Raw genomic sequence first — 46,697 nt, forward strand, 5'->3', positions numbered from 1 at the left:
CGGCGCCTGGGCCAGGCACCGCAGGATCCCGGCCGTGATGGTCTCCCACGAGACGGCCCACGGGGTCCTCGGCACCTGGGGCATGCCCCAGGAGATCGCCCTGCGGGCCGCCGACGCCCTCAACTCCCGTACGGCGCACGCCTATGCGCGGGTGGTGTGCACCACGGAGTGGGCCGAGCGCGAGTTCGTCCGCGTGGGGGCGCGCAATGTCGTCCGCGCGCCGCTCGGTGTGGACCTGATGGGCAGCCGTCCGGAGCTGCGTGATCCACGCGTGCGCGCCCGTCACGCGCGCGTGGACGAAATCTTGCTGGCGCTCTGCTCCCGGCTGTCCGTGGAGAAGCGGCCGGGCATGGCGCTCGACGCACTGGAGGCGCTCCGGGGCCGGGGCGTTCCGGCTGTCCTTGTGGTGGCGGGGGACGGGCCGCTGCGGGCCCGTCTCGAACTGCGTGCGCGTGAGCGGCGGTTGCCGGTGACGTTCCTGGGGCACGTCGCGGACCGCGCGGCTCTGGGAGCGCTGCAGGCCACGGCCGACGTCTGCCTCGCGCCGGGCCCCTGCGAGACGTTCGGCCTCGCGGCCCTGGAGTCGCTGGCCTGCGGTACGCCCGTGGTGGCCAGCGCGTCATCGGCGCTGCCGGAGATCGTGGGCGGCGCGGGCGCGGTGGCGAAGGATGACGGCAGGGCGTTCGCGACCGCCGTCCAGACACTCCTCGCCCGCCCCGAGGGGCACCGTAGGGGGACGGCACGCGCGCGTGCGGAGTGTTTCGGGTGGGAGAGGGCGGTTGCGGCGTTCTTGGGGGCGCATGAGGCGGGGGCCGGGGTCGGAGGTCCCTGCGGCGGGTTTGGCGCGCGTGAGGGGGGTGCCCCGTGAAGCCGCTGTGTTTTGTGGCTCTGGGGGATTCCCTCACCGAGGGTGTCGGTGATCCGGTGGAGCGCGGTCTGCGGGGGTGGGCGGCGTTGTTGGCCCGGGGCCTTGCGGTGGGTGAGAGGGAGGTGGGGTTCCACAACCTGGCCGTCAGCGGGGCCCAGACCTCGGACGTGCTGCGGCGCCAGCTCCCCGAGGCGCTGGAGCTGCGGCCCGACCTGGCGTCCGTGATCGTCGGCGTCAACGACACCCTCCGCTGCACGTTCGACATCCGTGGCGTGGCCATGCGCCTCGACGAGATCTACGGAGCCTGCGCCCTGCAAGGCACCCAGCTGCTCACCGCATGCCTCCCGGATCCGGGGGCCATGCTCGGCCTGCCCGGCGCGCTGGCCCGCCCGCTGGCCCGGCGGCAACGCACGGTAAACGCCGTCGTGCACGCGCTGTCCGAGCGATACGGCGCCGTGCACCTGCACCTCGCGGAGGACGAGTGGGTCGCCGACCGCACCCTGTGGAGCGCGGACCGGCTGCACCCCGGCGAGCGAGGCCACCGCCTGGTCGCCGCCCGCTTTCACGCCCTGCTCGCCGCCCGGGGCCTCGCGGCGGGCAGCCCGCCCTCGTGCGAGCCCCAACTGCCCGCGCCCACCCGGTCGGCAAACCTGCTCTGGCTGGCCACGGCGGGCACCGGCTGGGTGGCGCGCAGATGTACCGACCTGTTGCCCCAACTGCTCACGCTCGCCGCCGAGGAGGTACGTCACCAGGCGCGGGGCAACAGCGCCCGGCTCGACCTGAGCGCCGCCCAAGCGATGACGGCGGCCCTCGCCGCGCTGGCTGCGGCCGAGCAGCCGGAGGCGGCGTAAGGGGGGCGCGGAGGGATGTCTCAGCGTCGTGCCGCCGGGATGAATCGGGCCGGCGTCCCGGCACCGGCTGGGTGGTGCGCAGATGGACCGACTTGCTGCCGCAACTGCTCACCCTCGCCGCCGGGGCAGCAGTGCCCGGCTCGATCTGAGTGTCGCGCACGCGGTGTTGGCGGTGGCGGAGGTGGCGTAGGAGAGTCGCGGAAGGGGGCTTCTCAGCGTCGTGCCGCCGGGATGAATCGGATCGGCGTTCCCGGCACGGGTTGGGTGGTGCGCAGATCCAGCGACTTGCTGCCGCAGCTGCTCACCCTCGCTGCCGGGGGGAGCAGTGCCCGGCTCGATCTGAGTGTCGCGCACGCGATGTTGGCGGCGCCGGAGGCGGCGGAAGGGGGCGCCTCAGTGTCGTGCCGCCGGGATGAAGCGGACCGGCGTTCCCGGTACTGGCTGGGTGGCGCGCAGATGCACCAGCCTGTTGCCCCGACTGCTCACTCTCGCCGCGCTGACCGCGGCCGAGCTGCCGGAGGCGGCGTTGAGGGGATGCCTCAGCGTCGTGCCGCCGGGACGAAGCGGATCGGCGTTCCCGGTACCGCTTGTGCCGCGTCGGACAGGTCGGCCTCTCTGACCACCGCGATCACCGGGTAGCCCCCGGTGGTCGGGTGGTCGGCGAGGAACACCACGGGGCGCCCGTCCGGCGGCACTTGGACGGCGCCGAGGACCATGCCCTCGCTGGGGAGCTCGCCGGTGAGCTCCCGCTCCAGGGAGGGGCCTTCGGTGCGCAGGCCGATGCGGTTGCTCGCCGAGGACACCCGGTACGCGCGCGTGGTCAGCGTGCGCAGGGCCGCGGGGGTGAACCAGTCGGCGCGCGGACCCGGCGTCACCCTGAGGATCAGCTCGCGGGGCGGCGCGGGGTGCGGAACGGTGTCCACGCGCGCGTGGGGCCCGGCAGCCACCCCCAGCGGGATGACGGCGCCGTCCGCGAGCGGGGAAGGGCCGAGCCCGGAGAGCAGGTCGGTGGAGCGGCTGGCGAGGACCGGTTCGACGGCCACGCCGCCACTGAACGCGACATAGCTACGTACTCCGGAGACGGCCGCCGAGACGTCGAGCAGCGCACCGGCCGGCACCCGCACGGGCGCGCCCCATGCCACAGGTCGGCCGTCGACCGTCACCGCGCAGGGCGCCCCCACGACCGCCACCGTCACCGCGCAACGCGGCCGCACGGAGCAGCCGTTGAGCGTGGTCTCCAGGACGGCGGCGTCGGACGGGTTGCCGACGAGGCGGTTGGCGAGGCGGGCCGCGGCCGGATCGAGGGCCCCGGAGCGCGGCACCCCGAGGTGCGCGTGCCCGGGGCGGCCCTGATCCTGCACGGTGGTCAGCGCCCCGGCCCGTACGACGGCGAAAGCACGGTCGGTCATCGTGCCTCCGAGCCATGGACGAGAGGGGCGGGAACGAAGCGCACCCGTACCCCGGGGGCGAGCAGCGCGGCAGGCACGCGCGCGTGATCCCACAGCACCGCGTCGGTCGTGCCGATCAACTGCCAGCCGCCCGGCGAGGAGCGCGGATACATCCCGGTGTACGGACCCGCGAGGGCGACGCTGCCGGCCGGGACACTCGTACGCGGTGTGGCCCGGCGAGGCACGTCATAGCGCTCCGGAAGACCGGTGAGATAGCCGAAGCCGGGCGCGAACCCGCAGAAGGCGACCCGGAATTCGGTGGCCGCGTGGATGCGCGCCACCTCGGCCACCGGCACCCCCCAGTGCGCTGCCACATCGGCCAGATCGGGCCCGTCGTAGCGGACCGGGATCTCCCGGACGTCCTCCGCCCGCGATGACAGCGGTGGTACCTCCAGGGCGGCGAGCTCGGCGCCGACGCGGACGGGGTCGTCGAGGCCGTCCAGGAGCACCGTGCGGGCCGCGGGCACGATCTCCCGTACGCGGATCAGGCCCGCGGCCCTGCGGCGCAGCAACTCGGCGTGGAGGGCCTGCGCCTCGTCGCCGTCGGCGAGTTCCACGAGCAGCGCGAGATCGCCGACCGGAAGCACCCTCACGCGAAGGCCTCCACCCGCACGCCCGCACCCTCGAGTCGCGCCCGAACCTGCCGGGCGAGGGCCACCGCTCCCGGGGTGTCGCCGTGCAGGCACAGCGAGCGCGCGCGGACGCCGATCCGCCGGCCGTCCAGAGCGGTGACGGACCCGGACCGGGCCATGCCCTCGGAGCGGTCGACGACGACATCCGCCTCCGTGATGACGGCGCCCTCGGTGCCGCGCGGCACGAGCGTCCCCTCCGGGGTGTACGCGCGGTCCGCGAACGCCTCGGTGACGACCGGCAGTCCGGCCTTGCCGGCCACTTCGAGGAAGCGCGATCCCGGCAGCCCGAGGACAGGCAGCGTGTCATCCGCGAGGAGGACCCCGTCGACGACGGCGTGGGCCTGTTCCTCGTCGTGGACGACGCGGTTGTAGAGCGCGCCGTGCGGCTTCACATAGGACACGCGCGTACCCGCCGCCCGCGCGAAGACCTCCAGGGCGCCGATCTGGTAAGCCACTTCGGCCGCCAGTTCGTCGGCGGGCACGTCCATGGAGCGGCGCCCGAAGCCCGCCAGGTCACGGTAGGAGACCTGGGCGCCGATCCGTACGCCGCGCGCGGCGGCCTGTTCGCACACGCGGCGCATGGTGGCCGCGTCCCCGGCGTGGAAACCGCAGGCCACATTGGCGCTGGTGACGACGGAGAGCAGCTCTTCGTCGTCGGTCAGGCGCCAGCGGCCGAAGCCCTCACCGAGGTCGGCGTTGAGATCGATCACGGCGTCGATCGAGGCTTCCGTCATCTACGTAGGTCTCCTGTTTCCGTTCGGCGGCCGCTCAGGCCACCCGGTACTGCTCGTCGCGGGCGTCGGTGACGAACATCTGGCCCGGCGCGTGCGTGATCGCGAACGGCGGGCGCGAGGCCATCACCGCCGCCTGGGGTGTCACCCCGCATGCCCAGAACACCGGGATGTCACCGGGCTCGGCGGCCACCGGATCACCGAAGTCGGGCCGGGTCAGGTCGTCGATGCCGAGCCCCGCGGGGTCCCCGCAGTGCACCGGACCGCCGTGCACCGCGGGCAGCAGCGAGGTCTCCCTGATCGCCGCCGAGAGATGCTCGGGCGGAACATGCCGCATCGACACCACCATGGGGCCGTGCAGGCGGCCCGCCGGGCGGCAGGGGCGCGTGGTCACGTACATGGAGACGTTGCGGCCCTGGTCGACATGGCGCATCGGGACGCCGGACTCCGTCAGCGCCCATTCGAAGGTGAAGCTGCAGCCGATGAGGAACGACACCAGGTCGTCCCGCCAGTGCTCGACCACGTCCGTCGGCTCGTCGGCCAACTCGCCGTCCCGCCACACCCGGTAGCGCGGCAGATCGGTCCGCAGATCGGCGCCGGGCGCGAGGGGCGTGGTCCAGGAGCCCGCGTCCGTGACGTCGAGCACCGGGCACGGCTTCGGGTTGCGCTGGCAGAACAGCAGCATGTCGTACGCCCAGTCGGCGGGCACGGCGATCAGATTGGCCTGGGTGTGGCCGGCCGCCCAGCCCGCTGTCGGGCCGCTCGTGCCCGCGCGAAAGAGCGCGCGGGCCTCCGCGGGGCTGTGCGAAGCGGTGACCGAGGGGCTCATGTCAGCTCCTTCCCGCGCGTCTCGGGCAGTCCGAAGAGCGCGAGCACGGCGATGGCGTAGCCCAGCGCGCCGAAGACCAGCGCGCCGCCCACGCCCCAGCTGTCGGCCATGAAACCGACCATGGTGGGGAACACGGCGCCCACGGCGCGTCCGGTGTTGTACGTGAAGCCCTGCCCCGTGCCGCGCACGGCTGCCGGGTAGAGCTCGCTGAGGAACGAGCCGAAGCCGCTGAAAATGGCCGACATACAGAAGCCGAGCGGGAAACCGAGCACAAGGAGAAGGCCGTTGGCCCCGTCCGGGATGTTCGTGTAGGCCAGGATGCTGGCCGCGGAGAGGAACGCGAAGAGCGTGATGTTGCGTTTGCGGCCGAGGATGTCGGTGAGATAGCCACCGGCCAGATATCCGATGAAGGCACCCGAGATCAGGAACGCGAGATACCCGCCCGTGCCGACCACCGTGAGGCCGCGCTCGGTCTTCAGGTACGTGGGCACCCAGGTGGCGAGCGTGTAGTAGCCGCCCTGCACGCCGGTGGAGAGCAGCACCGCGAAGAGCGTGATGCGCAGCAGGCCCGGCTTGAAGATCGCGGTGAACGACCCCTTGTGCGCGCTCTTCTCGCGCTCCTCGGCCGCCTCCGGGGCGTCGTGCACGTTGCGGCGCACGTAGACGACGAGGAGGGCGGGCAGCGCCCCGGTCCAGAACATCACGCGCCAGGCGATGTCCTCGTCGAGGAACTGGAACACCAGGGTGTAGACGATCACGGCGAGCGCCCAGCCGATCGCCCAGGAGCTCTGGATCGCGCCGAGCGTGCGGCCGCGGTTCTTGGCGGTGGCGTACTCGGCGACCAGGATCGCGCCGACCGCCCACTCGCCGCCGAAACCGAGGCCCTGGAGGGCGCGGAAGACGAGCAGCGTCTCGTAGTTGGGCGCGAAGCCGCAGGCGACGGTGAAGACGGCGTACGTGATGACCGTGATCATCAGCGCCTTGACCCGGCCGATCCGGTCCGCGACCACCCCGGCGATCGCGCCGCCGATGGCGGAGACGACCAGGGTGACCGTGGTGAGCAGGCCCGTCTGACCGCTGTCCAGGCCGTAGTACGCGGCGATCGCGACCATGCTCAGCGGCAGCGTGAAGTAGTCGTAGGAGTCGAGGGCGTAACCGCCGAAGGCGCCCGCGAAGGCGCGGCGGCCGCGCGGGCCGAGGGCGCGCAGCCAGCCGAACGCGCCGCTGTCGTCAGTGTCGTTGGCGGGGTCGCCGTCCGCGGGGCGGGTGTCGGTCGACAGGGGCTGGGGCGGTGGGGGTGTGCTCATGGGCACCTCGCAGGAGGGGGGACTGTGCCGTGCCCGCCAAGGTAGAGGATCGTTGAACGATCCCTCAATACCCATGTTGTCTCGTTCTTGTATCTGCGATTGAATCCGGGCATGGCTGAGGGAATGGCTGACCCGAGCGGACTGGCCGACGACCGTGCGCTCCTGGGGCGCTCCAGTACCGCGGAGCGGGTGTCGGACATCCTCCGGAGCCGCATCGCCGAGGGGTACTTCCCGCCGGGAGTGCGCCTGTCGGAGGACAGCATCGGCGGCGCGCTCGGCGTCTCGCGCAACACGTTGCGCGAGGCCTTCCGTCTCCTCACGCACGAACGACTGCTGGTCCACCAGCTCAACCGCGGGGTATTTGTCCGAGTTCTCACCATCGAGGACGTAGAGGACATTTACCGCACTCGGCGCCTCGTGGAATGTGCCGTCGTCCGCGGACTCGGCGATCCGCCCTTCGTCCTCGACGGTCTCGCGAGCGCCGTCGCGGACGGCACGAAGGCCGCCCGCGAGCGCAAGTGGAAGGGCGTCTCCACCGCCAACATCCACTTCCACCGGGAGCTGGTCGCGCTCGCCGGAAGCGCCCGCACCGACGAGGTGATGCGCAGCGTCTTCGCCGAACTCCGCCTGGCCTTCCACGTGGTGGACGATCCGCGCCGGCTGCACGAGCCCTACCTCGCGCGCAACCGGCAGATACTGCAGACCCTGCAGGAGGGCGACGCCGCGGAGGCCGAGCGGCTGCTCGCGGTCTACCTGGACGACTCGCTGCGCGGCCTCGTCGAGGTCTACGGCAGCCGCGTCGCGCAGGGCGAGCGGACGGGCGGCTGAGCCCCCGGCGGGCCGCCGAGGGGCGTTGCCAGATCTGCGCCGTTTCGACCGTTGTCAGACCGAGGATCTAGTCTGTGCAGCGTGACTTCGCCTGCCGTTACGGACACCGCTCCGCCCCAGCTCAGCGCGGGGCCGAGGCCCGCTCTGGGCCCGGCCGCCGACGAGGGCCTGGCGCGGCGGCTCCGCGCGCTCGCCTGCACGGCGCCGCTGCACGACCTGGACGTGCGCAAGGCCAACCTCGCGGGCGAGTATTCGGTGTACGCGATGGCGGAGGTGGCCCTCTCCGCCATCGACCTCGTCACCCTGAACATGGACTTCGACACCGGCGCCGACCACGAGCAGATCGTGGCCAGGCTGCTGCCGCGCGTCGGGGCCCAGGCCCCCCGCCGCCCGGTGGCCGAGCACGAGCGCGTGGCCCGCTGGGTCCTGGAGAACCTGATCAACGTCGGCAGCGTCGACCGCGGCTTCCGCGCCGTGTACGGCACGTTCGCGCCCGACGGCACCTATGTGCGCAGGGACTACGACTTCAAGCTGATCGAAGAAGTGCCCGGGTACGGGGGCGGTGTCTACCTCCGCACGACGGACGAGGCGGTCAACGTCCTGGTGGGCGCCCTCGACACCGACGTCACCAGCGCCCAGATCGCCGCTGAGGTGAAGCTGGAGGTACTCATCAGCCGCGGCCGTCTCGCCGACGCCCAGCTCGCCGCCGAGCAGGCCCGCTATCGGACCGTGCAGTACTCGGAAACGCTCCGCAGGGCCCTGGACGCCACCCGGCGCAACGTCCGCGCGGTCGACTGGCTCCAAGCCGTCCCCGACATGATCGCGGAGGCGCTCGACCACGTCGCCGACCGCTACCGTCACGAGAACGCGATCCTGACGAACATCCGCAAGGCACGCGACGAGTCCGAGGACCCCGAGCAGAAGCGCCGCGCCGCCGAGCTGGTCGACATCGTCAAGGACTGCATCCGCCGCCACACACAGCTGCAGTCGCGGCTCCTCGAAGCGGGCCCGCTGTTCCGCGCCGAGCAGGACCGCCAGGCCTTCGCTGCCCCCACCACCCGCACCGGTCTTGATCTGTACGGCCAGCTCGTCGCCCCCCTCCTGCCCCTCCCGGTCGAGCAGGCGAGCCGCGTGACGGGCGCGTTCTTCGCGCGCGGCACGGGGCTGCGCACCCCCGTGTCCGTCCGCGTCGGCGACCTCGTGGACATACTGCTCACGCCGCCGCAGGAGCGGGAGCACCTGGGCATGGAGATGCCCGAGCCCGACCTCATCGCCACCCCCGACGACAGCCGCTTCAGCGAGGGACAGCTCGCCGACGCCATGGAGCTGCTCGACCTGCCCGCCGACGCGCCGAGGCGCCTCTCCGGGCTGCTCGCCGACGCGCGCCGGCGCGACACCGAACTGCCCTATCTGGTCGCCCTCCTCGCCGTCCACGCGGCAAGCCCGCCGGTCGGCACCGCCTACCGCCAGGGCGAGGAGAAGCTCCTGTTCGCCGTGGACGACGGCGCCCAGCTCGACGACCCGGAGTTCGGCGGCGCCGACCTCATCGTGGGCACGGTGCTGCTCGACGCCGCCGGCATGGCGGCCGGCCGGACGGAGGGCGCGTGAACCCTCCCGAGACGCTCGTGAGCACCCCCGAATCGCTCATGAGCACCCCCGACCCCCGCCACCCTCTCCCGTACCACCGCCGCAAGGAGCACAAGCCGTGACCGAGCACCCCGCAGAGCACGCCGCGTGGGGCGAGCCGGACGCGACGGCGCCCCCCGCGGCGACCGCCCCCATCACTCCGGCCGACGCCGCCGACGCCGCACGCCTCGTCGCCTTCGGGCTCCAGCCCAAGCTCCAGCCCGCCCGCGACCAGGAGTACGCCGAACTGCTGCGCAGGTACCGCGAGGACCCGCCCTTCGCGCGGCTCGCCGACGCCGTCGCCGCCGGACTCGGTCTCGTCGTCCTGGAGGTGTCCCCGCGCGCGGGGATGGCCGTGACGGCCGCCGAGGACTCCGTGTTCGCCGTCCGCATGGGCGACTACGCCCGCCGTACGGCCGCCGACTCCACCGACCGCTTCCTGCACGGTCTGGCCCATCTCGCCGTCGCCGCCCTGGCGTTCCCGCGCCCCGAGGACCTCGCCGACGACGGCTACATCGGCCGCGTCACGGTCAACGGCGTGGACGCCTTCGTACGGCAGGCCTGCCACCGCCTGGAGGAGCGCGCCGAGGAGCAGGGCGAGAACTCGGACCCGGCCACCGACGCCCCCGGTCTGGAGGCGGCCTGGCGGATCTGGGCGCGGCGCAGCTCGACGGGCGCCACCAAGGACGCCCGACGCCTGGCCGGATCGACCACCGGGATCATCGGCAAGGCCGTCGCGTTCCTCACCGACTCCGGGTTCCTGCAGCGCACGGGCGACGACTCCGGGGGCACATACCGCACCACGGCCCGCTATCAGCTGCAGGTGCGCGACATGGCGGGCGGCGCCGCCATGGCCGAACTCCTCGAACTGGGCATCGTGCCCGTCACGGACGGGTCCGCGACGCTGCTGCCTCCCGAAGAGACCGACGATCTGGAGCTGGCCGCCGACGCGGGGCTGCCCTTCCACTCCTGACGTCTCTCGCCCCGCCCCCCCACCTTCCCGCTGTTCCCCACGACTTACGACGAGAGTCCGCCGCCATGTACGAGCTGTCCCGGGTCCGCCTCTACTCCATCGGCCCAGCCGGTGCGCGCTACGCCGACACCGTGCTTGACCTGCGCGGCGTCGGCGCGGAGGTGCCCGACCCCGCGCCCGCCCAGGCGGAGTTCTTCGAGGACGAGCCCGTCGGCCCGCCGCGCCGCCCCGCGCCCGCGGGCGTGCTCTTCCTGGAGAACGGCGGCGGCAAGTCCGTCCTGCTCAAGCTGATCTTCTCGGTGATGCTGCCGGGCCACCGCAACACCCTGGGCGGCGCGAGCTCCGGAGTGCTGCGCAAGTTCCTGCTCGCCGACGACTGCGGGCACGTCGCCCTGGAGTGGCAGCACACCCTGACCGGCGAGTGCGTCGTCGTCGGCAAGGTCAGCGAGTGGCGCGGTCGGCAGGTCTCCAACGACCCGCGGAAGTTCGCCGAGGCGTGGTACTCCTTCCGGCCGGGCCCCGGCATGAGCCTGGACTCGCTGCCGGTCGCCGAGTCCACCGCCGTACGCCCCTCCGCGGAAGGCGCTTCGGGTGCCCAGGGGCGGCGGCGCACCATGAAGGGCTTCCGTGACGCGCTGACCGAGGCGGGCAAGGCGTACCCCCACCTCGAGGTGCACTGGGAGGAGATCCACGACCGCTGGAACGAACACCTCGGCGACCTGGGCCTCGACCCCGAACTCTTCCGCTACCAGCGCGAGATGAACGCCGACGAGGGCGAGGCCGCGGGCCTCTTCGCCGTCAAGAAGGACTCCGACTTCACCGACCTGCTGCTGCGCGCCGTCACGGACACCCGCGACACGGACGGCCTCGCCGACCTCGTGCACGGCTTCGGCAACAAGCTGGGCCGCCGCTCCGAACTCATCGCCGAGCGGGACTTCACCGCGGGCTCCGTCGACCTGCTCGGCCGCATCGTCGACGCCGCCGACACCCGGTCACGCGCGCGCGACGTGCACGCGGGAGCCGAGCGGCGCACCCGCACGCTCGCCCGCCGCCTCTCCGCGCGCGCCGTCGCCGAGCGGAACAAGGCGGGGGAGCTCGCCGAGCGGGTCACCGCCGCCGCGCAGACCGTCACCACGGCAGAGGAAGCACGCGGCAGGTCCGCCTTGATCTCCGCCGAACTAGCCTTCCGGCACGCCTCCTTGGCGCTCACCGTCGCGGAGAAGGCCGCCGCCGCCCAGCGCCGCGAGCTGGCCGACGCGCGTCAGCTGCACTCCGCCTGGCAGGCGGCCGAGGCCGTTCTGCGCCACCGTGCGGCCGCCGACCGCTCCGCGCGCGTGGCCTCCGCGATCCTGGAGGCCGAGCGGGACGCGGCGCCCGCCCTCGCCGCCCGCTCCAAGGCGGCGGCCGATCTCGTCCGTGTGCTGCACACCGCGGCCGAGGGCGCCGAATCGCTCGCGAACGAGGAGGAGGAGCGCTCGGCCGCGCTCCAGGAGACCGGCGAGGCCGCCCACCGCGACGCGACCGTCGCCGCGACCGAGGCGCAGCGCGCCCGCAGCGAGGCCGGACACCTCCGTCAGCGCCTCTCCGAAGTCGAGCAGGAGACCGCGGAGGCCGTCCGCGCGGGCTGGCTCGACGACACCGCGCCGGACGCCGACCCGGCGCGCGCCGCACTGGCCGCGAGCGACGCCGAGAAGAGCGCGGCGGCCGCCTGGGACACCGCCCGCGAGACCTCCCTGCGCGCCGCCGAGCACGCCAAGGAGGCAGCCGCGGCGGAGGCCCGCGCCGAACTCACCGCGGCCCGCGCGTCGGACGCCGCCGACGCGGCCGAGCACGCGTACGACGCGGAGCGCAGGGCGGCGGAGTCGATCGCCGGGGACGAGCGCCTCGCCGAGCTGCTCGGCCTGCCCGGGGCGAGCTCCCAGGGCGGGGTTCCGCAGCCTCGCCAGGGGGCCGCGGAGACAGGCAACAGCGCTGACCGGGAGGACGAGGCGGGCACCCGCACCTCGACCGACGGCGCGCTCTCCCTCACCGAACTGGACCGCGGCGCCGACGACCTCCGCACCCTCCTGGAGGACGGGGTCGCGTCCGCCGAGCGGCAGCTCTTCGAGCTGCGGACCGCCGCCGCAGACGACTCCCGCATCCTGGGCGCACTCGGCGACGGCGGGCTTCTTCCGCCGGGGCCCGACGTCCTGGCCACCGTCGAGTTCCTCGGCGAGCACGGCATCCCCGCGCTGCCCGGCTGGCGCTACCTCGCGCAGGCCGTCGACCCCGCCGACCACGCGCGCGTGCTCGCCGCCAGGCCCGAACTGGTCGACGGCGTCGTCATCACCGACCCCGCCACGCACGCACGGGCCCGCGAGGCGCTCGCCGGCGCCGCCCTGCTGCCCCGCTCCGCCGTGGCCGTGGGCACCGCTGCCGCCCTCCTCGCGCCGACCCCCGGCGAGGACGCACAGGGCGGCGACGTCTTCCTCGTGCCGCCGAACCCCGCCATGCACGACGAGCACGCCGCCGACGAGGAGCGGCAGGCGCTCCGCACGCGGGCGGCACGGCGCGACGAGGAGATCCGGACGCTCGCCGCGCGCCTCACCAAGGACCGCGAGCTCGCCGCGCGGCTCACCTCCTGGCGCGCCGGCTGCCCCGCCGGACGCATCGAAGAGCTCGCCACCGCCGCACGCAGCGCCCGCGCCTTCGCCGAAGAGGCCGAGGCCGAACTCGCCGAGGCCCGCACGGTCCGGGCCGAGGCCGACGAGACGGCGGCCGAAGCGGCACGCGCGCGTGACGAGCGGCAGGAGGCCGCCCAGCGCGCGCGGCGCGTCGCCGACGCACTCGCCGGCCTCGCGTTCCGCCTGCGCGAGCGCGCGGGCTGGCAGACCAAGCTGCGCGAACTGGCCGATGACGCCGTGGAGTCGGAGGCCCGCGCCCAGACCTGCCTGGACCGCGCCCGCGCCGCCGACGAGGACCGGCGCGCCGCCCAGCGTGCCGCCGACGACGCCCGCCGCACCGCCCGAGCCCTGCGCGCCGAGCGCGCCGAGATCGCGGGCGCACCGGAGGACCTGCCGGAGGCCCCCAAGGACACAGCTGCCCCCAAGTCGTCGCTGCCCGCCCTCCGCGAGGCCTACCGCGCGGCCTCGCAGCTCTACGAGAAGGTCGGCGTCGGCGCCGACCTGCGCGCCGAACAGGCCCGCGCCGAGAGCGACGAGAGCGGCGCCCTCGCCGATCTCGACCGGCTCAGCAACAAGGTCCGCACCCGCGCCGCCCTGCTCCTGGAAGGCACGGACGGCTCCGACGGCCCCTCCCGGCAGGCCGCGTCCGCGCGCGCCGAGGCCCAGGTCCAGCTCATCGAGACCCGTGCCTCCGCCGCGAGCGAGCAGCTCGGCAGGCTCCGCGGCGAGGCCGAGCGCCTCGCCCCGCAGGACGACGCCGAGGCGCACACCGAGCTCCCCGAAGACCTGGTCCCCGCCGACGCCGAGCAGGCCCAGGCCCTGCTGCGCACCGCCACCGGTGAACTGGCCGCCCACACCGAGGCGCTGAGCCAGGCCAAGGACGCGCACGCCACCCTCCTGCACGCCCACCGCGCCACCGAGGACGCCGCCGGCGGCTTCGACGAGACCGCGGCCCTCCTGCGGGACCTCCTGCGCGAGCAGCACCAGGAGGAGGAGACCGCCGAAGAGCCCGAGCCCTACCCCGGCTCCCTCGAAGAGGCCCGGCAGTCCGCGTCGGAGGCCCGGCGTTCCCTGCGCGGCTGCGCCGCCGACCTCTCCACCGCCGAGGCCGCGGTCCGCGAGGCCAGCGACATCCTCGTACGGCACGCGAACTCCACCCGCTACGAGCAGGTGCGCACCCCCGCACGCCAGCAGATCCGCGAACTGCCCGCATCCGCGCTGCCGGAGCACGCCAAGAAGTGGGCCGACGCCTTCGCGCCCCGGCTGCGGGTGCTCACCGACGAGCTGGAGCAGCTGGAGCGCAACCGCGACAGCATCGTGGACCGCCTGCGCGGCCTCGTGGAGTCCTCCCTCGCCACGCTCCGCTCCGCGCAGCGCCTCTCCCAGCTGCCCGAAGGCCTGGGGGAGTGGTCGGGCCAGGAGTTCCTGCGCGTCCGCTTCGAGGAGCCCGACCAGGCGACGCTGACCGAACGCCTCGGCGAGGTCATCGACGAGGCCACGCGGGCCGCGGTCAAGAAGAACTCCGACATGCGGCGGGACGGCATGTCCCTGCTCCTGCGCGGAGTCCAGGCCGCCCTCGAACCGCGGGGCATCGCCGTCGAGATCCTCAAGCCGGACGCCGTGCTGCGCGCCGAGCGGGTGCCGGTCGGCCAGATGGGCGACGTCTTCTCCGGCGGGCAGCTGCTCACCGCGGCCATCGCCCTGTACTGCACGATGGCCGCCCTGCGCAGCAACGACCGGGGCCGCGACAAGCACCGGCACGCCGGCACGCTCTTCCTCGACAACCCCATCGGCCGCGCCAACGCCACGTACCTCCTGGAGCTCCAGCGGGCCGTCTCGGACGCGCTCGGCGTGCAGCTGCTCTACACCACCGGCCTGTTCGACACGACGGCGCTCGCGGAGTTCCCGCTGGTCATCCGGTTGCGGAACGACGCGGACCTGCGCGCGGGCCTGAAGTACATCAGCGTCGAGGAACACCTGCGGCCGGGGCTGCCGCAGCAGGACCCGGGCGAGGAGACGGTGCACGGGGAGATCACGGCGACGCGCATGTACAAGCGCCCGGCGCCGACGCCTTGATCAGTCCCTAGGCCAGCCGGTCGGCCAGCCACTCGTGGAAGAGGCCGATGTGGTGCTCGGTCGGCACGAGCACCCCGCCCGCGCGGTAGGCGCGTGACGCCATCGCGGGCTGGGTGCGCTCGCAGGCCTCGAAGTCCTGTTCGTTGACCCGGTGGAAGAGCTCCACCGATCTGGTGAGGTCGACGCCGGACGCGACGACCTCGGGCGCGTACAGCCAGTCGCACTCGACGACCGTGCGGTCCTCGGCCAGCGGGAACATCCGGTGCAGGATCACATGGTCGGGGACGAGGTTGATGAAGACGGTCGGCTTGATCGTGATCGCGTAGTAGCGGCGGTCCTGGTCCTCGGCGACCTCGGGGAGCCGGTCGAAGCCGGGGCTGCCGTCGACGGTGAACCCGCTGACCTCCTCGCCGAAGGAGGCTCCGTGCCCGACGTAGTACTGGGCGGCGAACCCGTCCGCGAACTCCGGCAGGACATCGGTCAGTTCGGGGTGGATGGTCGCGCAGTGATAGCACTCCATGAAGTTCTCGACGATCAGCTTCCAGTTGGCCCGTACGTCGTACGTGACGCGTTTGCCGAGGGCCAGCGACTCCGTCCCGTAGCGCTCTATGGACGCCGTGTCGCCCAGGCGTTCGACGGCCGCGCCGATGACGTTCTCCTCGAAGGACGGCGGTTCGTCGGCCAGGCACACCCAGGCGTAGCCGAGCCACTCCCGCAGCGCGACCTTGACCAGGCCGTACGCGGTGCGGTCGACGTCCGGCATCTTCACCAGGTTCGGCGCGGCGATCAGCTTGCCTTCGAGGTCGTACGTCCATGCGTGGTACGGGCATTGGAGCGCGCGGCGCACCTCGCCCGCCTCCTGGGTGCAGAGCCGGGCGCCGCGGTGCCGGCAGATGTTGAGGAAGGCGCGCAGCTCCCCGGAGCGTGAGCGGGTGATCAGTACGCTCTCGCGGCCGACCTGGACGGTGCGGAAGGCGCCGGGTTTGCCGAGGTCGGCGGCGCGCACCGCGCAGAACCAGAGCGACTCGAAGACGCGTTCCTGCTCCTGCCGGAAGATCTCGGGGTCGGTGTAGAAGTGGCCGGGCAGCGTGGTCAGCAGGCTGGCGGCGGACGGGGCCTCGGGGGTCGTCGTCACGGTGGCGTTCTCCTCGGGCGGGCGCGGCAGTCCTCAAGCGGGCGCGGCGGCAAGGCGGCTGGGGTCGAAGAGCTCGATGGGGTGATCGGTGGTGCCCCGCAGCGCGAGATCGGCGACGATCTCGCCGACGACCGGCACGAACTTGAAGCCGTGCCCGGAGAACCCGGCGGCCACGGTGACCGAGTCCGGGTGGGCCGGGTGGCGGGCGATGACGAAGTGTTCGTCGGGCGAGTTGGAGTACATGCAGGTCGCGGCCTTGAGGAAGCGCCCGGGCAGGGAGGGGATGTGGCCCGCCATGTGCTCCGCCATCGCGGCGACCTCGTCCTCGTGGACCGTGCGCTCGATGGTCTCGGGCGTGCAGGGCGTTCCCTTGCGGAAGAAGGCGACCTTGGCGCCGAGGTCGGGTCCGTCGATGGCGGGGAAGCCGTAGACCTGCACGTCGTCCGCGTCCTCCCAGATGTAGATCGGGTGGTTCTGCGGCAGGAAGGGCCGCACACCGCCCGTCGGCTGGAACCAGTACATGACCTGTCGCTCGATGGTGAACGGCACCCCGATGTCGGTCAGGAGCTGCGGCGCCCAGGCCCCCGGGCAGATGACCAACTGACCGGCGGTATAGGTGTCTTCGGGGGTGTGCACGCGGACGCCGTCCCGATACGGCTCCCAGCGCGTCATCGGCTCCTCGAAGTGCAGGTCGGCGCCCTGCTGCGTGGCGAGCTGCAGATGGGCGGCGACGGTGTTCTCGGGACGGACGAGCCCGGCCCGCGACTCGTACAGCGCGACCTCGTCGTCCCGTGGAGCGAGCGTCGGGAACCGGCGGCGTATCTCGGTGGCGTCGAGCATCTCGTGGGGCAGGTCCCACTGGCGCGCGGAGAGCAGCGAGCCGGAGACGGTGCGGCTCTCGGGCCGGCCGATCATCACGCCGCCGCACAGGGTGGCGATCTCGCGGCCGGTGTCGCGTTCGAGGCGCGCGTACAGCTCGTACGAGCGAAGGAGCAGCGGTACGTACGCGGGGTCCTCGAAGTAGGACTGCCGGGTGATGCGTGAACCGCCGTGGCTGGAGCCGCGGTTGTGGACGGGGCCGAACTTCTCCAGGCCGAGGACGCGGGCGCCGCGCGCGGACAGGTGGTGGGCGGCGGCGCTGCCCATGCCGCCGAGGCCGATCACGATCACGTCATAGGTGGGGGACACAGAGCTTCCTCCAGAACAGCGGCCGCTTGGCCTCTAGCGGCGGATGCGGGTCATCTTCGGGTCGAACAGGGGCTCTTCGGCGACCGTGGCGGGCACCTTCTCGCCGAAGTACTCGACGTGCACGCCCGTGCCCGCCTCCAGCGGCGGAAGCCACGCGTAGGCGACACATCGGCCCAGCGTGTAGCCGTACGAGGCGCTGGTGACGTACCCGGCCGGTGTCCCGTCGACGTGGACCGGCTCCTTGCCGAGGACCACGGCGGCCGGATCGTCGAGCAGCAGGGCGGTCAGCCTGCGCGCGGGGGCGTCGAGTTGTTCGAGTGCGGTACGGCCCACGAAGTCGCCGCGGTCCATGCGGACGGCGAAGCCGACACCCGCCTCGAACGGATTGTGTTCGGTGGTCATGTCATGGCCCCACGCGCGATATCCCTTCTCCAGGCGCAGGCTGTTGAACGCCGACCTCCCGGCCGCGATCACACTGTGCTCCTGTCCCGCCTCCCAGAGGGTGTCCCAGAGTCGGAGCCCGGTGTCGGCGCTGGTGTAGAGCTCCCAGCCCAGCTCACCGACGTACGACAGGCGCATCGCCGTGACCGGGACATGCCCGATGTACGTCTCCTTGGCGCGGAAGTAGCCGAACGCCTCGTGCGAGAAGTCGTCGCGGGTGAGCGGCTGGACGAGGTCGCGGGCGAGCGGGCCCCAGACCCCGATACAGCAGGTGCCCGACGTGATGTCCCGCAGGTGGACGTCGTCGGGGGCGTGGCGCAGGAGCCAGTCGAGATCGGCCGGACTGTTGGCGCCGATCTGGAAGCGGTCCGGGGCGAGCCGGGCCACCGTGAGGTCGGAGCGTATGCCGCCCGCCTCGTCCAGGAGGAGGGTGTACGTCACCGCGCCGGGCTTCTTGGCCAGGTTGTTCGAGGTCATGCGCTGCAGAAAGGCGAGCGCACCGCGCCCTGAGACCTCCAGGCGGCGCAGGGGAGTCATGTCGTACAGGGCGACCTTCTCGCGGGTCGCCTTCGCCTCGGCGGCCGCGATCGGTGACCAGTGGCGGGCCGACCAGGCATCACGCTCGGGGACCTGGACGTCCGCGAGAAGAGGGGCGTTCGCCTCGTACCAGTGCGGGCGCTCCCAGCCGCCGCCCTCCAGGAAGACGGCGCCGAGCTCCTGCTGCCGGGCGTAGAAGGGGCTCACCCGCAGCGGCCTCGGCCGGTCCATGGGCTGCAGCGGGTGGAGGACGTCATAGACCTCGACGAACTGCTGGGCGCCGCGGTCGGTGACGTACGCGGGGGAGCGCTGGGCGTCCTCGAAGCGCGTGAGGTCGCAGTCGTGCACGTCGACGGAGGGCCGCCCGTCGGTCATCCACTCGGCGAGCGCCTTGGCCACGCCCGCGGAGTGCGTCACCCACACCGCCTCGGCCAGCCAGAATCCGCGCAGCGCACGCGACTCACCGAGGACCGGCATCCCGTCCGGGGTGAAGGAGAAGACGCCGTTGAAGCCCTCCGCGACGTCGGTGCCGCGCAGGGAGGGCAGCAGCCATCCGCAGTCCTCCCAACTCGGCGCGAAATCCTCCTCGGTGAAGGGGCACGAGGACGGCATGTCCGCCGCGTCGTCGTACGCAGGGACGGTGAAGGCGTCCACCGGGAGTGGCCGATGGGCGTAGGAACCGATGCCGATGCGGTCGGTGTGCTCACGGAAGTACAGATCGCGGTCCTGGAAGCGGAGGATCGGCTTCGACGCCTCCGTGCGCGGGTTGTTGACGCCCGCGAGCTCGGGGAGCGGTGCGGTCTTCGCGTACTGATGGGCGAGTGGCAGGAGGGGTATGTCGACGCCGGCCATGCGCCCGATGACCGGGCCCCAGAAACCCGCAGCCGACACGACGTGATCGGCCGGGAAGGTCCCCTGGTCGGTCACTACGGCGGTGACGCGTCCTTCCTCATGCTCCACGCCGGTAACGGTGTGCCGGTCGAGGAAACGCGCGCCACGCGCGCGTGCCCGCTCGATCTGCGCACGGCAGGCGAGCACGGCACGGGCGAGCCCGTCGTCAGGGGTGTGCAGCCCGCCGAGGACCTTGCTCTCGTCGATGAGCGGCCACATCTCCTTGCACCGGGCCGGACCGACCAGCTGCGCGCGGACACCCCAGGAAGCGGCGTATCCGGCCTTGCGGTGCAGGTCGGCCCAGCGCTCGGGCGTGGTGGCGAGTTCCAGGCCGCCGACCGGGTTGAAGCAGGGCAGACCGTCCACCTCCAGGGCCCCGAACTTCTCGACCGTGTACGTCGCGAAGGCGGTCAGGGTCTTGGACGGGCCTGTCTGGAAGACGAGACCAGGGGCATGGGAGGTCGAGCCGCCGGGGGCGGGCAGCGGACCCTGTTCGAGGACCGTGACGTCGGTCCAGCCGCGGGCGGTCAGCTCGTCGGCGAGCGAGCACCCGACGATGCCCCCGCCGATGACGACGACGCGCTGCGCCGTGGAACGGCCGCTCACAGGACCACCACCGAACGCAGCACCTCGCCGCGCTGCATCCTGCCGAACGCCTCCTCGACCTGGTCGAGCGTGATGGTCTCCGAGACGAAGCCGCCGAGGTCGAGGCGGCGGCTGAGGTACTGGTCGACGAGGATCGGGAAGTCCCGGGTCGGCAGGCAGTCGCCGTACCACGAGGACTTGAGGGCGCCACCCCGTGAGAACAGGTCGACCAGCGGAAGATCGATCCGCATCTCCGGGTCGGGCACCCCGACCTGCACGAGGACCCCCGCGTGATCGCGCATGTAGAAGGCCTGCTTGTACGTCGACGGTGTGCCGACCGCGTCGATCGCGACGTCGACCCCGAAGCCGCCGGTGAGTTCGCGCACGGCGTCGACCGGGTCCGTGCCCCGGGAGTTGACGGTGTGCGTGGCGCCGAACCGGGTCGCCCCGTCGAGCTTGGCCTCGTCGATGTCGACGGCGATGACGCGGCGCGCCCCCGCCAGCGCGGCACCGGCGATGGCGGCGTTGCCGACGCCGCCGCAGCCTATGACGGCCACGGTGTCGCCGCGGCCCACCTGGCCGGTGTTCACGGCGGCCCCGTAACCCGCCATCACCCCGCAGCCGATGAGCCCGGCGGCCTCGGGGCGGGCCGCCGGGTCGACCTTCACCGCCTGCCCGGCGGCGACCAGGGTCTTCTCGGCGAAGGCGCCGATGCCCAGGGCGGGGCTCAGGGGAGTGCCGTCCAGGAGGGTCATGGGCTGGGCGGCGTTGCGTGAGTCGAAGCAGTACCAGGGGCGGCCGCGCAGGCAGGAGCGGCAGGCTCCGCAGGGCGCCCGCCAGGCGAGCACCACATAGTCGCCGATTGCCAGGTCGGCGACATCGGCACCGATCGCCTCGACGGTGCCTGCCGCCTCATGGCCGAGCAGGAACGGGAAGTCGTCGTTGATCGCGCCTTCCCGGTAGTGCAGATCCGTGTGGCAGACCCCGCAGGCCTGCACGGAGACAAGTACCTCTCCCGGTCCGGGATCTGGCACGACGATCGTCTGCACCTCGACGGGTGCGCCCTTCTTCATGGCGACGACGGCACGGACCTCGTGTGGCACGACCAGACTCCTCTGCTGTTGCGCACTGCACGACGGGTTGCGCTATGAGAGACATAGTGGGAACGCCATCAAGAGGCCGTCAAGGGGTGGGAGTTAACCCTTGGCAAATCAGCAGCGCACAGCGAAACGCCGCCCGCACAAGGCGAGGGCGGAACCAGATGAACCGGTTCCGCCCTCGTTCTGGGCTCTCGTGCTCCGCCCGCGTCCCGGGCTTGTGGTGGCCGTCGCTCAGAAGCCGTAGCCCATTCGCCGCGACAGCTCCACGGCCGCGGCGACCGTGCGCTTGGCGAGCTCGGTCAGCCGGTCCTCGGTCAGGCGGTACACGGGCCCGGAGGCGCTGAGCGCCCCGATCACCTTGCCGTCGTGCGCGCGCACCGGCGCGGCGACGGCCGCGAGGCCCACCTCGAGCTCCTCCACGGCGATGGCGAACCCCTGGTCGACGACGGCCTCAAGATCGCCGCGCAGCGCCACCGTTCCGGTCACCGTGTGCTCGGTCAGGCGCGGCAGTGTCCGTGCGATCAGCCCCTCGCGCAGCGTCGTCGGCAGATGGGCGAGGAGGATCTTGCCGCTGGAGGTGGCGTGCAGCGGCGTGCGCCTGCCCAGCCAGTTCTGCGCGGTCACGGACGCGGGGCCGCGGGCCTGCATGATGTTGACCGCGGCGTCGTCGTCCAGGATCGCGATGTTGACCGTCTCGCCCAGCTCGTCGGCGAGGTCGCGGCAGACCGGCCCGCCCTCCTGGGAGATGTCCAGGCGCACTGCCGCCGCCCCCGCGAGGCGGAGTACGCCGGCCCCCAGGAAGTACTTCCCGCGGTCCTTGGCCTGGCCCACGAGGCCACGGTTCTCCAGGACGCCGAGCAGCCGGAAGGCCGTCGACTTGTGCACCCCCAACTCGTCGGCGATCTCCGTGACCCCGGCCTCGCCGAGCCGGGCGAGTATCTCCAGGACGCTGACCGCGCGGTCCACGGACTGGACGGATGCCGGCGCGGCCTTCGGCTGCTTCTCGCGGGTTCCGGGCCGGTTCTCGGGGCGCTCCTCGTGCGACTCCTCGTTCTGATCAGGCTGTTTCCGCGTGCCGGTCATATCTCAACTCTCACCACCTCGCGGCCCGTTGAAGCCGCATCTGCGGGAAGCCCTTGACGCGGTGGGCTTCCCGGCCGGAGTCTGTTGCGCATAGCGCTCCCTCGTGCGCCATGCGAAACATCATGTTACCGAAGGGTCCTGGGCCGAGAAGGCGTCAGGACCGGCCGAGAGAGATCAAGAGGGGGGCCCATGATTCCCGTCTGCCGCCTAGAAGACCTCCCCGCGGGCGAATCCGTCCGTGTCGACACCACACCTCCCGTCGCGGTGTTCAACGCCGACGGTGAGATCTACGCCATCGACGACACCTGCAGCCACCAGGACGCCTCTCTTTCCGAGGGTTGGCTGGAGGGCTGTCTGGTCGAATGCCCGCTCCATGCCGCCTCGTTCGATCTCCGCACCGGCCGGCCGACCTGTCTGCCCGCCCGCCGTGCCGTGCGAACCCACCGGGTGAGCGTCGACGACGGCACGATCCATGTCCACCTCGTGGCCGAGGAGGGTTCCGCCGCATGAGAACCATCACCGTGGTGGGCGCCTCGCTCGCCGGGCTCTACGCGGCGCGCGAGCTGCGCGCCCAGGGGTACGACGGACGGCTCGTGATCATCGGCGACGAGCCGCATCAACCGTACGACAGGCCGCCGCTCTCCAAGGACTTCCTCGTCGGCCGGGCCGACGAGGCCCAACTCGCCCTGTCCGATGCCGAGGAGGCCGAGGAACTCGCCGCCGAGTGGCTGCTCGGGGTGCGCGCCCGGGGCCTCGACCCCCGCGGCCGCACCGTACTCCTGGAGGACGGCAGGACCATCGCGAGCGACGGGGTGGTCATCGCGACCGGCGCCTCCGCGCGACGTCTGCCGGGGCCCTCCCCGTCGGGGGTGCACATGCTGCGCACCCTGGACGACGCCCGCGCGTTGCGTACGCGGCTGACCGCGGGGCCGCGGCGGGTCGTCGTGATCGGCGGCGGCTTCATCGGCGCGGAGACCGCGTCCTCGTGTGTGGCGCTCGGGCACGAGGTGACGGTCGTCGAGGCGGCCCCGCTGCCCCTTCTCCCACAACTGGGCACGGACATGGCGACGTTCTGCGCGGGACTGCACGCGCGCGGGGGAGCGGAGCTCGTGACGGGCACCGGTGTCGCCTCCCTGCACGGCGAGAGGGCTGTACGCGCGGTGGAGCTGGCCGACGGACGACTGCTGCCCGCCGATGTGGTCGTCGTGGGCATCGGAGCCGTCCCCAACACCGGCTGGCTCGCCGGCTCGACCGTCGCCGTGGGCGACGGGGTGCTCTGCGACGACGGCTGCGTGACCGGTCTGCCGCAGGTCGTCGCGGTGGGCGATGTCGCCCGCGTGGGCGGCACGCGGGCCGAGCACTGGACCAGTGCCACGGAGCAACCCCGAGTCGCCGTACGCAATTTGCTGGCCGGGCACACGGCCGAGACCGTGCGTCCGCTGCCGTACTTCTGGTCCGATCAGTACGGCTCCCGCATCCAGTTCGCCGGGCGGCGGCGCGCCGACGACACCGTCCGCCTCCTCGAAGGGGCACCGGAGGAGGGCAGCTTCCTCGCCGCGTACGAGCGGGAGGGGCACACCACCGCGGTCCTCGCGGTGGACCGGCCGCGCCCGTTCATGCGCATGCGCCGCGGTCTGCTCGCGGAGCTTCCCGTCGCGGCCTAGACGACCTAGACGACCTGGACGGCCTGGGCGCCGCGACCTAAGGGTGCGACAACTGCCCCGCACCGCCGCGCCTGCGTATGCGTGCCTCGCTGCGCGCCGCCGTCCGGGCCTGTCGGCGGGCCCGGCGCCGCTCGCGCCGCAGTTGACGTGCCGTGCTGCTCGGCACCGACACCACGCCGTTGCGCTGGTTCCACACCTGGCGTGTCACCCACACGTCCAGGACACCCCAGGTGGCGACGACGGTGCTCGCCACGCTGCTGAGCACCATCGGGAAGGACAGCCAAGATCCGGCCATCGTGCACAGGAACGCCGTCATCGCCTGCATGAGGGTCAGCGCCACTATGATCACGGCCCGCACCGCGGCCGTACGCACCGGATCGGGCAGGCGCCGTCTGCGCGCCGGTTCCTCGACCCACAACTCCCTGCGGTCCTCGCCGGGCTGCTGCCCGGGCGCCTCGCGCTGATCCCCGCGCGCGGCTGCCTCGTGCTCGTCCCCGGTCGTTTTCTGGCGCTCTGCCGTGGCCATCAATCTCGTCACTCCCCCGATGCTCTCGGGCCGTTCGCTGAGATGTCGGCGGACCCGACTCTCCACTGGCTGCCCGGTATACGCAGCTTTACGCCGCCTGATGGCGGCATGCGCTCCCCTGGCGCCGCTGTCCCCGTTTCCCTAACTCAAGGACGAACAAGAAGTCCGGAAGATTCCCGCCCGGTTCAAAAAAGCGAAGAGTTCCGGCCAACTGGGTTGATCGGCAAGGGTGACTGTGCCGAGTGGCATGTGCCACACGGGGGATGCAATCTCCCGAATTGGAGGGACAACTGGGGACGTCCTTTTTGCGTCACGGCTGAAATCCGTCCGGACATGCCTTCGAGTTACTCCTGCGTCAGTAGTAGGCTCACGCCGTTTGTTGACGCACATGTGTGCCCCTGGCCATAGCGCGGCCGCAGGGGGTCGATCTGGGGGAGGCCATGCGCTTTCGCGGGAAGTCCATCCGCCGGAAGATCGTGGCATTGCTGCTGGTGCCGCTCATTTCCCTGACCGCGATGTGGGGATTCGCCACGTACCTCACCGGCCAGTCGGCCAAGGACCTCATCGACGTCTCCAATGTCGTCGACAGGATCGGCTACCCGATCGAGGACACCGCCCGGGTCGTCCAGCAGGAACGCCGCCAGACCCTTGTCTATCTCGCCGATCCCCGCGCCTCGGACGCGCTCGCCGCGCTGCGCCGCAGCCAGACGGCCACCGACGAGATGATCGACAAGGTCGTGGACAACGCCGAACACCCGGACGTGCGGGACGAGGTCACCGGACAGTCCGCTGACCGGCTCGCCTCGCTCCTCGACTCCTTCGAGGGCATCGAGTCGCTGCGCCGCACGGTCGAGGAAGGCACGATCACCCGCGCCGGCGCGCTGAAGATGTACACGAAGCTGATCGACCCCTGCTACGGCTTCCTGATGACCCTGCACGGCCTCGACGACGTGAAGATGGACCAGCAGGGCCGGGCCCTGGTCGGGGTGGCACGCGCGCGTGAACTGCTGTCCCGCGAGGACTCGCTGCTCGGCTCCGCACTGGTCGCGCGCAGGCTCACCAAGGCCGAGATCCGCGAGATCTCCGACCTCAGGGCCCAGCGCACGCTGCTGTACGAGGTCAACCTCGCCCAGCTCCCGGAGGACGAGCGCGCCGGCTACGAGCGGTACTGGAACGGCGCCGAGACGACCCAGCTCAGGTCGGCCGAGAAGGCCGTCATCGAATCCTCGCCGGGCACCCCTCGCGCCGTCACCTCGGCGCGCTGGGACGCCGCTTCGGGCAAGGTGCTGAAGGATCTCGGAGAGCGCGACAAGGCGGCCGGCGACCGCTACCAGGAGCGTGTCGAGCCGGTGGCGGTCGGCGTGATCGTGCGTGTCGTCGTCGCAGGCGTGTTCGGTCTGCTCGCCCTCTTGTTCTCGGTCTTCATGTCCGTGCGCATCGGCAGCAGCCTCATCCGCGACCTGCGCCGACTGCGCCTGGAGGCCCACGAGGCCTCCGGCGTCCGGCTGCCCGGCGTGCTGCGCCGCCTGGCCGCGGGCGAACAGGTCGACGTGGAGACCGAGGCACCGCGCCTGACGTACGAGAAGGACGAGGTCGGCCAGGTCGGCCAGGCCCTCAACACCCTGCAGCGCGCGGCGGTCGAGGCCACCGTCAAACAGGCCGACCTGCGCCGCGGCGTCTCCGAGGTGTTCGTCAACCTCGCCCGACGCAGCCAGGTGCTCCTGCACAAGCAGCTCACCCTGCTCGACACCATGGAGCGCAGGACCGAGGACACCGACGAACTCGCCGACCTCTTCCGCCTCGACCACCTCACCACACGCATGCGCCGGCACGCCGAGGGCCTCGTGATCCTTTCCGGCGCCGCCCCGTCCCGGCAGTGGCGCAAGCCCGTCCAGCTCATGGACGTCGTGCGCGCGGCCGTCGCCGAGGTCGAGGACTACGAACGCATCGAGGTGCGCCGTCTGCCGCGGATCGCCGTCACCGGTCCCGCGGTCGCCGACCTCACGCACCTGATGGCCGAACTCCTGGAGAACGCCACGGTGTTCTCGCCCCCGCACACCGCGGTGCAGGTTCTCGGCGAGCACGTCGCGAACGGCTTCACCCTGGAGATCCACGACCGGGGTCTCGGCATGGCGGCCGACGCCCTCCTTGACGCCAACCTCCGCCTCGCGGAGACACCGGAGTTCGAGCTCTCCGACACCGACCGGCTCGGCCTCTTCGTGGTCAGCCGCCTCGCCCAGCGCCAGCGCGTACGCGTCTCCTTGCAGCCCTCCCCGTACGGCGGGACCACCGCCGTCGTGTTCATCCCGGAGACGCTGCTCACCGACGACGTGCCGGACACGAACGGCGTCGGTTTCCGACTCGACCGGCCGCAGCCCAAGGACGCCCTGGGCCGCGACGCCGCGGGCGACAAGCAGGCGGCGCTCGGCCAGGTGCCCGTACAACTGCCGGGGCTGCCCGCGTCCGTCCTCGACGGTCCCGTCGAGCTGGAGGCGCCGGTCGGCATGGCGGGCCTCGACTCCTTCCCGGGCACGCTCGGCGACCTGGGCGACCTCGGCGACGCCGACAGCGAGCGCGGCGGTCTCTTCCGCCCGCGCCGCCGCGCGGCCGGGGTCCAGGGCGACGAGCAGCACCAACAGGCGCGCGACGAGCGCGAGACGGGCGAACGCGAGACCACCCGCCCCGGCGACCTGCCCGCACGCGGCAACGGCAACGGCTTCGGTGCCCCCGACGACGACACGGACGCAGCCCCCGGAGACCCCGTACAGCTGCCCCGCCGCAGGACCCCGAAGCTGGTCTCCTCCCACGGCCGCCCCGTGACGCACAACAGGCCCCGTGGCGCCACGGAGGGCGACGAAGCGGCACCGGAGCGCCCCGAGCGCCCCGAACGCACTCAGGCCCCCGTGGGACGCCCCCAGGGCGGTGCGGTGGACCGGGACCGCGGCATCCGCCCCGCGGCCGAGCCCATCGACCTGCCGCGCCGCCCCGAGCCGCAGTCCGCCTGGCCCGACCTTTCCCCGCCGCACCGCGACGTCACCGCGGCCGACGCCCCGCCGGACCTCCCGAGGCGCAGCCGCCGCACGGAGTCCCCGCGTACGGAGCCTCAGGCACCCACACCCGCACCCACCACCGCGCCCGGCGGACTGCCCCGGCGCGTGCGCCAGGCCAATCTCGCCCCACAATTGAAGGACGGTCCGGACCATCGCACGGAGCGCGACCCGGCCCCGGCCACGACCAGGCCGGAGGAGCGCGACGCCGACGAGGTACGCAGCCGAATGGCTTCGCTCCAGCGCGGCTGGCAGCGTGGCCGTGAAGAGAACGCCGCGGGCGAAGACGCCTTGGACGGCACAGCACCAGGAACGACATCTGAGGGGGACGGTCGATGACCGCACCGAAGGCCGACGCACGCATCGCCAATCCCGGGGCGGCGAGGGAGCTGAACTGGCTCCTCGACGACCTGGTGCAGCGGGTCGCCAGCATCCGCAAGGCGCTCGTGCTCTCCGGCGACGGCCTGCCCACCGGCGTATCGCAGGATCTGACCCGGGAGGACAGCGAGCACCTCGCCGCTGTCGCCTCCGGCTTCCACAGCCTCGCCAAGGGCGTCGGGCGCCACTTCGAGGCGGGCCGGGTACGCCAGACCGTGGTCGAGCTCGACGACGCGTTCCTCTTCGTCACGGCCGCGGGTGACGGCAGCTGCCTCGCCGTCCTCGCGGACGCGGACTCCGACGTAGGTCTGGTGGCGTACGAGATGACGCTGCTGGTCAAGAGGGTGGGTGTGCATCTGGGTACGGCGCCGCGCACCGACCTGCCCACGGGAGGGTAGCGGGAGGGTATGAGCGAAGACGGCACAGGGACACAGGGGACGCCTCGCTGGTTCGACGACGACGCCGGGCCCGTGGTGCGGCCGTACGCCATGACGCGCGGCCGGACCACGAGTCCGGCCCAGCATCGCCTCGATCTGATCGCGGTCGTCATCGCGGAGGCCCGTGCCGGTGACCCGGAGGCGGACAGGAGGCTGTCTCCGGAGCACGTGGACATCGTCGGGCTCTGCCGTGACAGCCCCCAGTCGGTCGCCGAACTGGCGGCCGAACTGGACCTTCCCATCGGCGTGATCCGCGTCCTCATCGGCGATCTCGTCGATGACGAACTGGTGCACGTGACACGTCCCGTACCCCCGGCGGAACTGCCGGACGAGAGTATTCTGCGCGACGTGATCAACGGCCTCCGGGCGCTCTGAACAGCGCGGAAGCGGGAGTGGGACGTGACTGGCTGGCAGTTCTGGGTCGACAGGGGCGGCACCTTCACGGACATCGTCGCGCGGCGCCCCGACGGGCGGCTGCTCACGCACAAGCTCCTGTCGGACAACCCGTCCCGTTACGCCGACGCGGCCGTCGCCGGCATCCGTGAATTACTGGATTCCGCTTCCGACGCCACCGACGCCACCGATGCGTCCGACGTCCCCGACGGCACGGCGGACGTCCGCATCGACGCCGTCCGTATGGGCACCACCGTCGCCACCAACGCCCTCCTGGAGCGCAAGGGCGAGCCCACCGCCCTGGTGATCACCCGCGGCTTCGGCGACGCCCTGCGCATCGCCTACCAGAACCGCCCCCACATCTTCGCCCGCGAGATCGTCCTCCCGGAGCTGCCGTACGACCGGGTCATCGAGGCCGACGAGCGGGTCACCGCCGAAGGGGAGGTCCTGCGGGCCCCCGACCTCGAACAGCTCGCCGGACCGCTGCGCCAGGCCCACGAGGACGGCATCCGGGCCGTCGCCGTGGTCTGCATGCACAGCCACCTGTACCCCGCCCACGAGCGGGCCATCTCGGAACTGGCCGTCCGTACGGGCTTCGAGCAGGTCTCACTCTCCAGCGAGGTCAGCCCGCTGATGAAGCTGGTGCCGCGCGGCGACACGGCGGTCGTCGACGCCTATCTGTCGCCCGTCCTTGACCGCTACATCCAGCATGTGGCCGACGAACTCGACGGCGTACGGCTGATGTTCATGCAGTCGAACGGCGGCCTCACCGAAGCGGGCCAGTTCCGCGGCAAGGACGCGATCCTGTCCGGGCCGGCGGGCGGCATCGTGGGCATGGCCCGCATGTCGCAGCGCGCGGGCTTCGACCGCGTCATCGGCTTCGACATGGGCGGCACATCCACGGACGTGTCGCACTACGCGGGCGAGTACGAGCGGGTCTTCACCACACAGATCGCGGGCGTACGACTGCGCGCGCCGATGCTGGACATCCACACCGTCGCGGCGGGCGGCGGCTCCGTGCTCCACTTCGACGGCAGCCGCTACCGCGTGGGCCCCGACTCGGCGGGCGCGGCCCCGGGCCCGGCGAGCTACCGGAACGGCGGTCCGCTCACCGTCACCGACGCCAACGTCGCCCTCGGACGCGTCCAACCCGCCCACTTCCCGCGGGTGTTCGGGCCGGACGGCGACCAGCCGCTCGACGAGGTGCTCGTGCGGGACCGCTTCACCGCGCTGGCCCGCGACATCAGCGAGCACACCGGCGACGACCGCACCCCGGAGCAGGTCGCCGAGGGATATCTGCAGATCGCCGTCGCCGACATCGCGGCCGCCGTCAAGCGCATCTCGGTCCAGAAGGGCCACGACATCACCCGCTACGCCCTGACGACGTTCGGTGGCGCGGGCGGCCAGCACGCCTGCATGGTCGCCGACTCGCTGGGCATCCGCACCGTCCTCGTGCCCCCCATGGCCGGAGTGCTCTCCGCGCTGGGCATCGGACTCGCCGACACCACCGCGATGCGCGAGCAGTCCGTGGAGGCCCGCCTCGAACCATCGGCGATGCCGCGTGTCCTGAAGACCGCCGACGACCTGGAGGAAGCGGCCCGCGCCGAACTCCTCGCCGAGGACGTGCCGGAGGACCGCATCCGCGTCACCCGCCGCGCCCAACTGCGTTACGACGGCACCGACACCACCCTCACCGTGGAGCTCACCGAGCCGGACAGCATGATCCGTGTCTTCGAGGAACGCCACCGCACCACCTACTCCTTCACCCTGGACCGCCCTGTCGTCGTCGAGGCGCTCTCCGTGGAGGCCACCGGCCTGACCGAACAGCCCGACCTCTCCGTGCTCGCCGGCGACACACGCCGAGGCACCGCGCGGACCGTCAGCCTGCACACGGGCGGCACCTGGCGCGAGGTGCCCTTGCACCGCCGCGAGGAACTGCCGTACGGCGAGACCGTCGACGGACCCGCGATCATCACCGAGGCCAGCTCCACGACGGTCGTGGACGACGGCTGGCAGGCGGCCATGTCACGCGAGGGACACCTGGTCATGGAACGTGTGGCGGTGCCCGAGGGTTCCGCAGCGAGCACCGAGGCCGACCCCGTACTCCTCGAAGTCTTCAACAACCTCTTCATGTCGATCGCCGAGCAGATGGGCGCCCGTCTGGAGTCCACGGCACAGTCGGTCAACATCAAGGAGCGGCTCGACTTCTCGTGCGCGCTCTTCGACCCGGACGGCAACCTGGTCGCCAACGCGCCCCACATCCCGGTGCACCTGGGCTCGATGGGCACCAGCGTAAAGGAGGTGATCCAGCGCCGAGGCAGCAGCATGCGCCCCGGGGACACCTACGCGGTCAACGACCCCTATCACGGCGGAACCCACCTCCCGGACGTCACCGTCATCACGCCCGTCTTCGACGCGCCGGGGGAGCGGGAGACCTCGGGGGAGCGGGAGACCCCGGGGGAGCGGGTCCTCTTCTACGTGGCGTCGCGCGGGCATCACGCGGAGATCGGCGGCATCGCCCCCGGTTCCATGCCGGCCAACAGCCGCACCATCGAGGAGGAGGGCATCCTCTTCGACAACTGGCTCCTCGTGGAGGGCGGCCGCCTCCGAGAGGCCGAGACCCTGAGCCTGCTCACCGACGCCCCCTACCCCTCCCGCAACCCGGTCACCAACCTCGCCGACCTGCGCGCCCAGATCGCCGCCAACCAGAAGGGCGTCGACGAAGTAGGCCGCATGATCGAGAACTTCGGGCTCGACGTCGTGCAGGCCTACATGCGGCACGTACAGGACAACGCCGAAGAAGCGGTACGCCGAGTCATCGACGCACTAGAAGAGGGCGAGTTCGCCTATCCGACGGACTCGGGGGCAGTCATCCGCGTCCGTGTCTCCGTGGACCGCGAAGCCCGCTCGGCGACCATCGACTTCACCGGTACGTCGGGCCAGCTCGCGACGAACTTCAACGCGCCCTTCGCGGTGGTCAACGCCGCGGTCCTGTACGTCTTCCGCACCCTGGTTGCCGAGGACATCCCGCTCAATGACGGCTGCCTGCGCCCCCTGCGCATCGTCGTGCCGCCGGGCTCGCTGCTGGCGCCCGAGCCGCCGGCGGCCGTGGTCGCCGGGAACGTCGAGACGTCGCAGGCGATCACCGGCGCCCTCTACGGAGCCCTGGGCGTCCAGGCCGAGGGCTCCGGGACGATGAACAACGTCACCTTCGGCAACGACCGCCACCAGTACTACGAGACCGTGGCCTCCGGTTCCGGTGCGGGCGACGGCTTCGACGGCGCCTCCGTCGTCCAGACCCACATGACCAACTCCCGGCTCACCGACCCCGAAGTCCTCGAATGGCGCCTGCCCGTGCTCCTGGAGGAGTTCGCCGTGCGCCGGGGGAGTGGCGGCACCGGGACGTGGCGCGGCGGGGACGGGGCCGTGCGCCGCATCCGCTTCCGCGAGCCCATGACGGTATCCACGCTCTCGCAGCACCGCAGGGTGGCCCCGTACGGCATGGCGGGCGGCAGCCCCGGAGCGCTCGGCGCGGGCCGCGTGGAGCGTGCCGACGGCGGCGTCCAGGAGCTGGACGGCAGCGACTTCGCGGACGCCGGCCCCGGCGACGTACTCGTGATCGAAACCCCAGGCGGCGGCGGATACGGTCCGGCCCCGCGCGACAGCGGTGCGGCAAGCGCACCCCCCGAAGCAACTGATACTGATCCAGGAGAAGCGAGCGATGATCTTCAAGCGTGCTGAGCGCGGCAAGGCCCCCGTCGAGCCGGTGACGCTGAAGATCCTGGTGGCGGGCGGCTTCGGCGTCGGCAAGACGACCCTCGTCGGCGCCGTCAGCGAGATCAAACCGCTGCGCACCGAGGAGCTGCTCAGCGAGGCGGGCCGCCCGGTCGACGACACCAGCGGCGTCTCGGACAAGCACACCACCACCGTCGCCATGGACTTCGGGCGCATCACGCTCCGCGAGGACCTGGTCCTCTACGTCTTCGGCACCCCGGGCCAGGACCGCTTCTGGTTCCTCTGGGACGAACTGGCCACCGGGGCGCTGGGTGCCGTGGTCCTCGCGGACACCCGCCGCCTGGAGGACTGCTTCGCGGCCGTCGACTACTTCGAGCGCCGCTCCATACCCTTCGTCGTGGGCGTCAACTGCTTCGAGGGCGCGTCGCGTTACCCCGCCGATGCCGTGCGGCAGGCGCTCGACCTCGACCCCGGTGTTCCCGTGCTGATGTGCGACGCGCGCGAGCGGCAGTCCGTCAAGGAGGTCCTCATCGGGGTCGTCCAGCACGCGATGGCGGTCGCCGCCGCGGCCAGGGAGCCCGCGACCACCTGAGCGGGTGCGTGCGTGCACAGCCGCGGCCCGTACCCCCACCGAACGGGGTACGGGCCGCGGTCATCCTCGGCTCAGCTCGCGCCGTCCTCGTGCCAGCCGAAGCTCCGCTCCACCGCCTTGTGCCAGTTGTTGTACTCGCGCTCGCGGGCCTCCGTGTCCATCACCGGCGTCCACTCGACGTCCTGCTGCCAGTGCGCCTTCAGCTCGTCGAGGTCGTTCCACACACCGGTCGCCAGACCGGCGGCGTACGCGGCACCCAGACACGTCGTCTCGGAGACCTTCGGCCGGATCACCGGCACCCCGAGCACGTCCGCCTGGTGCTGCATCAGCAGATTGTTCTTGGTCATGCCGCCGTCCACCTTCAGGGTCCGCAGCTGCACCCCGGAGTCCTGGTACATCGCGTCGACGACCTCGCGGGTCTGCCAGCTGGTCGCCTCCAGGACGGCGCGCGCCAGATGCGCCTTGGTCACGTAACGGGTGAGTCCGGTGACGACACCGCGCGCGTCGGAGCGCCAGTAGGGCGCGAAGAGGCCGGAGAACGCGGGCACGATGTACGCGCCGCCGTTGTCCTCCACGCTCGCGGCGAGCGTCTCGATCTCGTCCGCGCTGCGGATGATGCCGAGCTGGTCGCGGAACCACTGCACCAGGGCGCCGGTGATCGCGATGGCCCCTTCGAGGCAGTAGACGGGCGCCTCGGAGCCGATCTTGTAGCCCATCGTGGTGAGCAGCCCGTTCTTCGAGGGGACGGGCCGGTTACCGGTGTTGAGCAGCAGGAAGCTCCCGGTTCCGTACGTGTTCTTCGCCGTCCCCGTGTCGTAGCACGCCTGCCCGAAGATGGCCGCCTGCTGGTCGCCGAGCGCGGAGGCGACCGGCACACCGGAGAGCTGCCCGACCGCCATGCCGTAGACCTCCGCCGACGACCTGATCTCGGGGAGGACCGCCTCGGGGACGTTCATCGCGGCCAGGATCGACTGGTCCCACTGAAGGGTCGCCAGGTTCATCAGCATGGTGCGCCCGGCGTTGGTGACGTCCGTGACGTGTACGCCGCCGTCCGTGCCGCCGGTGAGATTCCAGATCAGCCAGGAATCGATGGTGCCGAAGGCTATCTCGCCGCGCTCGGCGCGGGCCCGCAGCCCCGGCACGTTGTCGAGCAGCCAGGCCGCCTTCGGCCCGGAGAAGTAGCTCGCGAGCGGCAGCCCGGTCTGCTCCCGGAACCGGTCCTGGCCGTCCGCACCGCCCAGTTCGTTGCAGAGAGCCGACGTCCGGGTGTCCTGCCAGACGATCGCGTTGTGCACGGGCTTGCCGGTCGCGCGGTCCCACAGGACCGTCGTCTCGCGCTGGTTGGTGATGCCGAGGGCACTGATCTGGTCGGTGCGGAGCCCGGCCTTGGCGATCGCTCCCGCGACCACGGCCTGCACCTTGGACCAGATCTCGGTGGCGTCGTGCTCGACCCACCCCGGCTTGGGGAAGATCTGGCGGTGTTCCCGCTGGTCGACGGCGACGATCTCGCCCGCGTGGTTGAAGATGATGCAGCGGCTGGAGGTGGTGCCCTGGTCGATGGCGGCGACGAACTTCTCGGAGTTGTCCGGCATGGCTACCCCTAGCGTCAGAAGGCTACGTTGTAGATGAGACCTGCGAGCGCTCCGCCGATCAGCGGCCCGGCCACGGGGACCCAGGCGTAACTCCAGTCGGACGTGCCCTTGTTCGGGATCGGCAGGAACGTGTGCACGATGCGCGGGCCCAGGTCACGGGCCGGGTTGATGGCGTAGCCCGTGGGCCCGCCGAGCGAGAGGCCGATGCCGACGACCAGGAAGGCCACGATCAGCGTCTGCGTGCCGGATTCGCCGAGCCCCTTGGTGAGCCCGAAGGCGAGGATGGGCAGCACCAGGGCGATGGTCGCGATGATCTCCGTGACGAGGTTGGCGACCGGGTTCCGGATCTCCGGGATGGTCGAGAAGATGCCGAGGGTCGGCGTCGGCTCGTGCGCGCTCGTCACCTTGTCCTTGAGGTTCCCGGAGACGTTGGCGTTGAACTGCGCGTAGTACACGAGATACGCGAGTACGGCGCCGAGCATCGCGCCGACCATCTGCCCGAGCAGATAGATCCAGACCTTGCCCCACTCCTCGGTGTCGATCGCGATGCCGAGGGTGACGGCGGGGTTGAGATGACCACCGGAGAGGGGTCCCGCGGTGTACGCGCCCGCGAGCACGCCGAAGCCCCATCCGAAGGCGATGACGACCCATCCGGAGGCTTTCGCCTTCGAATGGCTCAAGGTGACGGCGGCACATACGCCGGCGCCGAAAAGAATCAGGATCGCGGTGCCGATGATCTCACCGACGAAGATGTCCCCATTCGAGTACATGGCGGCTCCTAGGCCCTCGCCCGGGGCGGTGGCCCCGGTACTCCGTGCTGGGTGCGTTCCACGACTACTGCCTGGCTTTGCCCGGTGACTTCAGCCGAAGGCAGGGGTGTCCCGCGCCCCGCCCGGCTTCCATGGCGAGCGTGCCGTCGCAGTCGAATCGCCCAGAGGGGGATGACCCGCTGAACAGGCCCTTCGTGCAGACCCTTCGCGCGTACAGGGGCCCTGAATGGCGCGGAGCCGAAGTGCGGCGATGCCGACTGACACCGGAAGTGTTCACCGGTGGTGATGGAGCGTCAAGGTCGCGGACGGCAACGGTTAACCGGCGTACGCCCTTCCCCTGCGAGGCGCCCGTGGTCTTCCGCGCGGCGAGCGCGGAAGGGCCGGTGACGGCGGTCAGCGCACCGCGACCACCGCGGAGCCATGCCCGAACAGCCCTTGATTCGCGGTGATCCCCGTACGCGCCCCCGTGACCTGCCGCGCCCCCGCCGTTCCCCTCAACTGCCATGTCAGCTCGCACACTTGGGCGATGGCCTGCGCCGGAACGGCCTCTCCGAAGGAGGCGAGTCCGCCACTGGGGTTCACCGGTATGCGCCCGCCCGGAGCGGTTGCCCCCTCCCGCAGCAGCTTGGCTCCCTCGCCCTCGCCGCAGAGCCCCAGATCCTCGTACCACTGCAGTTCGAGAGCGGTGGAGAGGTCGTAGACCTCCGCCAAGGAGAGCTCGTCGGGCCCGATGCCCGCCTCTTCGTACGCGGCGTGCGCGATGGAGGCACGGAAGGTCCCGTCGGCCGGCGCCACGACGGCCGCGGAGTCCGTCGCGATGTCCGGCAGGTCCAGGACGGTGGTCGGGTACGTCGGCGTCACCGTGGCCACGGCCCGAATGCGCACGGGGCTGCTCGCGCCGTGCCGCCGGGCGAAATCCATGCTGGAGAGCACGAGCGCCGCCGCTCCGTCGGAGGTCGCGCAGATGTCGAGCAGCCGCAAGGGGTCGGCGACGACGGCCGATGCGGCCACCTCGTCGGCGCTGACGGTCTTGCGGTAGCGCGCGTTCGGATTGAGCGCCCCCGCCGCCGCGTTCTTCACCTTGACCTGGGCGAAGTCCTCCAGGGTGTCGCCGTGCAGTGCCATCCTCCGGCGTGCGTAGAGGCCGAAGTACGTGGGGTTGGTGGCGCCGAGGAGGCGGAAGCGCAGCCAGTCCGGGTCGTCGTGCCGGTCCCCTCCTGCGGGCCGGAAGAACCCCTTGGGAGCGGCGTCCGCCCCGACCACGAGGACGACGTCGGCGAGGCCCGCGAGGATCTGCGTACGCGCCGTGTTGATCGCCTGGGCTCCGGACGCGCACGCCGCGTACACGCTGGCGACCCGCGCGCCCTGCCAGCCGAGCGCCTTCGCGAACGTCGCCCCCGCCACATACCCGGGATAGCCGCCGCGGACCGTGTCCGCCCCGACGACGGACCCCACGTCACGCCAGTCCACTCCGGCGTCGGCGAGCGCCGCGCGGGCCGCCGCCGTGCCGTACTCGACGAAGCTCCTGCCCCACTTGCCCCACGGGTGCATGCCCGCACCGAGCACCGCCACCTCGCTGGTCATGCGCCCACCCCCACCGGCCGCCAGTACCACGTCGTCGCCGAGCCCTCGGCGGCGTCACCCTCCCCGTCCTCGTCGCCCTCCTCGTCCAGCACGCCGGCGACGATCTCCACCTCCATGCCGACCTCCAGGTCGGAGACGGTGACTCCGGGGATCGCCTGGCCGAGCACCACCATCCGCTCCGCCTCCAGCTCTACAGCGATCAACGCGTAGGGCTGCCACGGAAGTTCCGGATCGGAGACATAGGGCGCGGGCGGGCGATAACGGCTGTCCGTGTACGACCAGACGCGCCCGCGCCGGGAGAGCGGCACCTCTTCGAGGTCGCCGCCCGAGCATCCGGGATTGCGGCAGAAGCCGTCCTCGCGGGGGAAGAAGACACAGGCGCAGGCCGAGCAGCGCGTGCCCAGAAGGCGGAAGTTGTCTCCCTCCCCGGCGAACCATCCGGTCACCACGGGAGTACGCGTACGCGACAAGGCTCCTCCACGACACTGGATCTGACGGAACGTCAGAAGTGTGCCACGGGCAACCGGACCCCGTCAGTAGCGCGGCACCCGCTACTTCCCCTGCAGCGAACGACGTGCCACGGGGAAGTCGAAGTAGGTGTCAGGGAAGAGCTCGGGCTTGTACGTGAAGTGCCACCACTCCTCCGGAAGGTTGACGAAGCCGACCTTGGTCAGCGCGCCCCGCAGCAGATCGCGGTTGGCGCGCTGCTTGCCGGTGATCCGGGGGTCGTCGGTGTGGGACAGGGTGTCGAAGCAGTCGAACCCCGTCCCCATGTCCAGGGAGTTGTCGGGGAAGCGTTCGCCCTTGGGCCCGTAGCAGGGCGTGAGGGGCTCTCCGGGGACGTACGGCCGCGTGGGCAGGGCGGGCAGCTTCACGACCGTCAGATCGAGCGTCGAGCCACGGCTGTGCCCGGACTTCGCCGCGATGTAACCGTCCTCGAACAACCGCGACTTGTCGACATGGGGATAGAACTCCGCCTTCATGCGTGTGTCGCCGAGGTCCTCGGCCCAGCGCACGAACTGGTCGACCGCCCGCTGCGGCCGGTAACAGTCGTACACCTTCAGCGAGTAGCCCTTGCGCAGCAGCGTGCGCTGGGCCTTGTGCAGCGCCTTCGCCGCGGGCTCGGTGAGGATGCACATCGGCTTCTTGTAGCCGTCGATGGGCACACCCACGAAGTTGTGCGGCGTGAGATAGCGCATCTCCTGGATGATCGTCGGGTCGACGTCCCGCAAGGCCACGAACTCATCGGGCGCCTTGGGTTCGGGCTTGGCGTGGGCGGGCGCGGAGACGGCGGCCACGGCGACGAGCGCGGTGGCGGTGACGGCGATTTTCCGCAGTGCGGGGGCAATTCCTGTCATGAACCCTGCATCTATCAGGATCCGGTCCCGGAGCGAAAGACCGGCACCGGAGTAAGCGAAAGACCGGCACCGGAGCATCGGACAGAGATCGGATACAGTCCGCGGCGTGTCCGCATCCCAGCACCACGCCATACCCGCCCCGGGCTCCCACTGTTCGAGCTGCGGAGCCCCCTACGGGGAGCATCGTCCCGCCTGGCCCCGCACCTGCGCAGCCTGCGGCACGGTGGCCTACCGCAACCCGCTGCCCGTAGCGGTGGCGCTGCAGCCCGTGTACGACACCAAAGGCACCGCCCTCGTCGTCGTGACCCGCACCATCGCCCCCGCGCGCGGGGCAGTGGCCCTGCCCGGAGGGTTCGTCGACGACCGGGAGGACTGGCGGGACGCCGTCGTCCGCGAACTCCGGGAGGAGACCGGCATCGGCGCGCAGAGCCGCGACGTCCGCCTCGCGGACGCGCTCAGCGCACCCGACGGCTACCTGCTGCTCTTCGGCCTCCTGCCCGAGCGCCCGGCGGCCGAGCTGCCGGACCCCGTGCCCACGGCGGAGACCGAAGGCTGGCACCTGCTGCACCGCCCGGCCGAACTCGCCTTCCCCCTGCACACACTGGCGGTGCGCGCCTGGTTCGAAGGGCGCTACATCTGACGCGGCGAGCTTCCCCGCACCGTCACCGGCAGCCCCACGTCGCCCGCCTCCGCGCCGTCCCGCTCGACCACCACCTGCTCGCCCACCCACCGTGCGGCGAACCGCTCGATCTCCGGCTCCTCCCACCCGTCACCCGCGTCCCTGACCACAAGGCCACCTCCCGTACGCCCCGGCGCCGGAGCCCACACCTCCAGCTCGAGCCCACCGTCGGCGCCCCGCACCGGCAGCACCGCGCCCGCCCGCGCCAGCACCGGGACACGGGACAGCGGAGCCTCCAGGAGGACCCTGGCCGGGCCCTCGTACGCCTGGCACGTCGCCGTGTCGTACCAACGGCCCGGCGGCAGCCGGACCGTGCGGCGGACGGCCCCCGGCTCGAACACCGGCGCCACCAACAGACAGTCCCCGAGCAGAAACGCGTCCTCGCAGTCACGCAGCCCCCGGTCCTCCGGACTGCCCCACCACAGGGGGCGCACATACGGCGTTCCCGTACGCCGGGCCAAATGCGCGAGCGTCACGAAGTACGGCAGCAGCCGCCGGCGTTCGCCGAGCGCCACGCGCGCGTGCTCGAGCACCTCGGGACCGAACTCCCAGGGCTCCCTGCGCCCGGCCCGCAACGCGGCATGCGTACGGAACAGCGGCAGATACGAACCGAGCTGGAACCACCGCAGATACAGCTCGGGTGACGGACTGCCGTCGAAGCCGCCCACGTCAGGGCCCGAGTACGGCACACCGCACAGCCCCAGACCGAGCACCAGCGACAACGACGCCCGAAGGCCGGGCCACCCCGTGGCCACATCCCCCGACCACGTCCCTCCGTAGCGCTGCATCCCCGCCCACCCGGAGCGCGAGAACAGGAACGGCCGCTCCTGAGGGTGCAGTTCGACCAGCCCCTCGTACCCTGCGCGCGCCATCCCGAGGCCGTACACGTTGTGCGCCTCACGGTGGTCACCGCCGCGGCCCTCCAGTGCGTGCCGAGCCGAGCGGGGCAGCGTCGGCTCCCCGAAGGCGGCGAAGGACACCGGCTCGTTCATGTCGTGCCAGAAGCCCGCGAACCCCTGGGCGAGCCGCTCCTTGTAGAGACCGCCCCACCACGCCCGCACCCGCGCGTCCGTGAAGTCGGGATACACCGCCTGTCCCGGCCAGACGACCCCGTGCACCGTCCGCCCCGCGGCATCCCGCACGAAAGCGTCCGTAGCGCTGCCGCTGTCGTAGACCTCGTTGCCCGGTTCGGCCTTCACCGCCGGATCGACGATCGACACCAGACGCACGCCGTCCTTGAGCAAGTCGTCCGCCAACTGCGGCAAATGGGGATAGGTCTCCTTGTCTACGGTGAACACCTGATGCGCTTCGTAGTGATCGATGTCCAGATGGACGGCATCCAGCGGCAGCCCCCGATCCCGGTATCCGGCGACGATCCGCCGCACCTCGCGCTCACTGCCGAAGCCCCACCGCGCGTGATGATGGCCGAGCGCCCACGACGGAGGCAGCGCGGGCGGCCCGGTGAGCGAGGCCCAGGCATGCAGCACGCGCGCGGGGGTGCCGACCATGACCCAGCACCGCAGCGGCCCGCCGTCCATGCGCACCTCGCACGAACCCGCCCTGTCGTGCCCCGACCCCGCACCCTCCTCACCCTCACGCACCGACACGGTGCCGTCCCACGTGTTGTCGTGGAACACCAGATGACAGCCGGCATCGGCCACGACGAACTGCACGGGCATGGTGATGTACAGGGGACCGTCCCCCGGCCCGAACGACCCCCCGGGATCGGTGTTCCACAGCCGGTACGTCCCGTTCCGCAGCCGCGGCCCCCGCGCGCGACCCCCGAGCCCGAAGAACCGCGCGTCCGCCGCCACCTGCGAGCGCTGCAGCCAGCGCGTGGCACCCCCGTCCGACTCCCACCAGCGGGGCGGCAGATCACGGCGCAGCATCAGACCACCGGGCGTCCGCAGCTCCACGGCGCCCAGCCGAGAGACGATCACGGTCGCCCGCTCCGACACCACCCGCCAGCCGCCCTCCTTGTCCGGCTCGAGAACGGCCCGCGGATCCGCCTCGGGGCTCCCGCTGACGAGCGCGTACGAAGGGTCGGGCTCCGCACCGTCCCAGCCCCAGAAGATCGCCCCGCCCGTGGTGACCCGCACCCGCAGCTCCGAACGGGCGAACCGCACCACCCCACCCCCGGGCCCCGGCTCCGCCCCCGTCACCGGACCTGGCACCCGCGCGCGCTCGACACCCCGGGGGGCGAGCGCGGCGGCGTCAGCCCGCTGCCTGCGCCAAGAGGACCGCACCGCACGCAACCCCTGCGCCGTACCGGCCAAGCTGACCGCCTTCATCGAACGCACCAGGTCACGACCGTTCATGTTGCTCACCCTGCCACCGAAGAAGCCGCCCGTGTGGATCGTTCAACTGCCGTTCACCTGGGGTGACGGCACATAGTCGCCTCGCCGACTGTGTGAGGCACGCCCTGGTGTCGAAATCGATCACGTGGCATCGTCCCTGTCAGCCGTGTCGCGCGCACAACCAGCACGCGCGCACCACACACGCATACGACGCGTAGAGCCCGGGAGCCGACCCATGTCCTCAGCGAACCCCTCACCGCTCTGGCAGCCCGACCAGGAACGGATCGCCGCCGCGCAGATCACCCGATTCCAGGCATGGGCCGCCGAACGCCACGGAGCACCCGCCGACGGCGGCTACGCAGCCCTGCACCGCTGGTCCGTGGACGAACTGGACACGTTCTGGAAAGCGGTCACCGACTGGTTCGACGTGCGCTTCACGACGCCCTACGCGCGCGTACTCGGCGACCGCTCGATGCCGGGCGCCGAGTGGTTCCCCGGAGCTACGCTCAACTACGCCGAACACGCACTGCGCGCCGCAGAGGACCCTGCGCGCGCGGACGACCCGGCCCTCCTCCATGTGGACGAGACGCACGAGCCGACGGCCACCACCTGGGGCGAGCTGCGCCGCCAGGTCGGCTCCCTGGCGGCAGAGCTGCGCACACTCGGCGTACGCCCCGGAGACCGCGTCAGCGGATACGTCCCGAACATCCCGCAGGCCGTCGTCGCCCTCCTGGCCACCGCGGCCGTCGGCGCCGTATGGACCTCCTGCGCCCCCGACTTCGGCGCACGCAGCGTCCTGGACCGCTTCCAGCAGGTCGAACCGGTCGTCCTGTTCACCGTCGACGGCTACCGCTACGGCGGCAAGGAGCACGACCGTCGCGACGCCGTCGCCGAACTGCGCCGCGAACTGCCCACCCTGCGCGCCGTCGTCCACATCCCGCTGCTCGGCACCGAGGCCCCCGAAGGCGCCCTGGAATGGGCCGACCTCACCGCCTCGGACACGGTCCCGGTCTTCGAACCGGTCCCGTTCGACCACCCCTTGTGGGTGCTCTACTCCTCCGGCACCACCGGCCTGCCCAAGGCCATCGTCCAGTCCCAGGGCGGCATCCTCGTCGAACACCTCAAGCAACTCGGCCTGCACTGCGACCTGGGCCCCGAAGACCGCTTCTTCTGGTACACGTCCACCGGCTGGATGATGTGGAACTTCCTCGTCTCCGGCCTCCTCACCGGCACCACGATCGTCCTCTACGACGGCAGCCCCGGCTACCCCGACACCGGCGCCCAATGGCGCATCGCCGAACGCACGAAGGCCACCCTCTTCGGCACATCGGCGGCGTACGTCATGGCCTGCCGCAAAGCAGGCGTGCACCCCGCCCGCGACTTCGACCTCTCCACCGTCACGTGCGTCGCCACCACCGGCTCCCCGCTCCCGCCCGACGGATTCCGCTGGCTGCACGACGAGTTCGAGGACACCCCCGGCGGCCTGTGGATGGCCTCGGTCAGCGGCGGCACGGACGTCTGCTCCTGCTTCGCCGGAGCCGTCCCCACCCTGCCCGTCCACATCGGCGAGCTCCAGGCCCCCGGCCTCGGCACCGACCTGCAGGCCTGGGACCCCCAGGGCAAGCCCCTCATCGACGAGGTCGGCGAACTCGTGGTCACCAACCCGATGCCCTCCATGCCGATCCACTTCTGGAACGACCCGGACGGCAGCCGGTACCACGACAGCTACTTCGCGACCTATCCCGGCGTCTGGCGCCACGGCGACTGGATCACCGTGACCCCACACGGCTCGGTCGTCATCCACGGCCGCTCCGACTCCACGCTCAACCGCCAGGGCGTACGCATGGGATCGGCCGACATCTACGAAGTCGTCGAGCGCCTCCCGGAGATCCGGGAATCCCTCGTCATCGGCGCCGAACAACCCGACGGCGGCTACTGGATGCCTCTCTTCGTCCACCTGGCCCCCGGCGCCGTCCTCGACGACGGCCTCCGCGACCGCATCAAGCAAGCAATCCGCGCACAGCTCTCCCCGCGCCACGTCCCCGACGAGGTCATCGAGGTCCCCGGCATCCCGCACACCCTCACCGGCAAGCGCATCGAGGTCCCGGTCAAGCGACTGCTCCAGGGCACCGCACTGGCCAAGGCGGTCAACCCCGGCTCGGTGGACAACCTCGACCTGCTCCGCTTCTACGAGGAACTGGCCCGCAAGCGCTCCTGAACTCCCGCCCCGACGCCGTTGTCAGTGCCCACAGTTACTCTGAGTGAGCATTGATCGACGTAACGCCAGGGGGAATCATGACGCGCACCCAGCACACCACGATGCGGCGGGCGCTACGCCGCGAAGTCGCCGGAACCATCGGCCTGTTGGCCGACGAGGACGACTTCGCGGCGATGCGCCGGTACCGCACCTTCACCTTCGACGACCACACGACCTACCTCCGGCAGGCCGAAGGCCTCCTCAGATCACTCGCGTCCGACGGCGGACACACAGCCATCGCCCTCTTCGACCCCGAGGAGTACGCCGAGTACTGCACCGAGGCCGGCCTCGACCCCGACGCCCCGGCCAGCCGCACCCGCTTCACCGCCGAACTCGCCGCCACCGGACCCACCGTGCCGTACGACGGCCGGCCCCTCGCCGATCTCCTCCCCGACCTCGTCGACGAAGCGGTCCGCAAGGCCACCTGGGAGTACGCGACGACGCTCCTGGCCCGCCTCGGCGCCTGCGCGGTCTGCGGCGAGGACATCGGCCGCGAAGCCTTCAACCGGGCATCGGACCTCATCGTCCAACTCCTCGAAAGCCCGGGCCCCGGCTCCCGTCACCTCGTCTGCAGCGTGCCCGCGGCCTCGGAAACACTCCTCGCCGCCCTGCACACGACAGAGGACTCCCACGGCAACACGCAGCTGGACGAGTCCGAGGCCCTGGAGTTCACCACGGTCCTCGCGGCCGGCATCGCCACCCACAGCGCAGCGGGCCTGGTGATGCGCACCATCGCGGACGGCCGACGCGACCGCGTCCAGGGCTGGCGCCTGCACGGCGAACGCCTGCTGCCCCTCACGGCGGCCGAAGTCTTCGACGCCTACTGCACGGACGCGGTGTCCGGAGACCTCGTCGCCCCGGAATCCGGCGTCGACTACTGCGCCGCACCGACCATCGGGAACACGGAGCCCGACGGGAAACACCGCCACTGAACGCGGAGGGGCGCCCCACCCGTGACGGATGGAGCGCCCCTCACACACCTGGTCCCGGCTACTCGCCGGACAGAACGGCCTGCACGGCCTTCCGGGCTTCCTCGGCGCTGTCCGCGGCACGCGCGGCAGCCGCCGCACGCTCGCACTGGGCCAGCGTGTACTTGCCCAGCGTCGCCCGCACGTAAGGAATCGACGCCGCACCCATCGACAGGGAGGTGACACCGAGACCGGTCAGCACACACGCGAGCAGCGGATCGGAGGCCGCCTCGCCACACACGCCACAGCTCTTGCCCTCGGCCCTGGCCGCCTCGGCGGACAGCGCGACCAGGTCGAGCAGCGCGGGCTGCCACGGGTCCTGGAGCCGGGACACGGCACCCACCTGACGGTCGGCGGCAAAGGCGTACTGCGCGAGGTCGTTGGTGCCCAGGGAGAGGAACTCGACCTCCTGGAGGATCGAGCGCGCCCGCAGAGCGGCCGACGGAATCTCCACCATGGCACCGAACTTGGCCTGCAGCCCCGCCTCACGGCACGCGTCGGCGAACGCCTTGGCGTCGATGCGGTCGGCGACCATCGGCGCCATGACCTCGAGGTAGACCGGCAGCCCTTCCACGGCCTTGGCCAGCGCCGTCAGCTGCGTACGCAGCACGTCGGGGTGATCGAGCAGCGACCGCAGCCCGCGCACACCCAGCGCCGGGTTCGGCTCGTCGGCGGGCGTCAGGAAGTCGAGGGGCTTGTCGGCCCCGGCGTCGAGCACACGCACGACGACACGACCCTCGGGGAAGGCTTCGAGCACCTTGCGGTACGCCTCGACCTGCTTCTCCTCCGACGGCGCCTTGGTGCTGTCGTCGAGGAAGAGGAACTCGGTACGGAAGAGACCGACACCCTCGGCCCCGGCCTCCACCGCCGCCGGCACATCCGCCGGACCACCGACGTTGGCGAGCAACGGAACCTTGTGCCCGTCGGACGTCGCGCCGGGACCGGTCGACGCGGCAAGAGCGGCCTTGCGCTCGGCGGCCGAAGCCTCGAGCTGACCCCTCTTCTCCGCACTCGGCTCGACGAAGATCTCTCCGGTGCTGCCGTCCACGGCGACAACCGTGCCCTCGGCCAGCTCACCCGCACCTGGCAGCGCGACGATCGCCGGCACACCGAGCGCACGCGCCAGAATCGCGCTGTGACTCGTCGGCCCGCCTTCCTCGGTGACGAAACCGAGCACCAGCGTCGGGTCGAGCAACGCCGTGTCCGCCGGTGCGAGGTCGCGCGCGATCAGGATGTAGGGCTCGTCGCTGTCCGGAACACCGGGCATCGGAACGCCCAGCAGACGGGCGACGATACGATTCCGCACGTCATCGAGGTCGGCGACGCGACCGGCCATGTACTCACCGGCGCCCGCGAGCAGCTCGCGGTAGTGCGAGAACGCGTCGTAGATCGCGCGCTCCGCCGAGCTGCCGACGGTCACCCGCCGGTCGACGTCCGCCATGAGCTCGGGGTCCTGAGCGATCATGGCCTGCGCCTCGAGCACATGCTGTGCCTCGCCGCCCGCCAGATGGCCACGCGCATTGAGGTCGGCCGCCACAGCTTCCACAGCCTGGCGAGCGCGCCCCTGTTCGCGCTCGGCTTCCTCCGCGGGAATCTGCTTGGCAGGCGGCTCAAGGACCGCCGTCCCCATGTGCCGAACCTCGCCGATCGCCACACCGTGGCTCACGCCGACGCCTCGCAGCGTTGTCTCCATTTCACCGTCTCCGATAGAGCGACGGGCCCAGCCGCCGCGGTGTATGTCGTGCCCGCCGTCAGGGACGGCGATGACGTCACTTCCAGCTGAAGAGAACGTCCCCAGGCTTCACGTCGCCATCCTCCATGAGACCGGAGAGGGACTCGGCAGTGGCCTCGAGCGCCACGATCGGGCAGATCGGAGACTTGCCGGCCGCCTCGACACCGGCCGGGTCCCAGCGCACGATGGACTGACCGCGCTGCACGGTGTCACCCTTGTTGACGAGCAGCTCGAAGCCCTCGCCGTTCAACTGGACAGTGTCGATGCCCAGGTGCGTCAGTACTCCGTGACCCTGGTCGTCCACGACGACGAAGGCATGGGGGTGGAGCGAGACGACGATGCCGTCGACGGGGGCGACAGCCTCGGAGGGCTCACGCGCGGGATCGATGGCCGTGCCGGGCCCGACCATCGCGCCGGAGAAGACGGGGTCCGGTACTGCAGAGAGCCCAATGGCGCGTCCGGCAAGCGGGGACGTCACGCTGGTCATGGCAAGCCTCCCAGGGGGTGGAGATACGTAGCCGCCGTCACTACCTGTCCGGGACGACGCACTGTTCAGAAGAGTAAGTCATAAAAAGTCCCGGTTCCGCGCGAGAGGTCCCGGATGACTGAGTAGGGGCACTGCACAAACGATTTGCGCCCGCCCCAACCGCCCATGTACAGTCGGACTCCTGCCTGAGGCGAGCGACGCGGTCAAGCGTCCGGACTCGGCGGCATCTATCAAGTCAGATCCTAATCCCTGGGTCAGCTTCTGCGTGCTCGCAGATGAGTGGTCGGGGAGCTGAGAAAGTCCTGATAGAGTTTGGACTCGCCGGAAAGGGAAACGCGAAAGCCGAAAGGCCGGAGCGGGAACCGGAAAGGCACCGAGGAAATCGGACACGAAAGAGTCTGATAGAGTC

Annotated in this window: 35 protein-coding genes and 1 pseudogene (1 of these 36 only partly in view); 17 read left to right on the forward strand and 19 right to left on the reverse strand. The window is 71.6% G+C overall.

The window, feature by feature from the left end; translation table 11 throughout:
• From AB0I66_RS30185 to AB0I66_RS30195, 3 genes and pseudogenes are all read left to right on the forward strand, one after another.
• Positions 1–868 carry the 3' portion of a glycosyltransferase gene (locus tag AB0I66_RS30185; RefSeq protein WP_363211161.1) on the forward strand. 299 nt of this gene lie to the left of the window's left edge, so the window shows 868 of its 1,167 coding nt (coding positions 300–1,167); its start codon lies beyond the left edge, outside the window; the stop codon is at positions 866–868.
• On the forward strand, positions 865–1,719 hold the full coding sequence (locus tag AB0I66_RS30190; protein ID WP_363211092.1) for an SGNH/GDSL hydrolase family protein: 855 nt from the start codon (positions 865–867) through the stop codon (positions 1,717–1,719). Before AB0I66_RS30185 ends, AB0I66_RS30190 begins: the two co-directional genes overlap by 4 nt.
• Before the next feature lie 252 nt (positions 1,720–1,971).
• Positions 1,972–2,358, forward strand: a pseudogene (locus AB0I66_RS30195) (hypothetical protein); the annotation flags it as partial.
• Here AB0I66_RS30195 and AB0I66_RS30200 read toward each other — a convergent pair.
• From AB0I66_RS30200 to AB0I66_RS30220, 5 genes are read right to left on the reverse strand one after another with little or no spacing between them, the layout of a single operon-like run.
• Complete coding sequence (locus AB0I66_RS30200; protein ID WP_363211093.1) at positions 2,259–3,128, reverse strand: biotin-dependent carboxyltransferase family protein; 870 nt, start codon at positions 3,126–3,128, stop codon at positions 2,259–2,261. The pseudogene AB0I66_RS30195 and the gene AB0I66_RS30200 sit on opposite strands and share 100 nt — an antisense overlap.
• The gene (locus tag AB0I66_RS30205) at positions 3,125–3,760 is read right to left on the reverse strand and encodes an allophanate hydrolase subunit 1 (RefSeq protein WP_363211094.1); all 636 of its coding nucleotides are present in this window, start codon (positions 3,758–3,760) and stop codon (positions 3,125–3,127) included. The genes AB0I66_RS30200 and AB0I66_RS30205 overlap by 4 nt, the downstream gene beginning before the upstream one ends.
• A complete protein-coding gene (locus tag AB0I66_RS30210) occupies positions 3,757–4,533 on the reverse strand; it encodes a 5-oxoprolinase subunit PxpA (RefSeq protein ID WP_363211095.1) in 777 nt (258 codons plus the stop codon). Before AB0I66_RS30210 ends, AB0I66_RS30205 begins: the two co-directional genes overlap by 4 nt.
• A 34-nt stretch (positions 4,534–4,567) precedes the next feature.
• Positions 4,568–5,359: a putative hydro-lyase gene (locus tag AB0I66_RS30215; protein ID WP_363211096.1), complete on the reverse strand. Its 792-nt coding sequence runs from the start codon at positions 5,357–5,359 to the stop codon at positions 4,568–4,570.
• Positions 5,356–6,666, reverse strand: coding sequence for an MFS transporter (locus AB0I66_RS30220; protein WP_363211097.1), 1,311 nt, complete (start codon positions 6,664–6,666; stop codon positions 5,356–5,358). Before AB0I66_RS30220 ends, AB0I66_RS30215 begins: the two co-directional genes overlap by 4 nt.
• Before the next feature lie 111 nt (positions 6,667–6,777).
• Here AB0I66_RS30220 and AB0I66_RS30225 point away from each other — a divergent pair, with 111 nt between their 5' ends.
• From AB0I66_RS30225 to AB0I66_RS30240, 4 genes are all read left to right on the forward strand, one after another.
• Positions 6,778–7,494, forward strand: coding sequence for a GntR family transcriptional regulator (locus AB0I66_RS30225; protein WP_363211098.1), 717 nt, complete (start codon positions 6,778–6,780; stop codon positions 7,492–7,494).
• A gap of 81 nt (positions 7,495–7,575) precedes the next feature.
• Positions 7,576–9,102, forward strand: coding sequence for a hypothetical protein (locus tag AB0I66_RS30230; protein WP_363211099.1), 1,527 nt, complete (start codon positions 7,576–7,578; stop codon positions 9,100–9,102).
• Positions 9,103–9,199: 97 nt separating this feature from the next.
• Positions 9,200–10,093: a hypothetical protein gene (locus AB0I66_RS30235; RefSeq protein WP_363211100.1), complete on the forward strand. Its 894-nt coding sequence runs from the start codon at positions 9,200–9,202 to the stop codon at positions 10,091–10,093.
• 65 nt (positions 10,094–10,158) lie between these two features.
• A complete protein-coding gene (locus tag AB0I66_RS30240) occupies positions 10,159–14,832 on the forward strand; it encodes a hypothetical protein (RefSeq protein WP_363211101.1) in 4,674 nt (1,557 codons plus the stop codon).
• A gap of 7 nt (positions 14,833–14,839) precedes the next feature.
• Here AB0I66_RS30240 and AB0I66_RS30245 read toward each other — a convergent pair whose 3' ends face one another.
• From AB0I66_RS30245 to AB0I66_RS30265, 5 genes are all read right to left on the reverse strand, one after another.
• Positions 14,840–15,967, reverse strand: coding sequence for an aromatic ring-hydroxylating dioxygenase subunit alpha (locus tag AB0I66_RS30245; RefSeq protein WP_363211102.1), 1,128 nt, complete (start codon positions 15,965–15,967; stop codon positions 14,840–14,842).
• A gap of 33 nt (positions 15,968–16,000) precedes the next feature.
• Positions 16,001–17,155: an N-methyl-L-tryptophan oxidase gene (gene solA, locus AB0I66_RS30250; RefSeq protein ID WP_363211103.1), complete on the reverse strand. Its 1,155-nt coding sequence runs from the start codon at positions 17,153–17,155 to the stop codon at positions 16,001–16,003.
• A gap of 33 nt (positions 17,156–17,188) precedes the next feature.
• On the reverse strand, positions 17,189–19,630 hold the full coding sequence (locus tag AB0I66_RS30255) for an FAD-dependent oxidoreductase (protein WP_363211104.1): 2,442 nt from the start codon (positions 19,628–19,630) through the stop codon (positions 17,189–17,191).
• Positions 19,627–20,712, reverse strand: a complete 1,086-nt coding sequence (locus AB0I66_RS30260; RefSeq protein WP_363211105.1) for an S-(hydroxymethyl)mycothiol dehydrogenase — start codon at positions 20,710–20,712, stop codon at positions 19,627–19,629. Before AB0I66_RS30260 ends, AB0I66_RS30255 begins: the two co-directional genes overlap by 4 nt.
• Before the next feature lie 228 nt (positions 20,713–20,940).
• The gene (locus tag AB0I66_RS30265) at positions 20,941–21,792 is read right to left on the reverse strand and encodes an IclR family transcriptional regulator (protein ID WP_363211106.1); all 852 of its coding nucleotides are present in this window, start codon (positions 21,790–21,792) and stop codon (positions 20,941–20,943) included.
• A gap of 189 nt (positions 21,793–21,981) precedes the next feature.
• On the opposite strand from AB0I66_RS30265, the gene AB0I66_RS30270 reads away from it, so the two are divergent.
• A complete protein-coding gene (locus AB0I66_RS30270; RefSeq protein WP_363211107.1) occupies positions 21,982–22,302 on the forward strand; it encodes a bifunctional 3-phenylpropionate/cinnamic acid dioxygenase ferredoxin subunit in 321 nt (106 codons plus the stop codon).
• Positions 22,299–23,456: an FAD-dependent oxidoreductase gene (locus tag AB0I66_RS30275; protein WP_363211108.1), complete on the forward strand. Its 1,158-nt coding sequence runs from the start codon at positions 22,299–22,301 to the stop codon at positions 23,454–23,456. The genes AB0I66_RS30270 and AB0I66_RS30275 overlap by 4 nt, the downstream gene beginning before the upstream one ends.
• A 37-nt stretch (positions 23,457–23,493) precedes the next feature.
• Here the strand turns inward: AB0I66_RS30275 and AB0I66_RS30280 are convergent, their stop codons facing one another.
• Positions 23,494–23,982 carry a hypothetical protein gene (locus tag AB0I66_RS30280; RefSeq protein WP_363211109.1) on the reverse strand — a complete coding sequence of 163 codons (489 nt, stop codon included), beginning with the start codon at positions 23,980–23,982 and terminating at the stop codon, positions 23,494–23,496.
• Positions 23,983–24,422: 440 nt separating this feature from the next.
• Here AB0I66_RS30280 and AB0I66_RS30285 point away from each other — a divergent pair, with 440 nt between their 5' ends.
• The 5 genes from AB0I66_RS30285 to AB0I66_RS30305 are packed head-to-tail and all read left to right on the forward strand — an operon-like array spanning position 24,423 to position 32,564.
• On the forward strand, positions 24,423–27,368 hold the full coding sequence (locus tag AB0I66_RS30285; RefSeq protein ID WP_363211110.1) for a nitrate- and nitrite sensing domain-containing protein: 2,946 nt from the start codon (positions 24,423–24,425) through the stop codon (positions 27,366–27,368).
• Positions 27,365–27,805: a roadblock/LC7 domain-containing protein gene (locus AB0I66_RS30290; protein WP_363211111.1), complete on the forward strand. Its 441-nt coding sequence runs from the start codon at positions 27,365–27,367 to the stop codon at positions 27,803–27,805. Before AB0I66_RS30285 ends, AB0I66_RS30290 begins: the two co-directional genes overlap by 4 nt.
• A gap of 9 nt (positions 27,806–27,814) precedes the next feature.
• The gene (locus AB0I66_RS30295; RefSeq protein ID WP_363211112.1) at positions 27,815–28,219 is read left to right on the forward strand and encodes a DUF742 domain-containing protein; all 405 of its coding nucleotides are present in this window, start codon (positions 27,815–27,817) and stop codon (positions 28,217–28,219) included.
• A gap of 24 nt (positions 28,220–28,243) precedes the next feature.
• Positions 28,244–31,978 (forward strand): hydantoinase B/oxoprolinase family protein, encoded by a 3,735-nt coding sequence (locus AB0I66_RS30300; RefSeq protein ID WP_363211113.1) that lies wholly within the window; start codon positions 28,244–28,246, stop codon positions 31,976–31,978.
• Positions 31,959–32,564: an ATP/GTP-binding protein gene (locus tag AB0I66_RS30305; RefSeq protein ID WP_363211114.1), complete on the forward strand. Its 606-nt coding sequence runs from the start codon at positions 31,959–31,961 to the stop codon at positions 32,562–32,564. Before AB0I66_RS30300 ends, AB0I66_RS30305 begins: the two co-directional genes overlap by 20 nt.
• Positions 32,565–32,635: 71 nt before the next feature.
• Here the strand turns inward: AB0I66_RS30305 and glpK are convergent, their stop codons facing one another.
• The 5 genes from glpK to AB0I66_RS30330 all read right to left on the reverse strand — a co-directional run bounded on the left by glpK (position 32,636) and on the right by AB0I66_RS30330 (position 37,868).
• Positions 32,636–34,156: a glycerol kinase GlpK gene (gene glpK, locus AB0I66_RS30310; RefSeq protein WP_363211115.1), complete on the reverse strand. Its 1,521-nt coding sequence runs from the start codon at positions 34,154–34,156 to the stop codon at positions 32,636–32,638.
• A 14-nt stretch (positions 34,157–34,170) separates the two neighbouring features.
• Positions 34,171–34,926, reverse strand: a complete 756-nt coding sequence (locus tag AB0I66_RS30315; RefSeq protein ID WP_363211116.1) for an MIP/aquaporin family protein — start codon at positions 34,924–34,926, stop codon at positions 34,171–34,173.
• 393 nt (positions 34,927–35,319) lie between these two features.
• Positions 35,320–36,510: a lipid-transfer protein gene (locus AB0I66_RS30320; protein WP_363211117.1), complete on the reverse strand. Its 1,191-nt coding sequence runs from the start codon at positions 36,508–36,510 to the stop codon at positions 35,320–35,322.
• Entirely contained in the window at positions 36,507–36,959 is a 453-nt protein-coding gene (locus tag AB0I66_RS30325; protein WP_363211162.1) for a zinc ribbon domain-containing protein, read from the reverse strand. The genes AB0I66_RS30320 and AB0I66_RS30325 overlap by 4 nt, the downstream gene beginning before the upstream one ends.
• 102 nt (positions 36,960–37,061) lie before the next feature.
• A complete protein-coding gene (locus AB0I66_RS30330; RefSeq protein WP_363211118.1) occupies positions 37,062–37,868 on the reverse strand; it encodes a M15 family metallopeptidase in 807 nt (268 codons plus the stop codon).
• 106 nt (positions 37,869–37,974) lie between these two features.
• On the opposite strand from AB0I66_RS30330, the gene AB0I66_RS30335 reads away from it, so the two are divergent.
• Complete coding sequence (locus AB0I66_RS30335) at positions 37,975–38,508, forward strand: NUDIX domain-containing protein (protein WP_363211119.1); 534 nt, start codon at positions 37,975–37,977, stop codon at positions 38,506–38,508.
• Here the strand turns inward: AB0I66_RS30335 and AB0I66_RS30340 are convergent.
• On the reverse strand, positions 38,499–40,865 hold the full coding sequence (locus AB0I66_RS30340) for a TIM-barrel domain-containing protein (protein ID WP_363211120.1): 2,367 nt from the start codon (positions 40,863–40,865) through the stop codon (positions 38,499–38,501). The two genes, AB0I66_RS30335 and AB0I66_RS30340, sit on opposite strands and share 10 nt — an antisense overlap.
• 214 nt (positions 40,866–41,079) lie before the next feature.
• Here AB0I66_RS30340 and AB0I66_RS30345 point away from each other — a divergent pair, with 214 nt between their 5' ends.
• Positions 41,080–43,062 (forward strand): acetoacetate--CoA ligase, encoded by a 1,983-nt coding sequence (locus AB0I66_RS30345; RefSeq protein ID WP_363211121.1) that lies wholly within the window; start codon positions 41,080–41,082, stop codon positions 43,060–43,062.
• A 77-nt stretch (positions 43,063–43,139) separates the two neighbouring features.
• Positions 43,140–44,033, forward strand: a complete 894-nt coding sequence (locus AB0I66_RS30350) for a hypothetical protein (RefSeq protein ID WP_363211122.1) — start codon at positions 43,140–43,142, stop codon at positions 44,031–44,033.
• Positions 44,034–44,091: 58 nt separating this feature from the next.
• Here the strand turns inward: AB0I66_RS30350 and ptsP are convergent, their stop codons facing one another.
• Positions 44,092–45,762: a phosphoenolpyruvate--protein phosphotransferase gene (gene ptsP, locus AB0I66_RS30355; RefSeq protein WP_363211123.1), complete on the reverse strand. Its 1,671-nt coding sequence runs from the start codon at positions 45,760–45,762 to the stop codon at positions 44,092–44,094.
• A gap of 76 nt (positions 45,763–45,838) precedes the next feature.
• Positions 45,839–46,288: a PTS glucose transporter subunit IIA gene (locus tag AB0I66_RS30360; RefSeq protein WP_363211124.1), complete on the reverse strand. Its 450-nt coding sequence runs from the start codon at positions 46,286–46,288 to the stop codon at positions 45,839–45,841.
• Between the last annotated feature and the right edge of the window lie 409 nt (positions 46,289–46,697).

The organism is Streptomyces sp. NPDC050439, assembly GCF_040655335.1.
GTDB lineage: Bacteria > Actinomycetota > Actinomycetes > Streptomycetales > Streptomycetaceae > Streptomyces.

What these genes read in the sequence shown, in the direction of transcription:
- AB0I66_RS30210 (WP_363211095.1), bottom strand. Translation starts at nt 4,533, where the DNA reads ATGACGGAAGCCTCGATCGACGCCGTGATCGATCTCAACGCCGACCTC.
- ptsP (WP_363211123.1), bottom strand. Translation starts at nt 45,762, where the DNA reads ATGGAGACAACGCTGCGAGGCGTCGGCGTGAGCCACGGTGTGGCGATC.
- AB0I66_RS30285 (WP_363211110.1), top strand. Translation starts at nt 24,423, where the DNA reads ATGCGCTTTCGCGGGAAGTCCATCCGCCGGAAGATCGTGGCATTGCTG.
- AB0I66_RS30360 (WP_363211124.1), bottom strand. Translation starts at nt 46,288, where the DNA reads ATGACCAGCGTGACGTCCCCGCTTGCCGGACGCGCCATTGGGCTCTCT.
- AB0I66_RS30215 (WP_363211096.1), bottom strand. Translation starts at nt 5,359, where the DNA reads ATGAGCCCCTCGGTCACCGCTTCGCACAGCCCCGCGGAGGCCCGCGCG.
- AB0I66_RS30240 (WP_363211101.1), top strand. Translation starts at nt 10,159, where the DNA reads ATGTACGAGCTGTCCCGGGTCCGCCTCTACTCCATCGGCCCAGCCGGT.
- AB0I66_RS30265 (WP_363211106.1), bottom strand. Translation starts at nt 21,792, where the DNA reads ATGACCGGCACGCGGAAACAGCCTGATCAGAACGAGGAGTCGCACGAG.
- AB0I66_RS30225 (WP_363211098.1), top strand. Translation starts at nt 6,778, where the DNA reads ATGGCTGAGGGAATGGCTGACCCGAGCGGACTGGCCGACGACCGTGCG.
- AB0I66_RS30350 (WP_363211122.1), top strand. Translation starts at nt 43,140, where the DNA reads ATGACGCGCACCCAGCACACCACGATGCGGCGGGCGCTACGCCGCGAA.
- glpK (WP_363211115.1), bottom strand. Translation starts at nt 34,156, where the DNA reads ATGCCGGACAACTCCGAGAAGTTCGTCGCCGCCATCGACCAGGGCACC.
- AB0I66_RS30200 (WP_363211093.1), bottom strand. Translation starts at nt 3,128, where the DNA reads ATGACCGACCGTGCTTTCGCCGTCGTACGGGCCGGGGCGCTGACCACC.
- AB0I66_RS30275 (WP_363211108.1), top strand. Translation starts at nt 22,299, where the DNA reads ATGAGAACCATCACCGTGGTGGGCGCCTCGCTCGCCGGGCTCTACGCG.
- AB0I66_RS30220 (WP_363211097.1), bottom strand. Translation starts at nt 6,666, where the DNA reads ATGAGCACACCCCCACCGCCCCAGCCCCTGTCGACCGACACCCGCCCC.
- AB0I66_RS30305 (WP_363211114.1), top strand. Translation starts at nt 31,959, where the DNA reads ATGATCTTCAAGCGTGCTGAGCGCGGCAAGGCCCCCGTCGAGCCGGTG.
- AB0I66_RS30295 (WP_363211112.1), top strand. Translation starts at nt 27,815, where the DNA reads ATGAGCGAAGACGGCACAGGGACACAGGGGACGCCTCGCTGGTTCGAC.
- AB0I66_RS30270 (WP_363211107.1), top strand. Translation starts at nt 21,982, where the DNA reads ATGATTCCCGTCTGCCGCCTAGAAGACCTCCCCGCGGGCGAATCCGTC.
- AB0I66_RS30330 (WP_363211118.1), bottom strand. Translation starts at nt 37,868, where the DNA reads ATGACAGGAATTGCCCCCGCACTGCGGAAAATCGCCGTCACCGCCACC.
- AB0I66_RS30345 (WP_363211121.1), top strand. Translation starts at nt 41,080, where the DNA reads ATGTCCTCAGCGAACCCCTCACCGCTCTGGCAGCCCGACCAGGAACGG.
- AB0I66_RS30340 (WP_363211120.1), bottom strand. Translation starts at nt 40,865, where the DNA reads ATGAACGGTCGTGACCTGGTGCGTTCGATGAAGGCGGTCAGCTTGGCC.
- AB0I66_RS30315 (WP_363211116.1), bottom strand. Translation starts at nt 34,926, where the DNA reads ATGTACTCGAATGGGGACATCTTCGTCGGTGAGATCATCGGCACCGCG.
- AB0I66_RS30320 (WP_363211117.1), bottom strand. Translation starts at nt 36,510, where the DNA reads ATGACCAGCGAGGTGGCGGTGCTCGGTGCGGGCATGCACCCGTGGGGC.
- AB0I66_RS30280 (WP_363211109.1), bottom strand. Translation starts at nt 23,982, where the DNA reads ATGGCCACGGCAGAGCGCCAGAAAACGACCGGGGACGAGCACGAGGCA.
- AB0I66_RS30290 (WP_363211111.1), top strand. Translation starts at nt 27,365, where the DNA reads ATGACCGCACCGAAGGCCGACGCACGCATCGCCAATCCCGGGGCGGCG.